Annotated in this window: 46 protein-coding genes (2 of these 46 running past the window's edge); 27 read left to right on the top strand and 19 right to left on the bottom strand. The window is 71.8% G+C overall.

Translation table 11 applies throughout. The features are described from left to right. Positions 1-124: the final stretch of an enoyl-ACP reductase FabI gene (gene fabI / locus ACSIH6_RS14075; protein WP_435108721.1), read on the top strand. 641 nt of this gene lie to the left of the window's left edge; 124 of the gene's 765 nt are visible here — the last part of the coding sequence; the start codon falls outside the window, past its left edge; it ends in the stop codon at positions 122-124. 220 nt (positions 125-344) lie between these two features. Then, the gene (locus tag ACSIH6_RS14070) at positions 345-1106 is read left to right on the top strand and encodes an SDR family NAD(P)-dependent oxidoreductase (RefSeq protein WP_435108720.1); all 762 of its coding nucleotides are present in this window, start codon (positions 345-347) and stop codon (positions 1104-1106) included. A gap of 63 nt (positions 1107-1169) precedes the next feature. Here the strand turns inward: ACSIH6_RS14070 and ACSIH6_RS14065 are convergent, their stop codons facing one another. Next, positions 1170-2486, bottom strand: coding sequence for a serine hydrolase domain-containing protein (locus ACSIH6_RS14065; RefSeq protein WP_435108719.1), 1317 nt, complete (start codon positions 2484-2486; stop codon positions 1170-1172). 261 nt (positions 2487-2747) lie between these two features. Here ACSIH6_RS14065 and ACSIH6_RS14060 point away from each other — a divergent pair, with 261 nt between their 5' ends. Beyond that, positions 2748-3374, top strand: a complete 627-nt coding sequence (locus ACSIH6_RS14060) for a TetR/AcrR family transcriptional regulator (protein ID WP_435108718.1) — start codon at positions 2748-2750, stop codon at positions 3372-3374. 148 nt (positions 3375-3522) lie between these two features. Here ACSIH6_RS14060 and ACSIH6_RS14055 read toward each other — a convergent pair whose 3' ends face one another. Both ACSIH6_RS14055 and ACSIH6_RS14050 read right to left on the bottom strand, forming a co-directional pair. Next, positions 3523-3735, bottom strand: a complete 213-nt coding sequence (locus tag ACSIH6_RS14055; RefSeq protein ID WP_435108717.1) for a hypothetical protein — start codon at positions 3733-3735, stop codon at positions 3523-3525. Between the two features lie 192 nt (positions 3736-3927). Further along, a complete protein-coding gene (locus ACSIH6_RS14050) occupies positions 3928-4380 on the bottom strand; it encodes an ATP-binding protein (protein ID WP_435108716.1) in 453 nt (150 codons plus the stop codon). A 314-nt stretch (positions 4381-4694) separates the two neighbouring features. Between ACSIH6_RS14050 and ACSIH6_RS14045 the strand changes: the two genes are divergently transcribed. The 3 genes from ACSIH6_RS14045 to ACSIH6_RS14035 all read left to right on the top strand — a co-directional run bounded on the left by ACSIH6_RS14045 (position 4695) and on the right by ACSIH6_RS14035 (position 5927). After that, on the top strand, positions 4695-5507 hold the full coding sequence (locus ACSIH6_RS14045; RefSeq protein WP_435108715.1) for a helix-turn-helix domain-containing protein: 813 nt from the start codon (positions 4695-4697) through the stop codon (positions 5505-5507). Then, positions 5507-5680 (top strand): DUF397 domain-containing protein, encoded by a 174-nt coding sequence (locus tag ACSIH6_RS14040; protein ID WP_435108714.1) that lies wholly within the window; start codon positions 5507-5509, stop codon positions 5678-5680. The genes ACSIH6_RS14045 and ACSIH6_RS14040 overlap by 1 nt, the downstream gene beginning before the upstream one ends. Positions 5681-5741: 61 nt before the next feature. Then, complete coding sequence (locus ACSIH6_RS14035; RefSeq protein WP_435108713.1) at positions 5742-5927, top strand: DUF397 domain-containing protein; 186 nt, start codon at positions 5742-5744, stop codon at positions 5925-5927. A gap of 150 nt (positions 5928-6077) precedes the next feature. Here the strand turns inward: ACSIH6_RS14035 and ACSIH6_RS14030 are convergent, their stop codons facing one another. After that, on the bottom strand, positions 6078-8045 hold the full coding sequence (locus ACSIH6_RS14030) for a helix-hairpin-helix domain-containing protein (protein ID WP_435108712.1): 1968 nt from the start codon (positions 8043-8045) through the stop codon (positions 6078-6080). Positions 8046-8198: 153 nt separating this feature from the next. Further along, positions 8199-8921 carry a MarR family winged helix-turn-helix transcriptional regulator gene (locus tag ACSIH6_RS14025; protein WP_435108711.1) on the bottom strand — a complete coding sequence of 241 codons (723 nt, stop codon included), beginning with the start codon at positions 8919-8921 and terminating at the stop codon, positions 8199-8201. Positions 8922-9020: 99 nt separating this feature from the next. Here ACSIH6_RS14025 and ACSIH6_RS14020 point away from each other — a divergent pair, with 99 nt between their 5' ends. Continuing rightward, a complete protein-coding gene (locus ACSIH6_RS14020; protein WP_435108710.1) occupies positions 9021-11297 on the top strand; it encodes an LLM class flavin-dependent oxidoreductase in 2277 nt (758 codons plus the stop codon). 263 nt (positions 11298-11560) lie between these two features. On the opposite strand, the gene ACSIH6_RS14015 is transcribed toward ACSIH6_RS14020, so the two are convergent. Beyond that, positions 11561-12514 carry an aldo/keto reductase gene (locus tag ACSIH6_RS14015; protein ID WP_435108709.1) on the bottom strand — a complete coding sequence of 318 codons (954 nt, stop codon included), beginning with the start codon at positions 12512-12514 and terminating at the stop codon, positions 11561-11563. A gap of 287 nt (positions 12515-12801) precedes the next feature. Between ACSIH6_RS14015 and ACSIH6_RS14010 the strand changes: the two genes are divergently transcribed. The 4 genes from ACSIH6_RS14010 to ACSIH6_RS13995 all read left to right on the top strand — a co-directional run bounded on the left by ACSIH6_RS14010 (position 12802) and on the right by ACSIH6_RS13995 (position 16208). Next, positions 12802-13596, top strand: a complete 795-nt coding sequence (locus ACSIH6_RS14010; RefSeq protein WP_435108708.1) for an MSMEG_4193 family putative phosphomutase — start codon at positions 12802-12804, stop codon at positions 13594-13596. A 240-nt stretch (positions 13597-13836) separates the two neighbouring features. Further along, entirely contained in the window at positions 13837-14418 is a 582-nt protein-coding gene (locus ACSIH6_RS14005) for a DUF3090 domain-containing protein (RefSeq protein ID WP_435108707.1), read from the top strand. A 57-nt stretch (positions 14419-14475) separates the two neighbouring features. Continuing rightward, positions 14476-15228 carry an SCO1664 family protein gene (locus ACSIH6_RS14000; RefSeq protein ID WP_435108706.1) on the top strand — a complete coding sequence of 251 codons (753 nt, stop codon included), beginning with the start codon at positions 14476-14478 and terminating at the stop codon, positions 15226-15228. 179 nt (positions 15229-15407) lie between these two features. Next, positions 15408-16208 carry an HAD-IIA family hydrolase gene (locus ACSIH6_RS13995; RefSeq protein WP_435108727.1) on the top strand — a complete coding sequence of 267 codons (801 nt, stop codon included), beginning with the start codon at positions 15408-15410 and terminating at the stop codon, positions 16206-16208. A gap of 61 nt (positions 16209-16269) precedes the next feature. Here ACSIH6_RS13995 and ACSIH6_RS13990 read toward each other — a convergent pair whose 3' ends face one another. Beyond that, complete coding sequence (locus ACSIH6_RS13990) at positions 16270-16653, bottom strand: RNA polymerase-binding protein RbpA (protein ID WP_097637386.1); 384 nt, start codon at positions 16651-16653, stop codon at positions 16270-16272. 748 nt (positions 16654-17401) lie between these two features. On the opposite strand from ACSIH6_RS13990, the gene ACSIH6_RS13985 reads away from it, so the two are divergent. The 7 genes from ACSIH6_RS13985 (at position 17402) to ACSIH6_RS13955 (ending at position 23808) form a co-directional block, all read left to right on the top strand. Beyond that, positions 17402-18763: an ATP-binding protein gene (locus ACSIH6_RS13985; protein WP_435108705.1), complete on the top strand. Its 1362-nt coding sequence runs from the start codon at positions 17402-17404 to the stop codon at positions 18761-18763. Beyond that, positions 18763-19167, top strand: a complete 405-nt coding sequence (locus ACSIH6_RS13980) for a roadblock/LC7 domain-containing protein (RefSeq protein ID WP_435108726.1) — start codon at positions 18763-18765, stop codon at positions 19165-19167. The genes ACSIH6_RS13985 and ACSIH6_RS13980 overlap by 1 nt, the downstream gene beginning before the upstream one ends. Next, on the top strand, positions 19164-19523 hold the full coding sequence (locus tag ACSIH6_RS13975; RefSeq protein ID WP_435108704.1) for a DUF742 domain-containing protein: 360 nt from the start codon (positions 19164-19166) through the stop codon (positions 19521-19523). Before ACSIH6_RS13980 ends, ACSIH6_RS13975 begins: the two co-directional genes overlap by 4 nt. Next, positions 19504-20151 (top strand): GTP-binding protein, encoded by a 648-nt coding sequence (locus ACSIH6_RS13970; protein ID WP_435108703.1) that lies wholly within the window; start codon positions 19504-19506, stop codon positions 20149-20151. Before ACSIH6_RS13975 ends, ACSIH6_RS13970 begins: the two co-directional genes overlap by 20 nt. Continuing rightward, a complete protein-coding gene (locus ACSIH6_RS13965; RefSeq protein ID WP_435108702.1) occupies positions 20148-21374 on the top strand; it encodes a cytochrome P450 in 1227 nt (408 codons plus the stop codon). The genes ACSIH6_RS13970 and ACSIH6_RS13965 overlap by 4 nt, the downstream gene beginning before the upstream one ends. After that, on the top strand, positions 21374-22618 hold the full coding sequence (locus ACSIH6_RS13960; RefSeq protein WP_435108701.1) for a cytochrome P450 family protein: 1245 nt from the start codon (positions 21374-21376) through the stop codon (positions 22616-22618). The genes ACSIH6_RS13965 and ACSIH6_RS13960 overlap by 1 nt, the downstream gene beginning before the upstream one ends. Positions 22619-22830: 212 nt before the next feature. Further along, positions 22831-23808 (top strand): hypothetical protein, encoded by a 978-nt coding sequence (locus tag ACSIH6_RS13955; protein ID WP_435108700.1) that lies wholly within the window; start codon positions 22831-22833, stop codon positions 23806-23808. A 137-nt stretch (positions 23809-23945) separates the two neighbouring features. Here ACSIH6_RS13955 and ACSIH6_RS13950 read toward each other — a convergent pair whose 3' ends face one another. From ACSIH6_RS13950 to rox, 6 genes are all read right to left on the bottom strand, one after another. Further along, positions 23946-25109 carry a hypothetical protein gene (locus ACSIH6_RS13950; RefSeq protein ID WP_435108699.1) on the bottom strand — a complete coding sequence of 388 codons (1164 nt, stop codon included), beginning with the start codon at positions 25107-25109 and terminating at the stop codon, positions 23946-23948. Positions 25110-25112: 3 nt separating this feature from the next. Then, positions 25113-26444, bottom strand: a complete 1332-nt coding sequence (locus ACSIH6_RS13945) for a hypothetical protein (protein WP_435108698.1) — start codon at positions 26442-26444, stop codon at positions 25113-25115. Then, positions 26441-27184, bottom strand: a complete 744-nt coding sequence (locus ACSIH6_RS13940; RefSeq protein WP_435108697.1) for a hypothetical protein — start codon at positions 27182-27184, stop codon at positions 26441-26443. Before ACSIH6_RS13940 ends, ACSIH6_RS13945 begins: the two co-directional genes overlap by 4 nt. 68 nt (positions 27185-27252) lie before the next feature. Then, a complete protein-coding gene (locus ACSIH6_RS13935) occupies positions 27253-28953 on the bottom strand; it encodes an ABC-F family ATP-binding cassette domain-containing protein (RefSeq protein ID WP_435108696.1) in 1701 nt (566 codons plus the stop codon). Positions 28954-29107: 154 nt separating this feature from the next. Beyond that, positions 29108-29911, bottom strand: a complete 804-nt coding sequence (locus ACSIH6_RS13930) for an MBL fold metallo-hydrolase (RefSeq protein ID WP_435108695.1) — start codon at positions 29909-29911, stop codon at positions 29108-29110. A gap of 74 nt (positions 29912-29985) precedes the next feature. Beyond that, positions 29986-31464 (bottom strand): rifampin monooxygenase, encoded by a 1479-nt coding sequence (rox, locus tag ACSIH6_RS13925; RefSeq protein ID WP_435108694.1) that lies wholly within the window; start codon positions 31462-31464, stop codon positions 29986-29988. Between the two features lie 597 nt (positions 31465-32061). On the opposite strand from rox, the gene ACSIH6_RS13920 reads away from it, so the two are divergent. Beyond that, positions 32062-33027: a TIGR03557 family F420-dependent LLM class oxidoreductase gene (locus tag ACSIH6_RS13920; RefSeq protein ID WP_435108693.1), complete on the top strand. Its 966-nt coding sequence runs from the start codon at positions 32062-32064 to the stop codon at positions 33025-33027. Positions 33028-33183: 156 nt separating this feature from the next. Here the strand turns inward: ACSIH6_RS13920 and ACSIH6_RS13915 are convergent, their stop codons facing one another. Then, positions 33184-33837, bottom strand: a complete 654-nt coding sequence (locus ACSIH6_RS13915) for a restriction endonuclease (protein WP_435108692.1) — start codon at positions 33835-33837, stop codon at positions 33184-33186. A gap of 226 nt (positions 33838-34063) precedes the next feature. On the opposite strand from ACSIH6_RS13915, the gene ACSIH6_RS13910 reads away from it, so the two are divergent. After that, entirely contained in the window at positions 34064-35050 is a 987-nt protein-coding gene (locus ACSIH6_RS13910) for a bile acid:sodium symporter family protein (RefSeq protein WP_435108691.1), read from the top strand. Between the two features lie 64 nt (positions 35051-35114). Here ACSIH6_RS13910 and ACSIH6_RS13905 read toward each other — a convergent pair whose 3' ends face one another. Further along, entirely contained in the window at positions 35115-35666 is a 552-nt protein-coding gene (locus tag ACSIH6_RS13905; protein ID WP_435108690.1) for a hypothetical protein, read from the bottom strand. Between the two features lie 218 nt (positions 35667-35884). Between ACSIH6_RS13905 and ACSIH6_RS13900 the strand changes: the two genes are divergently transcribed. Next, positions 35885-36139, top strand: a complete 255-nt coding sequence (locus ACSIH6_RS13900) for a hypothetical protein (protein WP_435108689.1) — start codon at positions 35885-35887, stop codon at positions 36137-36139. Between the two features lie 143 nt (positions 36140-36282). After that, positions 36283-37656, top strand: a complete 1374-nt coding sequence (locus ACSIH6_RS13895) for a DUF4241 domain-containing protein (protein WP_435108688.1) — start codon at positions 36283-36285, stop codon at positions 37654-37656. A gap of 1113 nt (positions 37657-38769) precedes the next feature. On the opposite strand, the gene ACSIH6_RS13890 is transcribed toward ACSIH6_RS13895, so the two are convergent. Further along, complete coding sequence (locus ACSIH6_RS13890; RefSeq protein ID WP_435108687.1) at positions 38770-43455, bottom strand: DEAD/DEAH box helicase; 4686 nt, start codon at positions 43453-43455, stop codon at positions 38770-38772. Between the two features lie 85 nt (positions 43456-43540). Next, entirely contained in the window at positions 43541-46981 is a 3441-nt protein-coding gene (locus tag ACSIH6_RS13885; RefSeq protein ID WP_435108686.1) for a hypothetical protein, read from the bottom strand. 134 nt (positions 46982-47115) lie between these two features. Between ACSIH6_RS13885 and ACSIH6_RS13880 the strand changes: the two genes are divergently transcribed. The 4 genes from ACSIH6_RS13880 to ACSIH6_RS13865 all read left to right on the top strand — a co-directional run bounded on the left by ACSIH6_RS13880 (position 47116) and on the right by ACSIH6_RS13865 (position 55698). Then, positions 47116-49233 carry an N-6 DNA methylase gene (locus ACSIH6_RS13880; RefSeq protein WP_435108685.1) on the top strand — a complete coding sequence of 706 codons (2118 nt, stop codon included), beginning with the start codon at positions 47116-47118 and terminating at the stop codon, positions 49231-49233. A 116-nt stretch (positions 49234-49349) separates the two neighbouring features. Further along, positions 49350-51329: a type I restriction-modification system subunit M gene (locus ACSIH6_RS13875; protein WP_435108684.1), complete on the top strand. Its 1980-nt coding sequence runs from the start codon at positions 49350-49352 to the stop codon at positions 51327-51329. Next, positions 51326-52522 (top strand): restriction endonuclease subunit S, encoded by a 1197-nt coding sequence (locus ACSIH6_RS13870; RefSeq protein ID WP_435108683.1) that lies wholly within the window; start codon positions 51326-51328, stop codon positions 52520-52522. The genes ACSIH6_RS13875 and ACSIH6_RS13870 overlap by 4 nt, the downstream gene beginning before the upstream one ends. Continuing rightward, positions 52519-55698: a type I restriction endonuclease subunit R gene (locus ACSIH6_RS13865; protein WP_435108682.1), complete on the top strand. Its 3180-nt coding sequence runs from the start codon at positions 52519-52521 to the stop codon at positions 55696-55698. The genes ACSIH6_RS13870 and ACSIH6_RS13865 overlap by 4 nt, the downstream gene beginning before the upstream one ends. Before the next feature lie 78 nt (positions 55699-55776). Here the strand turns inward: ACSIH6_RS13865 and ACSIH6_RS13860 are convergent, their stop codons facing one another. After that, the gene (locus tag ACSIH6_RS13860) at positions 55777-56208 is read right to left on the bottom strand and encodes an NUDIX hydrolase (RefSeq protein ID WP_435108681.1); all 432 of its coding nucleotides are present in this window, start codon (positions 56206-56208) and stop codon (positions 55777-55779) included. Continuing rightward, on the bottom strand, positions 56205-56969 hold the full coding sequence (locus ACSIH6_RS13855; RefSeq protein ID WP_435108680.1) for a GntR family transcriptional regulator: 765 nt from the start codon (positions 56967-56969) through the stop codon (positions 56205-56207). Before ACSIH6_RS13855 ends, ACSIH6_RS13860 begins: the two co-directional genes overlap by 4 nt. 422 nt (positions 56970-57391) lie before the next feature. On the opposite strand from ACSIH6_RS13855, the gene ACSIH6_RS13850 reads away from it, so the two are divergent. Next, on the top strand, positions 57392-57671 hold the 5' portion of the coding sequence (locus tag ACSIH6_RS13850) for an ATP-binding protein (RefSeq protein ID WP_435108679.1). Its footprint extends 266 nt past the window's final position; only the first 280 of its 546 coding nucleotides appear in the window; it begins with the start codon at positions 57392-57394; its stop codon lies off the right edge, out of view.

Raw genomic sequence — 57671 nt, 5'->3', positions numbered from 1 at the left:
CTGGGACGTCACCAACCCCGAGCCCGCGGCCAAGGCGGTCGTGGCGCTGCTGTCCGACTGGTTCCCCGCCACCACCGGCGAGATCGTCCACGTCGACGGCGGCTTCCACTCCACCGGGGCCTGACCGGCCCGACCGCCCTGACCGCGCCAGCCGCACCGACCCCGGCTCTCCGGACCGGTGCCGCGGCGCGCGTGCGGTAGGTTGACGCGGGCGGGCCACCCCTCAGGGGCGGCCCGCCCGTCTGCTGTCGTGGGGCAGGTGCGGCGTGTACACCCGTGTGCTGAAAGCGGCGCGTGTGACCCTGGCAGACGGCCGTGCGAGCCGAGATTGAAGGGGACGGGGTATGGATCTGGGACTGACGGGGGCGCGGGTCGCCGTGACCGGGGCCAGCAGGGGGATCGGCCGGGCCATCGCCCAGCTGTTCGCCGTCGAGGGCGCCGACCTCGCGATCTGCGCGCGCACCCCCGAACCGCTGTCCGAGGCGGCCCGGGAGCTGGAGGAGATCGGCGCCCGGGTGTTCTCGCGCGCCCTGGACGTCACCGACCACGACGCGCTGCCCTCCTTCGTCGACGACGCCGCGGCCGAACTCGGCGGCCTGGACGTGCTGGTGTCCAACGTCTCCGGCGGCAGCGCGCCCACCCCCGACCAGTGGGAACGCGGCTTCGCGGCCGACCTGATGCCGTTCGTGCGCCTGACCGAGGCGGCCCGGCCCCACCTGCTGGCCTCCGAGCGCGGCGGCGCGGTGGTGCTGATCTCCAGCACCTCGGCGCTGCACACCACCGTGCCCGCCGGACCGCGCTCCTACGGCGCGGTCAAGGCCGCGCTCAACCACCACGCGTCCTCGCTGGCCCGCGCCTGGGCGGGGGAGGGGGTGCGGGTCAACACCGTCTCGCCCGGACCGATCGAGTTCCGGGGCGGGGGCTGGGAGCGCCGCCGCGAAAGCGACCCGGAGTTCTACGAGTCCGTCCGCGAGCGCATCCCCTACGGCCGCCTGGGCCACCCCGACGAGGTCGCCCGCGCGGTGGCCTTCCTGGCCAGCCCGGCCGCGACCTACGTCACCGGGCAGAACCTGATGGTCGACGGCGGGTTCCTCGACCGGATCTGAGCACGCCCGCCGCGGCCGGGCCCACCGGGCAGGCTGCGGCGGAGCCGCCCCGTGCGCTGGGGGTCAGGTCCGGGATCGGGGGTCGCGCCGGTGCGCCAGCGGGCGCAGGACCACGACGGCCGCGCCGAGCACGCCCGCGGCCAGCGTCGCCGCCGTCACGTCGGGGACCCACGTCAGTGCCGGGCGCAGACCGTAGCTCGCCGTCAGCCCCACCGCCGCGACCACCGCGACCAGCCCGAGGGCCGACCACAGCCCCGTCGCCCACCGGCGGGGCCGCCGGACCCGCACGGCCGCGACGGCACCCGTCCCCAGCGCCGCCGCGGCGGCCGTGGGCGTCCACACCGACGCCAGGTACAGCGGGTCGGTGCCGGGGGAGGAGGGGGAGTCGCCGCCCGCGACCATGTGGGCCAGCCCGAAGGCGACCGCCTGGATCCCGTTGTCGCGCAGCATGTCGTAGGTGTTCTGGAGGACCACCACCGCCCTCTCGCGCTCGGGCAGCACCACCACGATCGCCACGTACCCCGGGGTCGACCCGCCGTGGAAGACGATCGGTTCACCGAGGTCGGACAGGGCGGTGTCACGCCAGCCCAGGCCGTACTCCTGCGCCGAACCGGGAACCGGGACCAGCCCCGTGCGGGCCCGCTCCAGGGCGGCGGCGTCCAGCACGGGAGGCTCCGCCTCCAGCTGCGCCCGCGCGAACGCGGCCAGGTCGGTGATGTCCCCGCCCATGTAGCCGTAGGCCGCCCCCGCGTCGTCCACGCCGTCGGCGTCGGCCACCGGCACGCCCCACAGCGTGCGGTGCCCGGCGCTCAGCCCCGCCTCCCGAGCCTGGGCCGCGCTGGTGAAGACGCCGTCCATCCCCGTCGGTTCCAGGACGCTCGCGCTCAGGTGGGCGCCGAAGTCGCCGGTCACCTCCTCCATGACGGCGCCCAGCACGAGGTAGTTCGCGCTGCTGTACTCGTGCGTGCCCGGGTCCCCCGGTTCCGAGGCGGCGATCCGGGCCACCCGGGCGTCCAGACCCGGGGCCTCCTCGCCGTAGAGGTCGCTGGTGGCGGCGGCGGTCCGCGCGGTGAGGCCCGAGGTCTGGGTGAGCAGGTCGCGCACGGTGGGGTCGGCGCCGAACTCCGCGAAGACCGGCAGGTACTCCTCGACCGGGGCGTCCAGGTCCAGGCGCCCCTCCCGGGCCAGGACCAGCGCGGCGGTGGCGGTCACGGGCTTGGCCACCGACCCCCACAGGAACGGGGTGTGCTCGTCGACCGGGGCGCCGTCGCCGTCCACGCCGAAGGCCCCCCGGTGCTCGACGCCCTCGGGGCCGACCACGGCGTAGGCCAGCCCGGGGGTGTTGGTGGCCTCCATCCGCTCCTGGACGTAGGCGTCCATCCCGGCGGGGTCGGTGGGAGCCGCGCCGTCCGGTGGGGCCGTAGGCGCTGTCGGGGTCGCGGGAGTTGCCGATGGGGCGACGAGAGCTGTCGGGGCTGCCGGGAACGCGGAGGGGGCGGGGGTTGACGGGACTGCTGCGGCCACGGGGACCAAGGCGAGCAGCAGGGCGAGGGGGACGTGCGTGAGGGGGAGGGGCATGAGAGGGCCTTTCGATAACCGTATCTCCATACGATTATGACCGTACCATGATACGGTTATCCGGTGCCAAGAACCGCAGACCACGCCCAGAGGCGCACGCAGATCACCGGCGCCGTGTGCGAACTGATCGCCGAACGGGGGCTGGACGCCGTGACCGTGGCCCGCACGGCCGCGCGCGCGGGGATCTCCGTCGGACTCGTGCAGCACTACTTCCCGTCCAAGGACGACATGCTGCTGCACGCGTTCGAGCGGGTCAGCACGGCCGTCGCCACCCGCGTCGCGGACGTCGTCGGCGAGGGGGCCCGGCACGAGAGGACCATCGCGGAGATCCTGCTGGCCGCCCTGGCCGAGCACCTGCCGCTGGACGAATCCCGCCGGGCGGAGTTCCGGGTGATCCGCGTCTTCGCCGGACGGGCCCTGGAGAACCCGGCCCTGGCCGAGGTGGACGCGCGCACCGCGGACGCGCTGCACGCCGAGATCGCCCGTGCGGTGGGCAACGGTGTGGAGTGCGGTGAGGTGGAGGCGGACGTGGACGCCGTCGCGGCCGCCGCCCGCGTGGCCGCCGTGGCCGAGGGGCTGGCCACCCAGGTCTACCGTGGTGGGCCCGGAGTCGCCGAGCGCGCCCGGGAGGCGCTGCGCGCGGAACTGGGCTCGGTGTTCACGGGCGAGTGCCGCCAGTACTTCCACTGAACCGCCGTCCCCGATCCCGGTCGCGGCTGCGGTCCGCGTGACCGGCCCCCCGTGTCGCCTTGTCGCCTCGAAAACGGGCGGACGCCTGCTGGAGGATCCGCCTGGGCTTGGCTCCGATGAGGTGTGAGAGGACGGACTTCGCGCAGGCTCACGGGGAGGTCGTGGGGTCCGGCTGGTGTAGGAGGGTGGCGATGTGTTCCTTGGGGTAGCGCCGTGCTCCGCCCGGAGTGCGGAACGGTTTGAGCACGCTGTCCCAGTCGCCTCGGTGGAGGCTGCGGGGGCGCACGTTGAACAGGGCGGCGACTTCGCCGGGGGTGAGGACGTCGGGGCGGCCGTCGAGGAGGTCGCGGTAGTCGGGCATGAGGGGCTTTCCGTGTTCGATGAGCGTGCTGGAAGGAAGCGGTGGAGCGGGTGGGGTGGCTGGTGGCCCCGCCTCCCCGGGGAAGGAAGAGGCGGGGCCCAGGGCCGGTACGGAGGTCACCGGCCCTTTGTCCGCGCCGCCACGGGGGGACGGCACGGAGCCTGGAGCGACTGGGTTACCAGGGGAAATGGGTCACCAGGGGAAGACCGCGCGGACGGTGATCGCGCCGCAGGAGTGCTGCTTCCAGTCCCAGTAGGAGCACAGGGCCTCGACCAGGCGCAGCCCGTTGCCGCCGGGGCGCAGGGGTTGGGGGGCGGGCACGCGCGGGAACGTGGCGGCCATCCCTTGCTTCGGCCCGTTGTCGGTCACCCGTAGCTCCAGGTGGCGCGGAGTGCGTTCGATCTCCACACGGATGGTGCCTCCGGGGAGGCCGGAGGCCGAGTGACGCAGTGCGTTCGTGGTCATCTCGCTTACGGCGACGCTGACCGGTTCGGCCAGGCTCGGCCGGGAACGGGTGGCCTGCGCGGCCCAGCGACGTGCGATCTTGACGTGACCGAGGTCGGGGCCGAGCAGGATGCCTGATTTGGTGACGGTTCCGCACAGTCGGCGTGGAAGTGCCGGGGCCTGGACGATAGGCTTGTTCATGTCTCACCTCGGGTGTCTCGGGGTGGAGCACCTTGCCTCGGAGACCGCTTCCAACTTCGGTCTCCGGGGCTTCTTTTCGGCCGGTGTGTCATATTTCAAGGCTTTCGTCACACCACAAGGCTTCCGCGGTGCAGTGTGAAGAATTCTCCGAATTCCACAGCCGGTCCTCCGTGATCACACGATCTCTCAGTGAAGTGACCAGTTCAAGAGACTTCACGCAACCGTCGTGCGATTGGAGATTCCACAGAAGACTCCTCCCATGGGGAGAAAGTCCTGTGTAATATGTTCCTCTCAGTGAAGTCCTGGAGGAACTCGTGACGAAGCGACCCACTGACCCCGCGTGGAAGTACTTCGGGAAGCAGATGCGGAAACACCGCGATGCCCTTGGCCTGCTGCAAGTCGACATCGCCAAGGTGCTCGGCGTCGTCGGAAGCTGTTACTCCTCGTGGGAGACCGGCGCACGGAAGGTCGATGAGAAGTACGTCAACAAGCTGGACGAAGCTCTCAAAGCCGGAGGGCGCATCGCTGAGGAGTGGGAGAAAGCCAGCCGTCAGGTGAAAACGCCGTTCCGGTTTGCGGAGTTGCCTGAGTTGGAGGGGGCGGCCACCCAGATTCGAGAGTTCCAACCGCTGGTGTTTCCCGGCTTACTCCAGACTGAGGAGTACGCTCGCGCGGTCTTCGAAGACATCTTCCCCGGGATGGCTTCGACTTCGATCGACCAACTTGTGCAGGGGCGTATGGCCCGGCAGCGCCTCCTAGGGGAGGAGCCCCGGCCGCTGATGCTCTTCCTCATCACTGAGGCGGTGTTCCATCAGCAAGTCGGGAACCGTGGTCCTGAGTTGCTGCATGAGCAGGTGCAGCGTGTTCTCCGCGAGATGGGGAGCGGTAGGGTACGTGTGCAGATCATCCCCCGGGGCACTAAGAGGCACTACGGAAGCGGGGGTCCCTTCCGGTTGTACACCTTTGCAGATGAACCTTCTGTGGCTTCTGCGGAGTACATGACTGGGGAGACAGTGGTCAGCGACAAGGACCGGTATCAGGAGTGCGTGACCACCTTCGGGCTTCTCCAAGGAGAAGCACATTCGGAGTCGGCGTCACTCCAGATGGTGCGAGAGATGGTTGAGTGATGACGGAACGTGTGTGGCATAAGGCCAGCTACAGCAGCGGTAGCGGAAGTTGTGTCGAGGTTAGCGAGGGCTCTGAGACGCTGGTTCGTGACACCCAGAATCGGGAGTTGGGTTACCTCACGGTGCCCGCATCGGAGTGGAACGCGCTGATGAACGCTGTGCGCGGCCAGTAGCCGAAGCGCTGTCTCCACGACGGTCCCTCGAAATCCTCCATGCGAGAATGAAAGGTCTGTGATGAGCACCGCCGAGAACGGTTCCTGGCACAAGTCCAGCTACAGCGACGGCCGGGGTGGGGACTGTGTGGAGGTCGCGGAAGGGCCTGCCACCCACGTTCGGGACACTCAGCACCGGGAGTTGGGTCACCTGTCGGCCGAGGCTTCTGAGTGGACGGCGCTACTGGCTGCGGTGCGCGGCCAGTAGCGAAGTAGTGCAAACCGGCCCCGCCCGCCCCTGGGCGGAGCCGGTTCCTGTCGCACGCCTGAGGCCACCCTGCGGCGTTCATCCAGTACGGGGAACGAAGGGACCGCACGGTAGCCGGCGAGGGACCGTCCCCGTGTGCGCGGCGAACCCCTACCCCTCGCGCAGGATCCTCATCAGGCGGGTCGTCCGCTCCTTCGCCGCGTTCTCCCGCACCCCGGTCTCCAACCCGCCGCCGGTCGCGTCCACCAACGACACGTGCCGCGTCGCGCGGGTCAGCGTCGTGTACACCTGCGGCCGCGACACCGGCACCTCCGGCGGGAACACCGCCACCACGGCGGGCCAGCGGCCCCCGTGCGCGGCGGCCACCGTCACCGCCCAGCCCGGGCGCAGCGCCGCCGGGTCGGTGACCTTCACCCGGCCGCCGCCGACCAGCTCCACCACGGCGCCGCCGTCCACCTCGCGCAGATGACCCGTGTCACCGGGCCCGTAGCCGGGGCCCTCCGCCGTGAACAGCACCCGGTCGCCCACGTCGAACCCGCCGTGCGCACCCGGGCCCGGGTTCAGCCTCTCCTTGCACGCGGCGTTGACCGCCCGCGCACCGGCCGGGCCGTCCTCCCGCGCGGTCACCACCTGCACGTGCTCGGCCCCGATCCCCAACGCGCGCGGAATCGAGTCCGTCACCAGCTGCACCACCCGGTGCACCGCCTCCTCGGCCGACGCCGCCAGAACCCGCACGACCTCGCGTCCGGGCGCCTCCACCTCGGGAACCCCGCCCTCGGCCACGGCCGCCGCAAGCTCCGCGATCGGCCCCGGCGCGCTGTCGTCGGCCACCTCGGCCACGTGCGCGGTCCGCGACGCGGCCACGTCCAGCACCACTTGGCCCGGCGTCGCCGACGGCGCCTGGCTCGGGTCGGCCAGCAGCACCAGGTGGGCCTCGTCCGCGCACACCGATGCCAGTTCGGCGGCACGGGCCGCGCCCACCGACATCGCCTCGCACAGCACCACCAGCCCGGCACTCACCGGCGCCTGCGCCAGCAGTTCGGACAGCGACACCGCCCGTACGGGGGGCTTCGGGGCCTCTTCGGGTTCCTGCCCCCCTTGTGTTTCCTGTGCCTCCTGGGCTTCCTCGGCCTCTTCGGACCCCTGCGTGTCAGGGTCCTCAGCCTCCTCAGCGCCCTCGGACTCCGGTGTCTCTTCGGTGTCCCCGGTCTCCGGCTTCCCTCCGGTCTCCGGCTTCCCTCCGGTCTCCGGCTTCCCTCCGGTCTCCACGGGAGCCCGCGCCCCCTCGGAACCCCCGGCCGCGGCCCGCTCCCCGCGGACCCGCGCCAGTTCGGCGTTGACCGCCGCCGCGGCCTGCGCGGTCGGCGCCGCCACCGCGATCCCCACCTGGCTGTCGGTGGCGATCGCGTCCATGCACACCAGCGCCCGCGCGACCTCCGCGGCGTCGCCGGGGCCGTGCCGCAGCACCGTCACCGGACGCAGGGCCACCGTCACCAGGGCCTCGCGCGTACGGTCCGAGACCGCGAAACCGCCCTGCTCCACGGCCGCGTCCACCGTCTCGCCCGCGGTCGCCGAGTCCATGATCGGCTCGTTGCCGCCGATCAGCCGCAGCAGCTGGTCGCCCAACCGCTGCTCGGCGTGCCCCACGTCGGGCAGGGCGTAGAACAGCTCGGGGTCGGGCAGGTCCGGCACCCCGCCCTCGCTGAAGTCGAAGTCGTCGTCGTCCTCGTCGGTGCTCTCCAGCACCACCGCGCTTCCGTCGGCCACGGCCGCCTCCAGCGCGGCGGCCGGATCGGCCACTCCGAGCTTGCCGACCACCGAGGCCAGCTTCTTCTCCTCCACCACGGTGTGCCCGCGCGCGGCGGACATCCGCAGCACGTGCTCGGTGAACGCCGCCAGCCTTCGGGGGTCGTCGGGCCGCGCCCCCTCGCCCAGGTGCCTGCGGGCGCAGAAGTCGGCCTGCTCCGCGCTCACCTGCGGCAGGCGCAGCAGCAGCCACGGGTTCGCGTCCAGCGCGGCGGCGGCTCCCGGCCCCAGCACGCCCAGCAGCCGGGGCGCCAGGGCGCCCGGCGCGCCCATCCGGTCAAGGACAGCACTGACCTGTTCTGCCTCGGACACCTCGGGCGGTTCCCCTCGTCATACGGTTCACGGACTCTGGGGGAGCCTATCGACTGGCGACGACGCTCAGTTCCCGCTCCCGGGGTCCGCCCGCCGACGCCTGCCCCGGTTCCCCGGACTCCCCGGGCCTCCCGGGCGCGCTTCGGAGCTTCCCTAACCCCGCGAACGCCCCTGGTTCTCCCGCTTCCCCCGCCTTTCCCGCTTGCCCTGCCCCTCCCGTTTTCCGGGCTCCCCGGCCGGGTCCCCCTCGCCGACGACCTGCCGCACGGCCGCGCACGGGTCGGTCGTGGGGGAGGACTCCTGGATGGCGACGGCCGCGCGCTGGGCGATTCCGCGGAACAGCTCGCGCGCGGGCGCGTCCAGACCCGCCAGGACCTGTTCCTCCACCTCCCGCACCCGTTCGCTGACCGAGGCCAGGACCTCGTGGCCGTGCGCGGTGGCGCACACCCGCCGTACCCGCCGGTCGCCGGGGTCGACCCGGCGCCGCACGAGGTCGGCCTCCTCCAGGTCGTCGAGGAGGTAGGTCATCACGCTGCGGTCGATCAGCAGCCGCTCGGCCAGGGCCGCCTGCGTGGGGGGCTCGTCGAGCGAGACCGCGGTGAGCACGTGGTAGCCGCGGCTGCCGTGCGGGACGCCGTCCAGGACCGCCTCCACCCGCTCGTGCCACCGGCGCAGGACCACGGCCAACGACCACCCCAGGTTCGTGTCCTGCTCCGGATCCGGGTCCGGGACCGAGTCCGCGCCTGCGACCGGGACCGAGTTCGCGCCCGCGTCTGGGTCCGCGGACGCGTCCGCGGCCGTGCCGGTGACCGAGGCCGGAACCGGGTCCGCGGCCTCTGCCGGGGGCCGGCCGGGCTTCGGAGTGGGGAGTGCCATGCCCCGAGGTTACCAGGAATAGGTGGAACACAAGATAAGTTGTTGCCAACATCGTTGGTTCAGCAAACTAGTTTCGGCTTCCCCCCGAGGAGAGAACCCATGCCCGACTACGGACACCCCCTGAGGTTCGGCACCTTCGTCACACCCGCGGCGCAGGACCCGGACCGCACGGTCGCGCTCGCCGAACTCACCGAGGCGGCCGGACTGGACCTGGCCACCTTCCAGGACCACCCCTACAACCCCGGCTTCCTCGACACCTGGACCCTGCTCAGCTGGGTCGCCGCGCGCACCACGCGCCTGCGGGTGTCGGCCAACGTCCTCAACCTGCCCCTGCGCCCGCCCGGGGTGCTCGCCCGCGCCGCCGCCAGCCTCGACCTGCTCTCCCACGGCCGTCTCGAACTCGCCCTGGGCGCCGGGGCCTTCTGGGACGGCATCGAGGCCATGGGAGGCAGGCGCCTCACCCCGCGCCAGGCCGTCGACGCGCTCAGCGAGGGCATCGACGTCATCCGCGCCGTCTGGGACACCGACGCCCGCGGCGGCGTCCGCGTGGACGGGGAGCACCACCGCGTGCGCGGCATGAAGCGCGGCCCCGCGCCCGCCCACGAGATCGGCATCAGCCTGGGCGCCTACAAGCCCCGCATGCTGCGCCTGGTCGGCGCCAAGGCGGACGGCTGGCTGCCCAGCCTCGGCTACCTCAAGCTGGAGGACATGGCCGACTCCCACCGGACCATCGACGAGGCCGCGCTCGCCGCCGGGCGCGACCCCCGCCAGGTCCGCCGCATGCTCAACCTCGGCCAGAGCGCCTTCCTGCCCACCGGCAAGGACTTCCTCCAGGGCCCGCCCGAGCAGTGGGTCGACGACCTGCTGCCCCTGGTCCTCGAACACGGCTACTCCACGTTCATCGTGGGCACCGACGACCCGCGCGCCATCCAGACCTTCGGCGCCGAGGTCGCCCCCGCCCTGCGCGAGGCCGTCGACCGGGAGCGCGCCGACGCGGGCACCGCCACCGGACCGGCCCGCGCCGCCGCCTCCCTGGCCGCGCGCCGTTCCGGCATCGACTACGACGCCGTCCCCGAGAGCCTGCGCGAGCACGCCGTCGAACCCGGCGACCGCGCCTACGCCCGCGTCCGCCACGGCTACATGCAGCACGGCTCACCGGGCCTGGTCCTGCGCCCCGGGAGCGCCGAAGAGGTCGCCGAGGCCCTCGCCCACGCCCGCGCCCAGGACGCCGAACTGCACGTGCGCAGCGGCGGCCACGGCATCAGCGGGCGCTCCACCGGCGACGGCGGCGTCGTCGTGGACCTCTCGCGGATGAACGGCGTCGAGGTCCTGGACGCCGACTCCGGCCTGGTCCGGCTCGGCGCCGGGGCCCGCTGGGGCGAGGTCGCCGACACCCTCGCCGCCCACGGCCTGGCCCTCAGCTCGGGCGACCACGGGGGAGTGGGCGTCGGGGGCCTGGCCACCACCGGCGGCCTGGGCTACATGGCCCGCGCCCACGGCCTGACCATCGACAACGTCACCGCCGTCGAGGTCGTCACCGCGGACGGAACGCCCGTGCGCGCCGACGCCCGGCACCACCCCGACCTGTTCTGGGCCATGCGCGGCGCGGGCGCCAACTTCGGCGTGCTCACCGCCGTCGAGGCCACGGCCGCCCCCGTGCGCGACGTGGTCCTCGGCCAGTTCGTCTACGACGCGACCGACACCGCCGCCTTCCTCCGGGCCTGGGGAGAGGTCGCCGAGGCCGCGCCGCGCGAGGTCACCGCCTTCCTCACCACGGGCCCCGCGCGCGGCGGACGCGGTCCCGCGGCCCAGGCCATGGTGGTCCACGCCGGGGACGACACCGACCTGGCCGTGCAGGCGCTGGAGCCCTTCCTGTCCGTGGGCCCCGTCCTGGACCAGCGCGCCCAGCTCGCGCCCTACTCCGCCCTCCTCGTCCGCGCCGACGGGCCGCACCAGGGCCACGGGCTGCCCGAGTCGCGTTCGGGCCTGCTGCGCCACATCACCCCGGACGCGGCCGAGGGGCTGGCCGGGCTACTCGCCTCGGGCGACGTCATGTTCATGCAGCTCAGACAGGTCGGCGGTGCGGTCAACGACGTCGCGGCCGACGCCACCGCCTACGCCCACCGGTCGCAGAACTTCTCGTTGGCGGCCATGACGGCGACCCGCAGCGCCGCGCGCATGGACGAACGGTGGGCGGACCTGGACAAGCACCTGGAGGGCATGTACCTGAGCTTCGACACCCGCACCGGCCCCGAGGCGCTGGCGCGGGCCTTCCCCGAACCCACCCTGGACAGGCTGCGGGCCCTCAAGGCCGTGTACGACCCGCACAACGTGTTCGACAAGAACTTCGCGATCCCGCCCGCGGCCCGGGTCTGACCGGTCCGGCCGCACCAGGAACCAACGGGGGTCCGCCGTGCGGTGAGGGCGGGCCCGTCGGAGGGCTCGCTCACCGTGGGGCCGGCGGTGGGCGCACCGCGCGGGTGGGGCGGGCGCGGTCACCGGAGGGGCGTCCGCTGGTTCGCGCGGCCCGGGGACCGGGGATCGGGGGAGAGGGCGACCCGAGGCCGTCGTGGTCGTTCGCGTCCCCGCGTCCGGGGCCCGGAGGCGGGGATCGGGGAGCACCGACCGGAGGAGGGGCGTCAGCGCTCGGGGCGCGCCGTGGCGTCGTCGAGCGCGTCGCGGATCTTGGGCGGCAGCTCCACGCCCTCCACACCCAGGATCTCCTCCAGCTGCGCGAGGGTGCGCGGTCCGACCACCGCCGCGGCCACGCCCTCCTGGTCGCGCGCCCAGCTCAGCGCCACCGCGAGCGGCGACACGCCCAGCCCCTCGGCCGCCGTGCACACCGACTCCACCACCCGGCGGCTGCGCTCGTCCAGGTAGGGCTCCACGTACGGCGCCATGTGGGGGAACGCCGCCCGCGAGTCCGGCGGCGTCCCGTTGCGGTACTTGGCGGTGAGCACACCGCGGCCCAGCGGCGACCACGCGATGAGGTGGGCCCCGGCCACCGCCGCGGCGGGCCGCAGACCGTGGTCGGCGCTCCGGTTGAGCAGCGAGTACTCGGTCCCCACGCTCACCAGGGGCACCCGTCCGGGCCGCGCGCGCTGCCAGGTGGCCAGGGTCGCGAACTGCCACGACTCCAGGTTCCCCGTGCCCACGTAGCGGGCCTTGCCCGCCGCCACGGCAGTCTCCATCGCGGCCAGCGACTCCTCGGGCGGGGTGGCGGGATCGAACACGTGCAGCTGCCACAGGTCCACGTAGTCGGTCTGTAGGCGCCGCAGCGAGGCGTCCAGGGAGGCCAGCAGGTGCCGCCGGGAGGCGTCCACCGGCCGGTAGCCGTCGGGAGTGTGGCCGGTCTTGGTGGCCACCACCACGTCCTCGCGGCGCACCGAGGCGCGCAGCAGGCGTCCCAGGACCCGCTCGCTCTGGCCGCCGGTGTAGATGTCCGCGGTGTCCACGAGCGTGCCGCCCGCGTCGACGAACGCGGTGAGCTGCTGCCCGGCCTCCTCCTCGGAGGTGTCCTTGCCCCAGGTCATCGTGCCGAGAGCGGTACGTGAGACCCAGAGCCCTGATCTGCCCACCTGTCGCTGTTCCATGCGGCGGAGAGTACCGCGTCCGTCCGACGTCGTCCCCGGACACACCCTCGCCACATCCCTCCGGGGCGGCCGCCACCGGGGCGTTCGCCGCGCTCACGGCCGTGTCCCGGGGCCGGGAGCGGGGGGCCCGAACCTGGTGGCCCGGATCCGCCGTCTCCGTGCGGGCCGGGGCGCTGGCGCCCTCGGGCGACGCGGCGGCGCCGACACCGCGCCCGCCCCGGCACACCGTTCCCGCGACCCCGGCCGGGGTCCCGCGCTCCCGTCCGTTCCGGGCCTACCCTGTGACCATGGCGACACCCGCAGCACCCCAGGACACCCCGACCCCGCCGCCCCCGCCCGAGGCGGTCACCCTCCTCCTCATCCGGCACGGGATGACCGACGCCACCGGCCCCCGCCTCGCGGGGCGCGCCGCGGGCGTCCACCTCAACGACACCGGCCGCGTCCAGGCCGCGCACCTGGCCGGTCGGCTCACCGGGCTCCGCCCGGCGGTCCTCGTCTCCAGCCCGCTCGAACGCTGCCAGGAGACCGCCGAGGCCGTCGCCGCGCAGCTCGGCGTCCCCGTCACCACCGACGAGCGCTTCGTCGAGTGCGACTACGGCTCCTGGACCGGCCGCGGTCTCGGTGAGCTGTCCGACGAGCCCCTCTGGCGCGTGGTGCAGGACCACCCCAGCGCCGCGCGCTTCCCCGGCGGGGAGGCCCTCGCCGCGTCCTCGGCCCGCGCCGTCGCGGCCGTCCGCGACTGGAACAGCCGCCTGCTCTCAGCGCCGCACGCGGCCTCCGCCGCCGACGCCCCGTCCGCGCCCGAGGACCCGCCCGTGTACGTGGTGTGCAGCCACGGCGACATCATCAAGTCCATCGTCGCCGACGCCCTCGGCATGCACCTGGACCTCTTCCAGCGCCTGCGGGTGGACCCCTGTTCGGTCACCTCCATCACCTACACACGCACCCGTCCCTTCCTCAACAAGCTCAACGACACCGGGGAGAGCCTGCCCGCCAGTCTGCCGACCCCCGCCGAGGCCAGCGGGGACGCGGCCGTGGGCGGCGGCGCCGGTTCCCAGGAGACCGCCGCCGACGCACCCTGACGGGCCCGCTCCCGCCCCGGCGGATCGTCAGGGGACTTCCGGGTACCGAACCCCTGGACGGCCCCGGCACCGGTGGGCCGTCCCGCTGGGACGAACCAACAACCTCAACATTTGTTGAAGGCAAGGCGCCGTGGCGCGGCGCACGCCCGTCCGACGCCCGGCTCCCCGCCTCCAGCACGGCTCACCAGCGCGTCCGACGGGTTTGGCACCGGGACGCCCGCATCCCGTAAGGTTCTTGCCATGCCCGTCTTTCAGTTCAATCCGCCGGAGCGGTTCGTCGCGGGGACCGTGGGCCAGCCGGGAGACCGCACCTTCTTCCTCCAAGCCGTGGGCGAGGGGCGCATCACCAGCGTGGTTCTGGAGAAGGCGCAGGTCGAGGCGCTCGCCACCCGCATCGAGGAACTACTGGAAGAGGTGCACCGGCGCTTCGGCTCCCCGCCGGAGGACACCGCCCCGCCCGAGGACGACGCTCCCCTGGAGCAGCCCATCGAGCAGGACTTCCGGGTCGGCACCCTGGCCCTGGCCTGGGACGCCGAGGCCGCCCGCGTCATCATCGAGGCCCAGGAGATCGACGAGACCGCGGGCGAGGACCTGGTCGAGGACGACGAGGAGGAGCTGGAGGTCTTCGCCGAGGAGGCCCCCGCCCACCGCGACGTCCTGCGCGTCTACCTCACCCCCGGCGCCGCCCGCTCCTTCGCCGGACGCGCGCTGAAGGTGGTCGCCGCCGGACGCCCGGACTGCCCGCTGTGCGGACGCCCGCTCGACCCCAACGGCCACATCTGCGTACGCCAGAACGGCTACCGGCCGGACAGCCTCGTCTGAGGCGCGGATGAGCACACCAGCGGCGGGCCACCGGGCGCGCAGACCCGGGGGCCCGCGATGAGGGACACCGCCGACGCCTTCGACGGCCTCAGCCCGGCCGTCGGGCTCGACCTGCTCCGCACCGGCGAGATCACCGTGGAGGGGCGGCTGACCGCCGCCTCCAACGCCACCCTGTACTGCACCGTCTCCGACGGTGTGCGCTCCGCCGCCTGCGTGTACAAGCCGGTGGCGGGGGAGCGGCCGCTGTGGGACTTCCCCGACGGCACCCTGGCCGGGCGCGAGGTCAGCGCCCACGCCGTCTCCGAGGCGCTGGGCTGGGCGGTCGTCCCGCCCACGGTGCACCGCGACGGTCCGTTCGGCGAGGGCATGGTGCAGCTGTGGGTGCACGGCGACACCACCGTGGACCTGGTCGCCCTGGCGCGGGAGACCGACAACGCCGACCTGCGCCGCATGGCGGTGTTCGACGCGGTCATCAACAACTCCGACCGCAAGATCGGCCACCTGCTGCCCACCCCCGGCGGACACCTGTACGGCTGCGACCACGGGGTCTCCCTCGCCGAGGACTACAAGCTGCGCACCGTGCTGTGGCAGTGGCAGGGCCAGCCGCTGCTCCCGGACGCCCTGGAGGCCCTGGGGTCGGTGCGCGACCAGCTCGCCGACGCGGACAGCGCCCTGTCCCGGGAGCTGGCGCTGCACCTGACCGGCCCGGAGGCCTACGCGGTGCGCAGCCGGGTGGACCTGCTCATCCGGCACGGCATCCACCCCTACCCGGCGCCGGACTGGCCCGCGGTGCCGTGGCCGCCGATCTGAGACCGGGCCCGGCTTCCGGCCGCCCGGCGCGACGCGCACGGGACGGGCATCCCCGGCCGCCCGCGAACACCTGGACGGGCGCTTCCCCGAGGAGGAGCCCGCGACCGGGGCCGGACCGGTGTGAGGGTGCCCGGCTACCGGGGGGTGGGAATGGCGTGCTCCTTGCCCCTGACGGCACAATGGGGCACGTGAGCAACGAGTGGAACTACCTATTCGACATGGACGGCGTGCTCGTACGCGAGCAGCACCCCATCCCGGGCGCGGACGAACTCATCGCGGAGCTGCGCGAGAACGGGATCCCGTTCATGGTGTTGACCAACAACTCCATGTACACCCCCCGCGATCTGCGAGCACGTCTGCTCGGCTCGGGCCTGGACATCCCCGAGGAGTCGATCTGGACGTCGGCCCTGGCCACCGCCCAGTTCCTCCAGACCCAGCGCCCCAACGGGTCGGCCTACGTCGTCGGCGAGTCCGGCCTGACCACCGCCCTGCACAACGTCGGCTACGTGATGACCGAGCACGACCCCGACTACGTGGTGCTCGGTGAGACCCGCACCTACAGCTTCGAGGCCATAACCCGCGCGATCCGGCTGGTCCGCGGCGGCGCCCGGTTCATCGCCACCAACCCCGACGAAACCGGTCCCAGCGCCGAGGGTCCGCTGCCCGCCACGGGCGCGGTCGCCGCGCTGATCGAGAAGGCCACCGGCCGACGCCCCTACTTCGTGGGCAAGCCCAACCCGCTGATGATGCGGTCGGCGCTGCGCCGGATCGGCGCGCACTCGGAGAACACCCTGATGGTGGGCGACCGGATGGACACCGACGTGCTCAGCGGGTTGGAGGCGGGCCTCCAAACCGTGCTGGTGCTCTCGGGCATCTCCGGGCGCGAGACCGCCGAGCAGTTCCCCTACCGCCCGACCCGTGTGATCGGGTCGGTGAAGGAACTGGTGGGCATCACCCGCGATCCCTTCCAGCGGGACTAAACACCCAGACACGACGAAGGGGCGGCGGACCGTGTCCGCCGCCCCCGGGTGTCGCGGGGCGTCAGGCGCTCTGCCGCTGCCTGGCGAGCTCCTCCACCTTGGCCGCCTCCTCGCGGCGGCGGGCGCGGAGCAGGGCCAGGCGCTCGGCGAGGACCTCCTCCAGGTCCTCCATGCTCCGGCGCTCCAGCAGCATGTCCCAGTGGGTGCGCGTGGGCTTGGCGTTCTTGGGCTCCTCGCCGGAGCCGTCCCTCCGCAGGGCGCGGTCGCCGCAGAAACGGCACTCCCACTCGGCGGGAATCTCTGCCTCGGTCGCGAAGGTGACCGAGAAGCGGTGGCCCCGGGTGCAGTCGTAGGTGACTTCCTGCCGCGGAGCCAGGTCGGTGTTGCGGTCGTTCTCGTAGCTCGTCGCCCCGAGCCGGGTGCCGCGAAGTGCTCGCTCGGCCATCGTGTGGGTGCCTCCAGGCGCTTGTGCGGTCTCGCGGGGTGTAACGCGTCGGTCCACGTCAAGATTCCCCGCTGACCTGAGGTCGAACCACCTCCGGCGCCCGGGGGCCACCCCGATCCCAAAACATCGTCCGGTGCGCCGAGTGTGGCACATGTGACCTGGGACACTCCAGGCTGGCTGTTTCGGGTGTGTCTCTATATACGCCCGCCAGAGGCGAAAAACGTCCGCTAAGTGCTGCTTTCGCCTTCCCGGCACACCCTCCTCCCTGGTGGGGGAGGGCGCCTCGCCTCCGCGACCGAATCAACGGCCGCGCGGTCCGCCAGCCGCCACCCACGACCGCGGGCGTCTCGCCTGAACCCCACCCGTCACACTGTGTCCACCCTTACCGCGCTTCCCTCCGGACCCGTCACCGCACGGTTCCCGCAGTTCACGACTGGAAAAGGCGCGCGCCCGACAATGGCTTCCGGAAAGGGTCGGGCCTTCTCGCCCTGTGGATTATCACTCTCCGGAACGCACGCTGTGGTAGGGAATCCCGCTCTCCGTCCCCCCATGTGCGATAAGGATTCATTATGCCGACATGGCCGCCCGAGGTATCTGGTGGTATGTTGACTCGCCGTACACCGAAAAGCTGAGGTTGGGGAAATTCGTCCCCTTCCTTTGGGTGTGCCCAGTGTGCCGGAAATGTCCCCTTCGGTGCGTCCGCCCGTGCCGGAACCAGGAGCGACGGCGCGGCTGGACGTGGAGCCCCATGACTGCTGAGACCCCCCTTCCTCGAGGAGCCCTGCCCGCGTGGCTGTCCGCGCCGCGCTGGCTCCTCCTCCCGCTCGCGGCGCTGCCCTTCTGGGCCGTGCTCCTGTGGGCCGTGCCCGAGGCCCGGACCCTGCCCGTCCTGGCCGCCTTCGCGGTCCTCCTCCTGCTCCTGCTGGTCCTCGCGGTGCTGCTCAACCAGCGCGACCGGCGGATCCGCGACCTGGGCGCCCGGCTCGACGCGCTGCGCGCCGACAGCGCCTCCCTGGCCGACGAGCACCTGCCCCTCCTGGCCCGGCGCCTGCGCGCGGGTGACTCCGCCGACACCGTCCTGCGCGCCCTGCCCCTTCCCGCCGACCACGGGGGCCGCGCCGTCCTGCGGGCCGTCGCCACCGAGATCGCCGCGGCCGAACGCCGGCGCTCGGCCGCGATGGCCGCCTGCGCCACCGCCGCCGGGCGCGTCCAGGCTCTGAGCACCACCATGCTCGCCGACCTGCGCCGGATGCAGGAGCGCCACGGCGACGGCGACGCGAACGCCGACATCCTCGGTGACCTCATGCACCTGGACCACAGCACCGCCCAGACCGGACGCATCGCCGACAGCATCGCCGTCCTCACCGGGGCCCGCTCCGGCCGCCGCTGGGGCCGGGCCATCGGCATGGAGAGCGTCGTCCGCGGCGCCATGGCCCGCATCGGCGCCTACCAGCGCGTACGCGTGCACAACGCCTCCACACAGGCGGTCGCCGGGTTCGCCGCCGAGGGCGTCATCCACGCCCTGGCCGAGATCCTGGACAACGCCACCAGGTTCTCCCCGCCCACTGCCGAGGTCCACGTCCACGTGGAGGAGGTCCAGGCCGGGATCGCGGTCATGGTCGAGGACGGCGGCCTGGTCATGGGGGAGGAGGCCCTGCGCCGCGCCCGCCGCACCGTCGAGAACGGCCTGGACCTGGCCGCCATCTCCGGAACCCGCCTGGGCCTCTCGGTCGTCGGCCAGATCGCCCACCGCTACGGCCTGTCGGTGTCCTTCCGCTCCTCCTCCCGGGGCGGCACCGCGGTCGTCCTCCTGCTGCCCCGCAAGCTCGTCAAACCCCTCCCCGCGCCCGCGGTCCCCGACCCCCCGGCGTCCCCGCCCGAGACCGCACGGGAACCCCGGACCACCCCCACGCCCGTCCCGGCCGCTCCGGCCGAGGCGGAGACCACCGCCGAGGACGTCGGCGGACTGCCCCGGCGCCGCCGCGGCCGGACCCTCGCGGCGGCCGAGAACACCAGGCCCGCACCGCGCACGAGCAACCCCGCCGCCGTGGCGAGGGGCTTCGGCGAGTTCCGCTCCGCGGTGCGCGGCCCGACCGACAAGGACGCATGATGGACCTCGACAAGCTGACCTGGCTCCTCGAAGGCCTCCTGGAACGCACGCCCGGCACCCGCCACGCCCTCGTGCTCTCCCGCGACGGGCTCAAGCTGTGCCACAGCTCCGGCCTGCGCGCCGACAGCGCCGACCACCTCGCCGCGATCGCCGCCGGGGTGCAGAGCCTGGCGCACAGCGCCTCGGTGGAGTTCGGGGACGGGGCGGGCGGCGTCCGCCAGGCCATGGCCGAGTTCTACGGCGGCCTGCTCTTCATCGTCGAGGCCGGACACGGTGCCCACCTGGCCGTCATCACCTCCGAGGAGGCCGAACCCGGCCTGGTCGGCCACAACATGAACGAGCTGGTCGAGCAGATGGGCGAGCACCTGACCACCCCGCCCCGCGCCGTCACGGGACCGGTATGACCCGCCCGCACCACCAGGAGGGGCCCGACCGCCTCTACGTCATCACCTCGGGCCGCAGCGGCGGGGCCGACGAGTCCCTGGACGCGGTGACCCTCATCGTGGCCGAGAGCGGGCCCGCCCCCGGCATGCAGTCCGAGCACGCCCGGATCCTGCGGCTGTGCCGCGGCCCGACGGCGGTGGTGGAGATCTCCGCCCACCTGCGCCTGCCCGTGGCGATCGTGCGCATCCTGGTCACCGACCTCCTCGACACCGGCCTGGTCACCGCGCGCCACCCCCGGCCCGCGCCCTCGCCGGCCCAACCCCTCGCCTCCCCGGACGTGTTGGAGAAGGTGCTCGTTGCACTCCACAACCTCTGATCCCCCCGCGGCCCCGCCCCCGGCCGCCTCCGCGGACCCCGCCCGCGACGCCGCCCGCGTCCCGCTGCCCGACACCGCCGAGTACGCCCTCAAGATCGCGGTCGTGGGCGGCTTCGGGGTCGGCAAGACCACCCTGGTCCGCTCGGTCAGCGAGATCCGCCCGCTCAGCACCGAGGAGACCATGACCCGGGCGGGGCACGGGGTCGACGACGTGGACGGGGTGGAGGCCAAACGCGCCACCACCGTCGCCTTCGACTTCGGCCGCATCACCCTGGACGCCACCTCGGTGCTCTACGTCTTCGGCGCCCCGGGCCAGGAGCGCTTCTGGTTCCTGTGGGACCGCCTGTTCTCCGGAGCCCTGGGCGCGGTCGTCCTGGTCGACACCCGCCGCCTGGAGGACTCCTTCTACGCCATCGACCGCCTGGAGGCTCAGGGCACCCCCTTCGTCGTGGCCCACAACGACTTCGGCGGTGCCGGTCACAGCCTGGAGAAGGTGCGCGCCGCCTTGGACCTGGACGCCTCCGTCCCCCTGCTGCGCTGCGACGCGCGCTCGCGCGACTCGGCCAAACAGGTCCTCATCGCGTTGGTCGGCCACGTCCGCGCCCTGGTCACGGGAGGCGCCCGGTGAACGGCCCCCACGCCTGTCCGGTCCACCTCCACGGCCCCGGCTTCCGGGACGATCCCGGCGGCCTCTACCGGGCCATGCGCGCCGAGCACGGTTCGGTGGTGCCCGTGTTCCTGGAGGGCGACGTGCCCGCGTGGCTGGTCATCGGCTACCGCGAGCTGCACCACGTGCTCAGCACCCCCGAGGTGTTCGCGCGCGCCTCGCACCGGTGGAACGCCTGGGACCGGGTGCCGCAGGACTGGCCGCTGCTGCCGCTGGTGATGCAACTGCCCACGGTCCTGTACTCGGAAGGGGACGAGCACCGCAGGCGCGCCGGCGCGGTCGGTGACGCCCTCGCCGGGACCGACCCGCACGAGCTGCGCGCGGTCACCGCACGCCTGGCCGACCGCCTCGTCGACGGGTTCTGCGCCTCGACCGGGACGGACCTGCGCCCCTCCTACACGGCGCGCCTGCCAGCCCTGGTGCTGAGCTGGCTTTACGGGCTGGACGACGAGCGGGGCGACCACGTCGCCTCCCTCATGACCACCATGATCGACGGCGGGTCCCAGGCGTTGGAGGCCCAGCGCGCCCTCCTGGCCGCCATGGCCGAACTCGTCGCCCGACGGCGCGCCGAACCCGGGTCCGACGTGGTCTCGCGCCTGCTCGCCCACCCCGCGGGCTACACCGACGAGGAGGCGGTCCCCGAGCTGGTCGTCCTGCTCGGGGGCGGCAACCAGCCCACCGGCGAGTGGCTGGGCAACGCGCTGCGCCTGATGCTCACCGACGACCACTTCGCCTCCTCCCTCGCGGGCGCCCGCCACAGCGCCCGGGAGGCCCTCAACGAGGTCCTGTGGGAGGACACCCCCACGCAGGTCCACGCGGGCCGCTTCGCCGCCCACGACGTGGAGCTGGACGGACAGCTCATCCGCCGGGGGGACCTGGTGCTGCTCGGGCTGGCGGGGGCCAACACCGACCCGCGCGTGCGTTCCGCGGTCCCCACCTCCGGTGACCGGGGCAACCACGCCCACCTGTCCTTCTCCCATGGCGAGCACTCCTGTCCCTACCCGGCCCAGGAGATCGCCGAGATCATCGCGGTGACCGGCATCGAGGTCCTCATGGACCGGCTGCCCGACCTCGAACTGGCCGTCGACCCCTCCGAACTGCGATGGCGCCCCTCGCCCTGGGTGCGGGGCGTCGCCTCACTGCCCGTGGCCTTCACCCCCGTACCGCCCCTGGGAGCGATCTGATGCCCTGCCCCGTTCAGCACGACCCCCACGGCACCGTGGTCCTGGACCCCCACGTCACCGACCTGCGCGCCGAGCGCGAGGCCCTGTACGCCGCCGGGCCCCTCACCCGGGTCGAGCTGCCGGGCGGCGTGACCGCCTGGGCCGTCACCCACCACGAGGCCGCCCGCGCGCTGCTCACCGACCCCCGCCTGGTCAAGGACGTCGCCCACTGGGACGACTACCAGAGCGGCCGTATCCCCGAGGCCTGGCCGCTGCTCAGTACCATCCCGCCGACCCCCACCAACCTCCTGGGCACCGACGGGGCCGAGCACCGCAGGCTGCGCCTGCTCACCGCCCGGGCCTTCTCCGCGCGCAGCGTCGAGCGCCTGCGCCCGCGCATCCGTGAGCTCACCGCCGAACTGCTCGACGCCATGGAGCCCCGCGCGCACGAACCCCTGGACCTGAAGTCGGAGTTCGCCTTCCAGTTGCCGATGAACGTCATCGGCGAGCTGTACGGGGTGGACCGGAGCGAGTTCGACCGCCTGCGTGAGCTGTACGTGAAGTTCTTCTCCTCGGTCACCGGACCCGAGGAGTTCGTGGAGGTCTACGCCACCCTGGAGAAGTACTACGACGACATGGTCGCCGACAGGCGCGCCCGGCCCGGGCACGACCTGACCAGCGAACTCCTCCGGGCGGACGAGAACGGCGACGCCCTCACCGACCTGGAGGTGCGCGGCACCCTCCAGGTCACCGTGGCCGCGGGGCACGAGACCACCGTCAACCTGCTGTCCAACGCCGTGCGCGCCCTGCTCGCCCACCCCGACCAGTTCGCCCTGGTCAAGGAGGGCAAGGTCGGCTGGGACGCGGTCGTGGAGGAGACGCTGCGCTACGACCCGCCCACCTCCAACATGATCTTCCGGTTCGCCACAGAGGACGTCGAGGCCGCCGGGAGCACGATCCGCAAGGGGGAGGCGCTCATGGTCTCCTACGGGGCGGTCAGCCGCGACCGGGCCGAGCACGGTGACGACCCCCACCCCGACGCCTTCGACCTCACCCGCTCCGGGGGCCGCCACATCTCCTTCGGGTACGGGCCGCACGTGTGCCCCGGCGCGACCCTGGCCCGCATGGAGGGGCGGATCGCCCTGCCGATGCTCTTCGAGCGCTACCCCGACCTGGAGCTGGCGGTCCCCGACGGGGAGCTGCGCAACCACCCCTCGATCATCGTCAACAGCCTCCAGGAACTGCCCGTGCTGCTGCGTCCCTGACCGCCGGGCCGCACGGCGCGCGGCCCGCGTCGTGCGGCCCGCGTCGCGTGCCGTGCGGCCCCGGGAGCGGCCTCCCCACCGTGTCCCGGGGCCCGCCGGGGTCCCGGGACGGCCCCCGCGCCAAGAAGTCCTTACGTTGTGCGACCCCCGTGTTGACGCCTCCCGGCCGTAGGCTCGGCTGGCCGCCGGTCCTCACGGGGGGAGATACGGACATGACGCCGACCAGGCTGGCCGCCGCCGCGGCCCTGGCCCTGATCGTCACCTCCGGCTGCGGGGCGCCGCGGGACGCGGCCCCGGCCGGGGAGGGAGCGGGGGAGGGGCGGACGGTCCAGCCCACCGACCTGCCCGGGCCCCGGCCCGGACAGCCGGACGCCGACGGCGCGACGCGCGGGCCCGAGCGGTCCGCGGCCCCGAGCGCCGAGCCCCGGGGCAGGCCCTCCCCGCACGCCCCCCTCGCCGGAACCGGTGGGGAGGACGCGCGCGCGGTGGCGGCGGCGGGAAGGACCGTGGCGGAGTACGTGGACGCCCTGGCCCGGGCCGGGAACCCCGAACGGATGCGCGAGGGGCTGCCCCGCACCGCCGAGGACTCCGCCGCCCGCGCCTACCTCCTCCACCAGGCGGCGGTCGCCCAGGCCTGGGCCGACGAGGGCCGCCCCGCCTGGAACGCCGAGGTCGGGCACACCCCGGACGGCTACGAACTGTGCCCCGGCGGTGATCCGGACGCCGAACCGGACGCCGCACCGGCCTGCGTCGTCTACGGCGGCTTCACCGCCGAGGACGGCCTGCTCACCGACCTTCGCGTGGACGGCCGCGATCCGGGCCCCGGCCTGCTGGTCGCCGAGGACGTGACGGACGAGTCCGAGGGGGTGCGCGCCCGGCTGCTGACCGCCTACCGCGCCGCACCCGACGAGCCCCTGGCGGTGACGGTGGAGTTCACCACCGACGACGACGTCAGCCTCGACCTGCTCCAGGCCTCCTACGCGGGAGGCGGGAGCGGCGGCGGTGACGGTCGGGGCGACGGCGGCGAGCGCCGGGCGAGCGAGGCGGTGGGGCGCTACGCGCTCGACGGCGGGGAGGGCACCCACGCCGCGTTCCTCTTCCCCGAGGCGGAACCCGGCGGCACACTCACGGTGGGCGGCTGCCTGGAGGAGTGCTCGGCCATGGTCGACATCGAACTGCCCGTCGGGTAGCGGGCCGACCGAAAGTGTTCCCGGTGTGACGGGAGGTCCCTAAACTGCGTCTCAGCGAGGTTGGAGCGCCGAGCCTCGCCACAGGTACGAGATCACGGCGCGAGGGGGTGGGCCGGTGAACCTTCGCGGCCACCGCCCTATCCGCGGTGCTCACCGCGCATGATCCGCGCGGGCAGGTCCGAGACCAGGGTTCCGTACCCGGTCGCCGCCCACACGCTGCGCTCCGGCGGCACGGAGTAGTAGGGCAGCGGGCGTCCGCCGGTGGAGTCCAGGACCGACGGCGGAGTGCGGTGCCCCCTGACGGCCTTGCGGCACTCGCGGCACGCCAGGACCCTCACCGAGTCGAACGAGGCCGGTGCCCGCCACCGGACCATGGCCTTGCCGCTGGTGTGGCGCGGGTCGAAGAAGCAGTGCGACGGTCGGATCTCGCCGTCCAGCGCCGCGTCGCACATGTCCAGCAGGACCTGCACGCCCACCAGGTCGGACTTGTCGTCGGCGGAGTCGAACACCTTGGCCGCGGCGGTGTAGGCCTCCAGCGCCCGCCGGACCTCCTCCGAGGAGTCCCCGCGCGCGGACACCCGCTGCCCGCAGCCGGTGAGGCGTTCGGCGATCCGGGCACGGTACTCGTCCTGCTGCGCCTGGCCGACGGTGGCGGTGACCACCTCGGTCAGCGGCACCACGCGGACCGGGCGGCGCGACCATCGGCGGATCCCGGTCCAGAGGGCCGCCGCGGCCCCCGCCGCACCGGCGCCGCCCAGGGCCAGCGTCCACCCGGAGGGGCCGGGGCCGTTCCGGAGGTCCCGGTAGGCCGCGGGGGCCTCGCCGCTCTCGACCAGCTCCACGAGCCGGTGCAGCCGCTCGGCGGCGGGAGCCTCCGCCCACTCGGGATCGTCGTTGACCACCGCCGCGGCCATCTGTGCCGTGTCCAGCCCGTCGACGAGGGTGTCGTCCATGCCGTACTGGCCTCCGTGCACCTCCTGCCCGTCCCAGCCGATGACGAAGAAGTACCCGGGGGAACCGGCGGCCCTCGCCATCGCGGCCGGGTACTCCTCCAGGTTGCTCCGCTGGGTGACCATCACGATGTGGACCGGTACCTCCGCCTCCTCCAGGCGCTCCCGCAGCGCCTCCTCGGCCAGCGCGTCCATGGCGAACCGGTGCCTGGGGCCGACGTGGAGGGGATCGTCCGACGAGACGGTGGCCTCGGCGTAGCGCCAGGTGTCGTCGGCGTGCGCGGGGGCCGCCGGGGCGGGGACGGACAGCGCGGCGATGACGGCCAGCAGGGACAGGGCGAGCGCTCGCATCGCTCACACCTCCAGTTCTGTGCGGATACGCGCGAAGGCGTAATCGGGAGCGGTGACGGCCTTGGCCCAGACGTCCTCTGCATGGCGGTAGTGCGTGGGCTTTCCGTTCACCAGCAGGGGCAGGGAGGGGGTGAGGGGGCCGAAACGCGGATCACGCCGTCGCCTGGCACAGCGCGAACAGAGCTGCCACCACGTCAGGCGCCTCCGGTAGGCGTACTCGCGGAGGCGGAAGTTCCCCGCACCGTGCAGCGGGTTGAACTGGCAGGGCTCCCGCAGCGGCAGGTGGGGGTGGCGCACCAACTGGACGCCGTTGCGGGCCACGACCACCGCGCAGACCGTGGCCTGCGGCGGCAGGTCCGGGGACTGGACGATGAGCCCGGCGGCGTCGTAGGCCTGTACGGCCCGGGCGCGTTCGGGGTGGTCGGCGGGGGCCGCCTCGATGAGCAGGCGCAGGCGGCGCAGATCGCGTCCCAGGACCAGGCGCAGCCACCAGCGCCACGGCCGGTTGGGCGCCCACCTCGCCCTGTACGGGGCCTCGGCGGCGGCCCGCAGCCGCGCGATCCGCGACCGGAGCCGTGCCATCCGAGCACGGAGCAGCCGTAGCGGCCGCAGCGGTTGGGGCGGCCAGCGCAGGGGCTGCCAGGTCGAGGGCCTGCTGAAGAGGACGCGCACGCCCACGAGCGCCAGTCCGAGGAGGACGCCTGGGAACAGCGCCGCCAGCCAGAACCGTTCGGCGTCGCCGCGCGGGCGCCGGATCGCCTCGTCCGCGTCGGCCGGGGCGTCCTGGGTGAGCTCGCTGGAGGCGGAGGGCCCGCGCGGAGCTTCCTCCAGCAGGTCCAGGACCTGGCGGGTGCGGTCACCGTAGCCGAGTCCGAGGTCATCGGTGTCGGCGTCGGGAACCCGCAGGGGGCTGTCGAAGGTCGCGAACGCCACCCGGTGGTCCCTGGTGATCGCCACGTACACCCCGTCCCGCCCCGACACCTCGTGCAGGGCGTGCAGGAACAACGTGGGCTGGCCCCCGCTCTCGTCCCCGGGGACCGACGGGTAGACCACGACGCGCACCGACAGGTCCGCCAGCGGTCCGGAGGCCAGGCGCTCCTCAGCTTTCTCCAGGGAGCGCTCCGACCACTGGTCCCGAAGGTCGTGGTGGACGTACAGGGGGTTGTCCTCCAGCTCCCCGGCGATCCGTTCCACCCGGGAGAGGTCGGTGACGTCCGCGACGGACCCGACGGACGCGTCGGGTTCCGTCGCGAGCGCGGGGGAGGGGAGCGCGCACAGGAGCAGGGCGGCCAGTACCCAGGTCAGGAGGGCGTACCGCGAACGTGTGCGGCTCATGTGAGCCCTTCCCTTCGCGATGAACGCGCGTGCCGGTACCAGCGCAGGGCCGCGACGACCGCCGTGTAGGTCAAGGCGGTGCCCAGGGCGCCCCCGGCCCACGGCACCCACCGGTACTCGCGCCAGAACAGTGTGGCCCTGGCTTCGGGGTCCCGCTCCTCACCCTCGTCGAGCGCGACGTCGGAGCGGGCGAGGAACTCCTCATCGGCCTGTTCCGCGAGCGCGTCCATGTCGGGGTGCTCGGACACGCGCAGCACGCGTTCGAGCCTGTCGGCGGGGCGCTCGGACCAGGCACCGGTGGTGATGGCGTACTCCACGGCGCTCAGGTGGAGACCCGCTTTCCCCAGGTTGGCGTAGCCGATGTGGAGGCTGTCCACGGAAAGGACGAGGAGGGGACGGCCGCTGTGCACGCTGATGGCGAAGGCCAGGTCGTACGCGGCGAGGTACTCGCCCCGGCCCGCCATGACCAGCACGTCGACGGTGACGCCGTACTCCTCCAGCAGGGCGCGCAGCTCCTCGGCGGTCTCGCGGCGGTCGAGCACACCGGCGAGTTCCTCCTCCACGAACACGCCGCCGTGTTCCTCCAGCATGCGGGCGTGGAACGCCCCGGCCTCGGCGGAGGAGGTGCCGTAGTCGGGGGAGGCGTGGGCCGGGGCGGGTGCCCACGGCAGCGCGGCCAGGAACGCGGAGAGCAACCCGGCCAAGAGCAGGAGACGGGCGAGCGGCGGGGGATGTCGCATCAATGACCTTCTGGGGGCTTATGCAGTTTTTATCAGCCTATCGTCCCCCCTTCCGCGCCGAGGAACCCCTACCGTTCGCGGCGTACCCGCCCCTCGTCCCACACCGGCTCCGGCGCCTCGTACACGCCCCCGTCCGCGCCGAACACCACGAACCGGTCGAACCCGCGCGCGAACCAGCGGTCGTGCGTCACCGCCAGGATCGTGCCGTCGTAGGCCTCCAGCGCCGACTCCAGCGCCTCAGCCGAGACCACGTCCAGGTTGTCCGTGGGCTCGTCCAGCAGCAGCATCGTCGACCCCGACAGCTCCAGCAGCAGGATCTGAAACCGTGCCTGCTGCCCGCCCGAGAGCGTGTCGAAGGTCTGCTCCGCGGCCGGTGCCAGCTCGTAGCGGTCCAGCGCCCGCCCTGCCTCGTCGCGGGGCATGCCCCGGCGGGTGCCCTGCCCCCGGTGCAGGATGTCCAGCAGCGTGCGGCACGCGAACTCGGGGTGCTCGTGGGTCTGCGCGAACCAGCCCGGCAGCACGCGCGCGCCCAGCCGCGCCGTGCCGCTGTGCTCCACCGGCGGTACCTTCGTCCGGCCCTCCTCCGACAGCACTGACTCCGACAGCACCGACGACTCCGGATCGCTGCCGCCCCCGGCCGCCAGCCGCAGGAAGTGCGACTTGCCCGACCCGTTGGAGCCCAGCACCGCCACCCGCTCGCCGTACCAGACCTCCAGGTCGAACGGGCGCATCAGCCCGGTCAGCTCCAGCCCCTCGCACACCAGGGCCCGCTTGCCCGTCCGGCCCCCGCGCAGCCGCATCCGCAGGTTCTGCTCGCGGGGCAGCTTCTGCGGCGGACCCGCCTCCTCGAACCTGCGCAGCCGGGTCCGGGCCGACTGGTAGCGCGAGGCCATGTCGGAGTTGTAGGCGGCCTTCTGCTTGTAGGTGACCACCAGCGCCCTGAGCTTGGCGTGCTCCTCGTCCCAGCGCCGCCGCAGCTCGTCCAGCCGCGCGAACCGCTCCCGGCGGGCGTCGTGGTAGGTGTCGAACGCGCCCCCGTGCACCCACGCCGTGTTGCCCGCGGCGCCCAGCTCGACCGTGACGATCCGGTCCGGGACCCGGCTCAGCAGCTCCCGGTCGTGCGAGACGAACAGGACCGTCTTGGGGGTGGCCAGCAGCGCCTCCTCCAGCCAGCGCTTGCCCGGCACGTCCAGGTAGTTGTCCGGCTCGTCCAGCAGCAGCACCGGCGCCGGGCCCCGCAGCAGGGCCTCGATGACCAGCCGTTTCTGCTCCCCGCCCGACAGCGTGCGCACCTCGCGCCACCGGCAGCGCTCGTAGGGGGCGCCCAGCGCCGCCGTGCAGCACTGGTCCCACACGACCTCGGCGTCGTAGCCCCCGGCGTCGCCGTAGCGGGCGATGGCCCCGGCGTAGCGCATCTGCGTCCTCTCGCCGTCGTCGACCATCATGGCCGCCTCGGCCGCCTCCAGGTCCGCGTGCGCCTCGCGCACCGGCGCGGGGGAGACCGACACCAGCAGTTCGTGGACGGTGGTCTCGTCGCGCACGTGCCCGATGAACTGCGGCATCACGCCGAGCTCGCCGTCCAGGGTGACCGCGCCGCCCTGGGGGCGCTGCTCGCCGCGCACGATCCGCAGCAGGGTGCTCTTGCCCGCGCCGTTGGCCCCCACCAGCGCCGCCTTGGACCCCTCGCCGACGCGGAAGGACACCGAGTCCAGCAGGACCCGACCGTCGGGAAGGGTGTGGCTGACCTGGTTGACGTCGATGTAGCCCAAGACCGCTCTCCACAGGGGTTTCGCCGTACGCGCCCCGTCACCGCCGCGAGCGCCCCGGCAGGTTTCCACGGCGTGACGCGCGCCCGCAACCGGTTTTCCCAGGTGCGGGCATCGGCGCGCGGCCGCGGACGGCCCCGGTCAGCGGACGGCCCGGTCAGAGGGGCACGCGCCGCCCTCGGGGGAGCAGCCGGACGCGCTCGCCCCAGCCGAGGCCCTCCATGCGGTCGAGGAAGCGGCTGAGCGGGGACTTGAAGCGCCGGTAGTCGTCGTAGTGGATGGGCGCGGCGACCGCCGGGTCCACCAGACGGGCCATCTCGGCCCCCTGCCTGTCGTCCATGGTCACCAGGATCCCGCCGGGCAGCGTCGTGCCGCCGAGGTGGAGCAGCGCCATGTCGATGTGCGGGTACTGCTGGGGTATCCGCGCGATGTCCTCGTGGACCAGGGTGTCGCCGGTGATGTAGACGCGGAACGCGTCCTGTTCCCCGACCGCGCCGAACTCCAGGATGCTGCCCATGACCGGCGGCAGCAGCCGGTGCGCGAGCCGGGGCCCGTGGCGTCCGGGGACCGAGGTGACGCGGACCCGGGTGCGGCCGCGCGTGATGGTCTCCTCGTCCCAGGTCCGCAGCCCCACCGCGGCGCCGAACCCCCACCGGTCCAGGCGGCGGGCGGCCTGGCCGGTGGTCAGGATCGGCGTCTCCCGGTCCAGGCCGCGCCGCGCGACGCGGTCGAAGTGGTCGCCGTGCATGTGCGAGAGCACGATCCCGTCGACCCGTCCGACGTCGGAGACGTCCAGGGCGGGGCCGATCCGGCGGCGGGTGGCCAGGCCGTACCCCAGGTAGGCCCACTGCCCCTCGTGCAGGAAGTTGGGGTCGGTCATCACCACGAGGCCGTCCCAGCCGATGAGCACCGTGGCGTTTCCGACGAACTGGATCCAGCGGTCGTGCTCGGTACCGTCCATGTCCCCGCACTACCCGGTCCGGCGCTGGGCTACCAGCCGTACCGGAGCTCCTTCGCCGCACGTCACCGGCGCGCTCAGCCCGCGGCGGCCCCGAACCACCTCGGCATCCGGTCGAGCAGGTCCCGCTGGTCCGCACCGGCCCACGCCACGTGGCCGTCCGGCCGCAGCAGCACGGCGGGCGCGCCCAGCTCCCCGCTGGCGTCGCCGACATCGAGGACGTGGTCGACCCGGTCCGCCCAGCCCGCCGCCGAGAGCCGGCCGGTCCGGTCGAGCAGCAGCCCGCGGCCGCCGTGCGTCAGCTCGTAGAGGCGTCCCCGCGTCAGACCGATGTCGCGCATCCGCCTGCCGAGCAGCGCGTGCCCCTCGCCGAAGTCGTAGCGAACGTCCGTCGCGGTGACGAGCCCGGTCACGTACCGGTTCACCTCCTCGAAGTCCATCAGCTTCGAGAGCAGTTCCCGCAGCGCGACCGCACCCGGCTCGGTGCCCAGCAGTGTGATCTGCGCGCGGGTGTTGTCCAGCACGTCGGCGGCCACCGGGTGCCGTTCGGCGTGGTAGCTGTCCAGCAGCCCCTCCGGCGCCCAGCCGTTGACCTCGGCGGCCAGCTTCCAGCCGAGGTTGAACGCGTCCTGGACACCGAGGTTGAGCCCCTGCCCGCCGGTGGGCGGGTGGACGTGCGCCGCGTCCCCGGCCAGCAGCACCCGGCCGACCCGGTAGCGTTCGGCCAGCCGGGTGGCGTCGCCGAACCGGGACAGCCAGCGCGGCGAGTGCACACCGAAGTCGGTACCCGCGTGGGCCCGCAGCTGCCGCCTGAACTCTTCGAGGGCCGGCGCGCTCGTGCGGTCCTCGGCGACCCCGTCGGCGGGCACGACGACGCGGTACACCCCGCCCCCGCCCTCGTCACCGTTCCCACCAGCGTCCCCGCCTCCGCCCGTGAGGGGAGCGAGGCCGAACCGCAGCTGGGTCCTGCGGACCTTCTCGACGACGGCGGCGATCGTCGCCGGGTCCTCGGTCGCCTCCATCTCGCCCAGCAGCGTCTCGACCCTGGCGGGCTCACCGGGGAAGCCGACGCCGAGCAGCCTGCGCACCGTGCTGCGGGCGCCGTCGCAGCCGACGAGGTAGCGCGAGCGCAGCCGGTCACCGTCCGCCAGCTCGACGGTCACCCCGTCCCCGTCCTGGCTCAGTCCGACCAGTTCGCGGCCGCGCCGGACGTCGGCGCCGAGTTCGAGGGCGCGCTCGTCGAGCAGCCGCTCGGTGACCGGCTGCTCGATGGCCAGGCCGTACGGGTGGGCCGTGTCCAACCGGTCGGGCCACGGCTTGGTGATGCCGCCGAAAACGCCGCCGACCCGGAACTTCTCACCGACCGCGAGGAACCGCTCCAGCAGGCCGCGCTGGTCCATCACCTCGACGCTGCGCGTGTGCAGGCCGAGGGCGCGGGCCTGCCGGGTCGGCTCGGTCAGCCTCTCCAGCACGACCACGCGCACGCCGTGCAGCCGCAACTCGCTGGCCAGCATCAGGCCGGTCGGTCCGCCGCCGACCACGATCACGTCAATCATGAATTCCCCGTTCAACAGACTGCTTCTCCATCAGCCGTTCCGCGTGTTCCGGCGGCGCGCATCCGCGTCTCCGCGTCGGGTACTCGTGAGCGCACCCCACATCCCACCAGCGGTCCGACGTCGGTGCGCGTCCCGTGCGCCGACAACGGCACACGCTTTTCGCGCATCCCGGATTTCTGCGGATTCCGGCTTCGAGGGGAAATTGTGCGGCACGACCCGGGTCTTGCCGCAAGCCCCGGGGTGCGCTATAGATTGAGAATGGCGGGAAGTATTCTTCCTCCCTCCGTCACTTTTGGTAAGTGGCTGGTGACTCCCTTTGAACGGCGCCGCGCCGTGCCATGTGCGGGCGTCGTGGAACCCCGCGGCCGCGCCGTGACCGGACGCGTGACCGCACGGCCCCGGTGTCCCGCCCGGATCCGGCTGCGGGCGTGTGTCGCAACCCCTTCGTCGCCCCGGACGGTAGTTGTATGGGTGCCCTGGGTGAGTAATGCGTGGTGAGGGGTGTCAGAGGTCCCGCGTTGTTCCACCGGTCCGACCGAGGGCGGGCCCGCCGGTGCGCGCGGACCGGCGCCCGACGCCACCGGACGGGGGAGACGCATGCAGATCGGGTACAAGCTGGCGGCCGAGGCCTTCGGGCCGGAGGAGCTCGTCCGGCAGGCGGAGCTGGCCGAGCGCGCCGGGTTCGACTTCGTGGAGATCAGCGACCACTACCACCCCTGGCTGGACAACCAGGGCCACTCGCCCTTCGCCTGGACGGTGCTCGGCGCCATCGCGACCAGGACCGAGCGGATCGGCCTGGCCACCGGGGTGACCTGCCCGACCGTGCGCTACCACCCGGCGATCATCGCCCAGGCCGCCGCGACCCTGTCCCTGCTCTCGAAGGGCCGCTTCGTCCTCGGCGTCGGCTCCGGTGAGCGGCTCAACGAACACGTCGTCGGCCAGGAGTTCCCCGACGCGGTCCAGGTGCGCCACCACATGCTGCGCGAGGCCCTGGAGATCATCCGCCTGCTGTGGAACGGCGGCTACCAGTCCTACGAGGGCGAGTACCTGCGGTTGGAGGACGCCCGGGTGTTCGACCTGCCTGAGGAGGCGCCGCTGATCGCCGTCGCCGCCAGCGGCGGGGAGTCGGCCAAGCTCGCCGCCGAACTCGGCGACGGGCTGTTCGCCACCGAACCCAAGTCCGCGATCGTGCGGGCCTACCGCGACGCCGGGGGAGACGGCCCCCGCTACGCCGAGGTGCCCATGGCCTGGGCCGAGGACGAGCACACCGCCGCGCGGGCGGCCCTGGAGACCTCCCGCTGGGCCCTGACCGGCTGGAAGGTCATGAGCGAGCTGCCCAACCCGGTCAACTTCGCGGCCGCCACCACCACGGTCCGGGAGGAGGACGTGCTGGGGCACTTCGCCTGCGGGCCCGACCCCGAACGCTACGTCGAGGCCGTCCGCGCGTACGTCGACGCGGGCTTCGACCGCCTGGTCATGCAGAACGCCGGGCCCGACCCCGACGGGTTCGTCGACTTCTACCGGCGCGAGCTGGACGGACCCCTGCGCGCGCTCGCCACCTGACCGGCCCGCCCGTGCCGTCTGACCAGCCGGAACGAGCCGGGGCGGTCCGGCCCGACACCGGCCCGCACGCCACCGCCGCGTTCAGAACCGGAGCGTCGCGCCCCGGGCGGTCGGGATGCGGAGCGGTCATGCCCGAATCGGTCGGGTTCGGAGCGGTCACGACCGGGGCGGCTCGGGCGCGCCCGAGCCGCCCATCCACCGCGCCAGCTGCTCCCGGTCCACCAGCACCATGTGGCCCTCGCCCTCGCGGGCCGCGGCCTCGGTGAAGCCTTTCGAGGCCACGAACACCCCCCGGTACCCCTCGTAACCGGTGGCGAGGACGCCGAGGAAGGCGCGGACCTCGTTCGGGGGCACCGGGCTGTTCCACCGCTTGCACTGCACCACCACGGCCTGCCCGTCCGGCGCCCGGCCCAGCACGTCCACCCCTCCGTCGTCGGCTCCGCCGACCACCGTCACGGCGGTGTAGCCGTGCGTGCGCATCAGCCCCGCGACGTGCTCCTCGAACTCCACACCGCTCATCCGGTCGACCTCCGACAGGTCGACCCGCGCCACCCGCCACCTCTCCCGGGCCAGGCGCAGCCGCATGCGGCACCACCACACCAGGGCCGCCACCCCCAGCGCCGCCACGGCCCACAACAGCGGACGCGCCGAACTCTGGGCCACCCACGCGCCGACCATCAACGCCACGACCAGGGCCAGCACGAGGGCGTACCGGTGGCGCCACACGAACCGCCACTCCCGGGGGCCGGTCCTGCCCTCGCCGGGGTACGTCCTGCCTTCAGCCGCGTCGTCCGGGGAGATGTCGGTCATGGACTGCCTCTTCCCCGTCCGGGCGGATCGTCACCCTTTCCGGCACCGGGGCCCTGTGGGGAACCCCACGGCGCGGAGCCGTTTCCGGTCCGGGACCCGCCCTGACCACCGCTCACCCGGAACACGGGGACTACCATGGCCGCGCGGCGACCGACCCCTCGCGGCGGCGACCGCCCGGGGAGCGGTGTCCCGCCGCCCCGGGGCACCCACGGGAAGTAGTCCTTCGATGTCAGTTCTCACGCGCGTCGCCGACTTCGTCGGCAGGTGGTTCGCCCTGCTGGTCCTCGCCGGAGGGATCGTGGGCCTGGCCGCCCCCGGGCAGGCCGCCCTCCTCGCCCCCTACATCTCCCTGCTGCTCGGGGTCATCATGTTCGGCATGGGGCTCACCATGCGCCCCGTGGACTTCGCGATCGTCGCCAGGCACCCCAAGGCCGTCATCCTCGGCGTCCTGGTCCAGTACACGGTCATGCCACTCCTGGGCTGGGGGATCGCCCAGGCCCTCGGCCTGCCGCCGCTGCTGGTGGTGGGCATGGTCCTGGTCGGCTCCGCCCCCGGCGGCACCGCCTCCAACGTCATCGTCTACCTCGCCCGAGGCGATGTGGCCCTCTCGGTGGCGATGACCTCGATCTCCACGCTGCTCGCCCCCGTGCTGACCCCGCTCCTGGTCCTGGGTCTCGCCGGTTCCACCCTGCCCGTCGCCGCCGGTGACCTGTTCGTCTCCATCCTCCAGGTCGTCCTGGTCCCGGTCCTGGCGGGACTGCTGCTGCGCATGGTCGCTGGCCGGTTCGTGGAGAGGGTCCTGCCCGTCCTGCCGCTGGTGTCCGTCATCGGCATCGTCGTCGTGGTCGCCGCGGTGGTGGGCGCCAACGCCGACGCCGTGCTCTCCACCGGCCTCCTGGTCGCCCTGGCCGTGGTGCTGCACAACTCCCTGGGGCTGGGGCTCGGCTACCTGGTCGGTGTGGTCACCAAGCTGCCCGAGGCCGCCCGCCGCGCGGTCAGCGTCGAGGTGGGGATGCAGAACTCCGGGCTCGCCGCGGCCCTGGCGACGGCCCACTTCGCGCCGCTCGCCGCCCTGCCCGGCGCCCTGTTCTCGGTCTGGCACAACATCTCCGGCGCGCTCGTGGCCACCTACTGGGCCCGCCGCCCGCCCGAGGACGCTCCGGCTGAGCCCGTGCCGACCGGGAGTGGCCCGGAGGACTCGCCCCGGACCTGAACCCGCACCCCGCCCGCTCCCGCCCCGGCCGAGGACGACGCCTCGCGCCGGGGCGGTGTGGGACTCAGGGACCCGATGACGCGCGCCGTCGGCACCACCGCCGAAGGAGCACGGAACCGGAGCTCAGGAAGTACAGGGCGGACAGCAGACCGAACCCGAGGCAGAAGGCGTTGACGAGGACGAGCGCCATGATCGACGCGCCGACCCCGCTGCCCGGCCCCGCGTCCGCGTAGGCCCGGTCGTAGGCCGTGGTCGTCAGCCAGGTGTCCTCGCCCGCGACGAAGCGGGCCTCCTCGGTGCGCCCCTCCTCGCAGGCCCCGGACAGGTACAGACTGACGTCGGTCCGCGCGGGGCCGTCCCCCGCGGGCCGGAAGACGCCCACGCATTGCCGCTCGTCGCTCCCGAAGCCCGTGCTCACCGAGCCGGTGACCTCCAGGGTGCCCTCCTGCCCGGCCCAGCCGTAGGCGGCCCCCACGGACCGCAGTTCGTGGCCGGAGAACTGCACCGCCACCTGGAGGAGGAAGTACGCCGCGAGCGCGCCGCCCAGGAGCACACCGAGCGCCATCCCGGTGGACGGGTTCGCGCCGGCCCCCGGCCAAGACCTCTTCCCACCCATGCCGTCCCCCTCGCCGCCCGCGCCCGCTCCGGGCGCGGCCACGCTGTGGGACGCGGCTGGCGCCGTCCCGGTTCGTTCCGGGACCGTGTCTGCCCCACCGACCGAACCGGTTACCCGGGTACAACACGGTTCACACGCGCAGTCCCTGGCCTGAACCGGACACCTCTCCTTGCGTGATCGAAACACCACACAAGGCAACGACTGTCAGGCTGGTGCCCATGCCCGAGCGACACCGTCGGTTCCTGCTCCCCTGCTCCGGACTCCTCGCACTCGCCTTCAGCGTCGCGCTGGGAGACCTCCACGTCCTCCTCGCACCCTGCGCCCCTCCCGCGCACACCGCGCCCGTCACCGCCCCCGCCGTAGAGAGCGACCCGCGCCGCAAGACCCTCCGCGACCGCGTGCGCGGCCGCTGCCCGCGCCCCCGCAGGCCCGAACGCGGGATCATCCCGCACCCCCGCTGCCACTACGACTGACCGGGCCGGGCGTCCGGGCGTGTCACCGCTGGAAGAGGCCCTGACCGACCGGCCGCGTCCACGGCCGCTGCTGTGCGGTGTCAGAAAAGTCATCCGTGTTCGCTATGTTCTTCGCACATCCCCCGACCACGAGGAACACCCCTATGCCCACCGTCCCCCTCCCGCTCGAAGCCGTCTACTGCGAGGGCTGGGACCCCGCCTCTGCCGCACCGGTCGGTCCCCTGGAAGCGGTGACGGCACGCGCCCGGAACGAGGCCGGTGAACAGTACGCCGTTCTGGTCCGCACCCCCGACGCGGTACCGCTCGTCCTCCTGGAGATCTCCTGGGCCGACCACCACTGCGGGATCTGGCTGTTCGACGCCGAGGGTCGCTGTCACACCCACCACAGCTACGCCCGCGCGGACGGGGACGGCGGGCTCCTCCTGTCACGCGGCTTCCAGTGGAGCCAACCCCCGCTGGGAGCGATGCCCGACCGGCTCCACGACTGGACTCTCCGTGTCGAGGCGCTCGACCGCGGACGCGGCCTCTACCGGTACGAGACACAGCGCGACGGCGGCCTGTTCTCGGTCAACCGCACCCTGGACCCGGAGTTGGCCCGTGTGGCCGCGCTGCCCGTTCCGCCGTTCGGCGACTGGGCCGCTCTCCTGAGGGCGCATCCCGACCTCGCCGACGGAGAGCTCCAGATCAGTGAGGCCGCAGTGGAAGCGGGCGGCGTCCCCGTGGAAGCTCCCTGGACGCCGCCGCGTCCACACGCGCCCCGGCGCGTCAACGACCTCTTCCGCCCAGGGGGTCGGTTCACGACCTCCTGGCACCCTGAGGTGGGAACGGTGCTGGTCCGCGACATCGGCACCGTGAACCTGCCCACCGGACGGGTCCTGGTCTACGGCTCCGGTTCGCTGTGCTTCGCCAAGGACACCGAGGCCTTCACTGTTTCCCTCCCGGCCGGGGAGCACCCGGTGCGCCTGTCCCTGCTCCGCTTCGGACAGGACGACGAGGAGGCCGCGTGCGTGACGGCCCTGCGCGTGGACGTCCAGGATCCCGAACAGGTCCCGGTCGCCTCCTGGGAGATGGCCCTGCGTCCGGGACAGGACCCTCGCGACCTGCCCGAGGACCACTTCTACGGTGTAGGCGTGGACGGCGGGCAGGTCGGCATCACCGACGCGGCCTGCCTGCCCCGCTTCGCTGAGCTCTTCGACGACTTCCGTGCCTACGAGCGCGCCTTCTTCGGGCTGCCCGAGCGCGAACTCCGGGACATCAGGGACAGGGAAAGGCGGTGGCAGGACACCGCCCGGGAGCTGATCGACAGGCCCGAGGGCCGCCCCGCCGTGCGCCGGGCCTTCATGGAGGCGATCGGCCTGTCCCCGGACGACGAGCGTTACGAAAAGTACAACAACAACCACAATCTGCTCCGGCTGGCCCACGCTGTGGCCGGGACCACCGACCCCGACCTCTCAGCGCTCGACGACCCTGCCCAGCGCGCGGAGCGCACTAGCTGTACTGACCTGACAGGTTGGTGACGCGGGAGGCGGGAGGGCCGCGTCTGCGCCCTGGTGGTAGACATGCTCGTCCTGGACAACGCCGAACCGGTCGTGGACGGGGCCGGCGACGCGGTGAGCCCGGCTGACGCCGCTCTTTGACGGCCGCGTTCGGGGCCGGGTGATGAGCGCGGAAGTCCGCCGCGCCGCCCGGCCCTGCCTGCAACGCTCTGGACGACGAAGGGGTACCGCCTCCAGGCCGCCTAGTTCTGTTTCCTCCGTCCACGTGGTGGTGGAACTGAGGGGTGGGAACGGCTTCTCCGTTCCAGTGACCTCTCAGCATCTGCCAGGAGATCACGGAAAACCTGGCGGTAGGTCCTGCCTGACCTGTGTTTAGCGTTCAGGGGAGCGCTGGGAAGACCCAGAGCGTTCAGGCAGGCTTCCCTCGTTTTTTCGGGGGCTCCGATGGCGGAGGCCCTTGCCGCCACGAGAAGACGACCAAGATGGGCTTTCTGTGCAGGGAGATCCTGCGCATCGCCGAGCTCGCGCCACCGTCGTTTCGCTCTCGCCTCGCTCTTGCGGCCCCTCTTCTTGCCTGTCTTGCCTGCTGAGGAGGGGCTGCCCGTGGTTTTCGAGGAGACTGTGGACTTCCCCTTCCTGGGATCGGAAGTTGGCTGTGCTCGGGAGTCCTCGACCTCGGAGAATATCTCGGAGCCCAGATCTCCGTGCAGACTGGTCGTCGGATCGTTCCACCAACCACTGCCGCTGCGCCATGTGGTCCTGCGACTCCTGGGCATGAAGTCCTCCCGGTGCGATCATCCAGAGGAAAGGAATCCCGAGTCGAGGTCAGTCAGGGTCCGTATGTCTGGAGATTACGCCCGGGCATGAAAGAAATCCATACCCCAGGGAGAGGAAAGGCCTCGCCCTTTCGGAGACCTCAGCCGGATCACTCTCTGCTTTCTGGTGGTGTCATCCAGTCGACAATGCTTGGTCGCCCTCGCATATTTCGGCCGGTACGGACTGGACCCTGGAGAGACTTTTCGCGAGGGACAACATCGGACACGGTGGAAGCGTGTTCGGCACGAAACGGTGCTTCCGGGTGTCTGGCGGCGGGGTGCTCCGGGACTGCCGGGCCCTGGAGCACCCCACCACCGGCTACATCAGCGAGTCCAACGCCGCCAGGGCGTCGCGGCGGCGCAGCAGGTCGTGGAAGGGCTGGTTGCGGTAGTTGCGCAGGCACCCGTAGCAGGAGGTCTCCACACCGCAGTCGCACTCGCCCACACGTTCACGCGCGGCGGCCAGTACCTCGGAAAAGCGTGAGGCGATCCGTTCCGCGCCGCCCGCGCCGCCGGGCACCGTGTCGAACAGCACGAGTGCCATGGTCCCCGCCGCACGCCGGAACATCGCCCCGTCGATGTCTTCGCGGCTGATGTCCAGCGCCGAGGAAGCGCCCTCCAGAAGCGCGTACAGCAGTGAGTGGCGCGTCTCGGACGAGACCCGTCCCATGTCGAGCTGGCCGCCGAAGGAGATCTCCACGATGTCGGTCTCGTAGCGGTGGGCCAGCGACAGGTGTCGGGTCGGACCCGTGCACGTGGTGCCCTTGAGCGGATTGGTGTGCTCGGTCGGCGCCTTCTTGCCGGCGCTCACGCGTGCCGTGCCCCAGCCGCACCAGTCGCAGATCAGGTAGCCCGTCCCCGCCGGGCCGTCGGAGACGGCCACCAGCTCGCCGCGGCTCCCCGCCCGGCAGTGCACCTGGCCGCCGCCGGGCAACGGCCAGGAACGGGTGACCGGATCGGCTGCCAGCCGCAGCACGTGGGTGGACCCGTGCCAGGTCTGCTCGGGCGGCTTGGTCCCGGCCGGCTGCACCCGTGCGTCGGCCACGAAGCCGAACTCGGGGACGATGTACCTGGTCGGCACACCCCGGGCCGCGCTGCCGCACGACTGGCACGACGGTCCCAGCGCGTCCTTGGACTGGTCGTAGAACCCGCACGCCTCGCACACCCGGTAGTGGAAGGGGTGCAGCGCCCGCCCGGGCAGCCGGTACACGCCGGCCGAGGTCCACCGCTTGCCGCCAGCGACGATGGAGCTGCCCGGCGCGTACTCGTAGATGGCCGAGCGCCGGTCGCGCGCCAGTTCCAGCTGGCGCCCCACGGCCTCCCCCGAGTGGTGGGTGCGCAACTCCACGGTGTCCACCGGGAACCCGTACTTGGGCAGCACGTTGCGCGTGGCCAGGAAACCCAGCAGGGAACGCCGTACGACCGTGTTGATGGTCTTGAGGAAGCGCTCGGCCAGTCCGTCCCTGCGCGCCTGGAACGCCTCCAAGCGCCGCTGTTCGAAGTCGGCCACGTCCTGCTCGACCTCCAGACGCAGGTCCTCCAGGAGGCCGCACAGTTCCTCGACCCAGCCGCCGCCGTCCACGTCGATCTCCCGCGCGACGTCCTCGGGCAGGACGCGCCGCAGCGACGTGTCCACCTGCTCCGGGACGGGGGACAGGAAGTCGAGCACCCGCGTCACCGGGGCGGGTCGGTCCCCACCGGCCAGGAAGAAGTCGCCCACCCGGTTCCAGGTCTCACCGGTCTCCCGCGCCCAGTGGCGGAAGAACGCCGCCAGCGCCACCGAGTGCGCGTGGCGCCGGTCGATGCGCACGTTGCCCAGCGGCACGAAGGGCGCACGTACCTTTCCGGCGATCATCTTCTCCGGTTCCTGGTAGCGGAACAGGTCGTGGGAGCGCCGCTGGGCGTAGGTGACCACCAGCGCCGACGAGTCGCTGCGCCGTCCCGCGCGCCCGGCCCGCTGCACGTAGTTGGCCGTGGTCGGGGGCATGTTGCGCATGAACACCGACTGCAACTCGCCCACGTCCACCCCCAGTTCGAAGGTGGTCGAGCAGGACAGGGCGTTGACCCTGCCATCGATGAAGTCCTGCTGGATGCCCGCGGCGACCTTGCTCCGCCACTGCGCGGTGTGCTCGCGGGCCGCCAGCGCCACCGGGTTGAGGTTGCGGTACAGGTACCGGTAGTGGTCGGTGTCCTTGCCGGGGTCGGGGATCTCGTAGGGCAGCAGGGCGCCCGAGCAGTTCATGGTCGGGCACACCCCGCGCACCGACACCGGGTGCAGCCGCCGACAGCTGTCGCACTGGTACGGGGCCGCCTCGGGAACCACCAGGGACACCTCCAGCGCGCGGTGGTCGACCTGGTGGACCGTGCCGGCCCCCAGGACCTCGGACGGCGCGAGCCATCCCTCGCGGGCCGTGCGCAGCAGCTCCCACACCTTTCCCAGCACCATCGCGGGGGGAGCCGAGGAACCCAGCCTCTCCAGGACCCTCCTGAGGTAGTTCAGCCGCCGGTTCTGCCCTGCGGTGGGCAGCCAGCTGATCACCTTGCGCCTTCGGTCGGCGCCCTCCAGACGTACGTACACCGGGCCGAGCCGGGGCGCGAACACCTCGTCGTCGGGCGCCACGTCCTCGGGCATGGTCAGCGCGCCCTGCTGTCGCAGCGTGCGCACCAGCTCCCCGAACAGGTCCCACACCTCGTCCTCGGTCAGGCCCAGGTCCCGGGTGAAGGCCGGGGGGAGGCGGACCCCCTCGGGGCGGGTCAGGTCGACCCGCAACAGGCCGCGCCCCTCCAGGGACTGGCGGTCGTCGGTGCTGACCAGCTCGCTCGTGACCCAGGGCGCGACGATGGCCGTCCGCTGCCGCTTGGAGACCCAGCGGTCGAACTGGCCGGCGCGCTTGGCGGTGCGCACGGTGGCGTCCACCAGGTCGTCGACGCGCAGTTCGTCGTCGGGATCGTGGATGGCGGCCATGCCGTCGAGGATGAGGCGTCGGCGCTGGTAGAGCTGGTAGGTGCCCTCCAGGTAGGGAGCGAAGAAGGCGGCCGACTGGCGGCTGTCGCTGAACATCAGCAGTTTGCGGCCTCCGCCCGGCCGGTCGGCGGTCTGCGCGTCGGGTGCTTCGGGCAGGGCCTGGTACAGGGCCGTGGCCACCACGGCGGGGGAGGCGTCGTGTCCGCTCTCGAACCTGCGCAGCGTGCTCTCTCCGAGCGCCCCGCAGTTGAGGCAGCGCCCGGCCCGGTCGCCGCGTGTGCGGATGAGCCGCACCTGGCGCAGGGAGCGCTGCCGACAGGTCACCGCGCACGGCGCGGCGGGCGAGGGTGCCAGTGTTCCGCACCCGGTGCACAGGTAGCGCTCCTGCGGGTTGACCTTGGTGCCCTCCTCAAGGGTGTCGTCGTCATCGTCCAGGGCGATGGGCGTCGTGCCCAGGTGCAGCCACTCGGGGCTCTTCTGTCGGGCGGCGGGCGGCACCAGGCGCTCGCCCGTCCCCTCGGCCGTGACGGCGCCCAGCAGGTACAGGTCTCCGCAGCGCTTGCACGCACCGAACTCGAAGGCGGGCGCCTGGCAGTCCGCGCAGGTCTCGTGCCGGGCCAGCGACACGTGCGGCCCGCTCTCCGACAAACACGTGAAGGCGCCGTCGGTGGCCCGGGTGAACAGGTGGTAGCGGGTGGACAGCAGCGGGCTGCCGCCGGAGTCGCGGACCGCGCTGGCCAGCGCCACCAGGTCGGCCAGCGCCCGCACCCGGTCGTCCTCGGACAGGTCGGGACCGGCGGTGTCGGGCACGGCCTCGAACAGCTCCCGGGCCAGGTCCTCCAAGGCCTGGGGGCCGCCCCGGGCCAGCAGGACCCGCAGGTGGTTGAGTCGTTTCTCCCCGGCCAGCAGGGTGAACGCGTCGGGCGCGTGTCCGCCGTGGCGGGCCGCGGCCCGCCGCAGCGCTTCCTCGGTGTCCTCGGCCCCGGCCAGGGCGTGGTACTCCACCGCGGGCAGCGGTCCCCACGTGGTGTCGGGCATGGTGTCGCGCGGGGTGGAACGGATCAGGTCCTGGCGGTCGGGGTCGCCGTCGTCCCACTCGAAGGGGGCGTGGAAGAGCCGACGGGCGAACTCGGTGACGGCTCCCGGGTCGTCGCCGACCGTCGCGCTGGTCGCGATGCACTGGAGGTCCTGGTCGGGGGCCACGCGGTCGCGCAGCCGCCGCAGCAGCATCGCCAGTTCGGCGGCCTTGGCGCCGTCGTAGACATGCGCCTCGTCCACCGCGATGAACTTCCAGTGCCCGGCGTGCTCGCCCTCGAACAGGTCCAGGTCGGCCGGACGCAGGAGCAGGTACTCCAGCATCGCGTAGTTGGTCAGCAACAGGTGCGGCGGGCTCTGGCGCATCCGCTCGCGGCTGAGCAGTTCGTTGGGCAGCGGGTCCTGGCCCGGGTACAGCTCCTGGAAGACCTCCAGCGCCTCGCGCTCGCTGGGCTTGGTCTCGCCGGTGTAGCGCCCGAAGGTGATGTGGGGGCTGTGCGCCAGCAGCTCCTCGCGCAGCCGCTTGAGCTGGTCGTTGGCCAGCGCGTTCATGGGGTAGAGCAGGATCGCCCGCACGCCGGGGCCCAGTTCGCCGCGCTCGTGCTGGCGCTGGAGCTCGTTCAGGACCGGCAGCAGGAAGCTCTCGGTCTTGCCCGAGCCGGTGCCGGTGGCCACCACCAGGTTGCGTCCGGCCCCCGCCTTGCGGACCGCCTCCTCCTGGTGGCTGTACAGCGGTCGGTCCAGACGTACGGAGGGGCCCGAGGGGGAGGCGAACCCTGGTGACAGGACCCCCTCGGCGATGAGCTCGCGCGGGGTGCGCCCCGTCTCGTAGGCGGGGGTGGCCTCCAGCAGCGGACCCTTGCTCACCTGGTGGCTGCGGTCGATCTGCTCGTGCAGCGCCCCGGCCAGCGCCGGATCGCGGATGGGCAGCAGGGAGCGCAGGTAGCGGCGGTAGGCGCCGCTGACCGTCGCGCTGACGTCGATCGGATCGATCTGGGCGGTCATCGGAGGGTCCTCACGGGTGGAAGTGGTTGACGGGGGTTGAGAGGGGAGGGGAGCGACCGTCCCGGGACGGTCGCTGCGGTCACGGTCAGGCGGTGCGGAAGAGCCCTTCGCCGGGACGGGGGCCGCGGGCTCTCCGCTGGGCGAGGTGGGCGCGTTCGGCTCCGGCGAGGGCCAGTTCGGCCAGGACGATGTCGATGCGCACGAGGTCGGGGGCGCTTCGGGCCAGGTCGCTCCACAGGGGACGCTGCGCCCGGGCGAGCGGGACGAAGACGGGCACGGACCGGGCGGCCAGCCGCGCGGTCAGGGCCATGGCCAGGGACACGGTGGGCAGGTTGCGCCAGCGCGAGGCGCCGACGGTGTACCGGGGCTCCAGCAGTTCGGTGACCGGGCGCCGGTAGACCGGCGAGAGCCTTCCCGCCGCGGACAGCACGCTCCGGGAGAGGTCGGCGGCTTCGCGCCGCACCCGGTGCAGCTCCGCCTGGTTGCGGGCGCGGAACAGCCCCAGCGCCGCCTGGGTGCGCGAGTCCTCGTCGAGCAGGGCCCGCGGTACGACCCTGGCCTCCCGCCAGATCGCGGTGATCTGCTCCTCGGGCATCAGTGCCAGCTGCTCGGTGGCGGCGTCGAACCGTCCGGCGTGGCGCGCCGGGTCGGTCTCCCCGCGCAGCAGCGCGGTGGCGACCGGTCCGCACCTCTGTTCCAGCTGTTCCAGGAGGTCGACGTGCTCGGGGGAGGGGGAGTCGGGGTCGATGAGCGGCAGCAGGTCACTGGTGGCCAGGGCCGCGGCGGAGGGCAGCCGGTGCCACAGCTCCGCGGCCTGGTCGGCGGGGACGCGGCCGCCCGCCGCCACCGTGACGATCCCGCCGCTGACCAGCGAGTGCACGCTCTCGTCGGGGGCGGGTTCGGCTGCCCCGTGCGCCAGCAGCGCCGCCACGGGGGAGCGGCCGAGCGCGGCGGCGCAGGCCTCGACGCGGTCGACGGGCACGCCTGAGCGCGACAGGACGCGGTGACCGCCCAGGACCCGCCACAGGCGTACGGCGTTGTCGTGCGTCAGGGGCAGTTCGGCGAGTCCGGACCCTTCACCGAAGGCCGCGCACAGCAGCTCCTCCTCGGCGTCGGCGCCCTCGGGGCGGCCCGGCAGGTCGCAGCCGACCGTGTTGGGGTCGTCCGGCTCGGGCCAGCGGGGCCAGTCGCCGACCGACCACGGGTCGTCCACCGCGAGCAGGATCCGCACCGGTCCGGCGATCCGTTCCGGGAGGGGGACCCGGCCGTCGGCGGAGACGGGCACGACCGTGGGTGGGCGCCACGGAGCCCCGCACTCGTACACCGCCGCGCTGACGTCGTCGATGCCCGGGAAACCGTCGAGGTGGACGACGCGGTCGTGCACCGAGGCCCCGACGGCGAGGCGTCGCGGTCGGATGACGGCGACGGGCACCAGGGTCTGGCCCTGGGCCAGGACCAGACGCAGGTGGCGCCGCGCGGCCGCGGTGTCCACCACCTGCCCGAGGGGGTAGCGGTGGGTGTGGGATCCCAGGGAGGCGCCGGCCTCGACCTGCTGGACGGCGTCGTCGCCGTGCAGGACGTGCAGCGGACCAGGACGGCTCTGCCCGACCTCGGGCAGGCGGACCACCAGGTCGCCGTAGTCCGCGATCGCCTCGCAGTCCAGCCGGAGCGGCCTGGTGCGCCTGCGCGGTGCGTGTTCACGGGTCAGCAGCAGGCTCATGTGCGGCGGGCTGACGGTCACCGGCAGCACGGAGGTCCCCGAACGCAGCGTGGCGGGCAGGGCCGGGGTGTCGGCGGGAAAGGACAGCAGGGCCGGTTCGGCCTCGGCGCCCTCGGGAGGGGACAGCCGGGACCGCGCGGGGGTGAGCCCCGCGGCCTCCAGGAGGCGGGTGGCGGGCTCGTGGTGTGCCCCGAAGCCCTCGGCGACCGTGATCTGGCGGCTGATGCCGCGGCCCAGGGGGCCGCGCACGCTCACCGTGAAGGAACCGACCACCGTTTCCTCACCCTGGAAGAGGGGGACGTGCTTCCCGGAGTCGGCCCGGGTACGCCAGAGCAACCGCCCCTCCTCGGCGGAGCGGACCTCCACCTGCCACGGCACCGGGGCGCCCTCCGGATCGGGAAGCACGACGGTGGGCCGCTCGGAGTGGACCGGCGCGCCGTGCTGGGTGGTCACCCCCGGAATCGGGTCCGACGCCTCCAGGCGCGGCCGCTCCCTGCCGCGCACCCGGTGCTCGGGGTGCCCGGCCAGGCCGACGCGCGCGTCGCGAGCCAGACGCAGCCGCAGCAGTGCCCACCCCTCCCAGCCGTAGGGCACGTCGTAGCGGCCCAGTTCCTCGGCCTCCTCCGACACCTCCAGGGCTGCGGTGGATGGGTGCAGCACCCACACCGGGCCCGGGGGCAGCGCGGTGTCGGAGCCCACCAGGGAGCCGGAGTCGTCGAAGATCAGTAGGGGATCGTCCGGGTCGACGAGGGTGAGCTGTTCCCGGATGCCCAGCCCCCTGGGGGTCACGCTCACGGTGCGGGCGGGCCGGGGCACGGCGAACACCGTCTGTTCGGCCGTCCCGCTGCCCCACCGGTGCCCTCCCGGGACCGTGTGGGTGTCGTCGTCGGTGGTGATCTCCCAGAACACGTCGAGGTTGGCGCTGTCGTCGAGCACCGGCAGGACGACGTGGACTCCGTGCACGAAGGGGTCCAGGCGCAGCCGGGGTCGGGCCGAACGGGGCCGGGAGGAGTGGGAGAGCGGGTGCCGGGGGAGTGCGCCCCGGTCGGCGGCGCGCTCCAGGGCGGCGACCGCGGGCGCGCGGAACCGGCGGGGCAGTCCCGCCTCGCGCGGCGCGGCGTCGGGGTCCTCGCGCAGCAGCTCCAGCAGGTGCATGCACCGCTCGATGGTCTCCAGCGCGTAGTCGCCACCCGAGGAGATGAACCTGCTGGCGGGCATGTCCAGGTCCTTGAGACGGTGGCGGCCGGAGACAGCCCACAGGTGGAATCCGTGCGCGTCCAGGCCGGGCTCCACCGCGCTGCGGTGCAGCAGCAGGTCGAAGACGTCGCCCAGGCAGTAGGTGGGGATCCCCGAGTGCATGAGGATCGGGTCCACGTAGGGGTAGGTCATGCCGGGGAAGGCGTCCACGCCCAGGATCTCCAGGGACCGCAGGAAGCGGGTGCCCCAGGCGTCCGCCTTCTGGCGCGGGGCGGGCACCCCGGTGGTCTCCCACAGAGCGGGCCAGAAGGTGCCGCTGGCGTAGCGGCTGGTGGCCACGCCCACGGTGACCGCCGCCGTGCAGGCGGGCCAGCGGTGCAGGTCGGAGCGCCCGTACACGCCGATCTCCTCGGTGAAGACCGCTCCCAGCGCCCGTGCGGCCTGGTCGAGCTGCTTCTGGTTGAAGGGCGCCTCGGAGACGAGGGAGATCGACTCCAGGTGCGGGCGCCACTCGGCCTCGCGGACGCCGAGCAGCTGGCGCGGGGTGACCTTCTGAGGGCTGGCCTGGGGTTCCTCCTGCTCGAAGGGCAGGGGAAGGGGCATGGACATGGCCGACTCCAGGGATGCGTCGTTGGGACGGAGCGGTAACGCCGACACCATCAACATAGGGACTAGGTGAAAACATTGTCAACCAGAGATGTGCTGTGGTGTACTGTTCTCGACCGAGGAAAGGGAGGGCTTCGATGGCGGAGAACACGAGCGTCACCGCGGCCGACATCGCGCGCATCGCGCAGGTGAGCCGCACCACGGTCAGCAACTGGCGCCGACGCCACGGGGACTTCCCGCCCCCCGTCGGAGGCAGCGGAAACCGGGCGCTGTTCGACCTGGCCCAGATCGAACAGTGGCTGGCCCGTAGCGACCGCATGCCCGAGCGCGAACCCCACGAGCGCGTCTGGGAGCGGATCCGGACAGCCGCCGCCGAGGGCGGCGACCTGGGAGAGGTCGTCGCCGACGTCCAGGAACTCCTGCTCCACCTGTCCCGGGACGACGCCCCGGCCGTGGACACGGTGACGGGCCGGGTGACGGACCGGGTGACCGCCCACCCCGGCGGAGCCGACCTGGTCGGCGCCCTGCGCGAGGCGGCCGAAACCCCGGGCCTGGCCCGTGAACTCTCCGACCGCGTCCACGACGCCTACCTCGCCGCCCTGGGCGGCAAGGCGCACATCACCCCCGGCCTGCTGGCCCGCCTGATGGCCGACCTGGCCGACGTCCGGGGCGCCGAGGTGCTCGACCCCGCCTGCGGCACGGGCACCCTGCTGCGGACCGCCTCGGAGGACGGCGCGGTGGGCCTGTACGGGCAGGAGGTCGAGGAGGCCACGGCACGCCTGGCCCAGGCACGGGTGGGCCTGGTGCCCAGCGGCGCCCCCGGCCGGGTCGCCGGGGGCGACTCCCTCACCGCTGACGCCTTCTCCGGCCGTTTCTTCGACGCGGTGCTGTGCAACCCGCCCTTCAACCAGCGCGACTGGGGGGCCGACGAACTCGCCTACGACGAGCGCTGGGCCTACGGGGTGCCGCCCCGATCCGAGTCCGAACTGGCCTGGATCCAGCACTGCCTGGCCCACACCCGCCCCGGCGGCCGGGTCGTCGTGCTCATGCCTCCGGCCGCCGCTTCCCGCCCCTCGGGCCGCCGCATCCGCAGGGAACTGCTGCGCCGGGGTGCGCTGTCGGCCGTCATCGGCCTGCCAGCAGGCGCGGCCGCCCCCCTGCACGTGGGACTGCACCTGTGGGTGCTGTGCCAGCCCGAGACAGCTGCCGTGTCGCAGCCGCGCGTGCTCTTCGTCGACGCCGGAAGTGATCAGGAGAGCGAGGAGCAGCGTCGCCCGATCGACTGGGAGGAGCTGCGCGGCGGCGTGGGCGACTCCTGGAGCGCGTTCCTCGACGCGTCGGAGAAGACGGCGGACGTGCCCGGGTTCTGCCGGACCGTGTCCGTGGTCGAGCTGCTGGACGACACCGTCGACCTGACCCCGCAGCGCCACCTGCCCGTGGCCGCGCCCGAGGCCAGCGCGGAGGAGACGCGCAGGTGGGCGGGGAAGACCCGCCGAAGACTCCTGCGCACGCTGGAGCGCACCCGCGCCAGCGTGCCGGGGGAGAGGTGGACCTCCCGGGAAGCGGAGGAGTGGCGAATGGCGGCCGTCGCCGACCTCGCCCGCTCCGGAGCCCTGGTTCTGCACCGCGCGCCCTCCACGGCCTCGGGCCTGTCACCGGCGGCGGAGGAGGGCGCGGGGCGCGGCCCCCGGGTGCTCACCCTGGCCGACGTCCTCGGCGGCCGGGAACCGGGCGGGCGCCTGACCGCGCCCGCCGACTCCGAGGAGGCGCGGGGCCGGGTGGAGGTGTGCGCCGGTGACGTCATCGTCCCCTCCGCGCTCGGCAGGAGGGAGTCCTCCCGGGCACGGGTCGCGGCGGAGACCGACGCCGGAGCCCTGCTGGGTCTGAACCTGCACCTGCTCAGGCCCGACCCCGCGCACATCGACCCGTGGTTCCTGGCCGGTTTCCTGGAGGACGAGGACAACCTGCGCCAGGCCGGTCAGGGCTCGACCGTCATCCGGGTGGACCTGCGGCGGCTGCGCGTTCCGTTGCTGCCGTTGGCGGAGCAGCGGCGGTATGGGGCGGCGTTCCGCGAGCTCCACGAGTTCCGCACCGAACTCGACCGCGCCCGAACGGCCGCTGACGACCTGGGCCAGCGCCTGTCCAGCGGACTGCGCTCCGGGCTGTTGGCACCGCCGTCCGTGCCCGTGTCCGGGTCCGAGGAGTCCGGAGGACCGAAAATCCCGGAAGCTCCGAACACGGACGCGAACGTCTGACGGATCAGCCAGACTTGACGTACACCCCGCTCAGAACCTTCAGCAGTACCCCTCAGCACCCCTCAGCGGCACACCCCTTCGGAAGGACCCCGGTGAATTCGAGTACCCACCAGGAGATGGTGAGTTTCATCTGGTCGGTCGCGGACCTGCTCCGCGGCGACTACAAGCAGTCCGAGTACGGCAAGGCCATCCTGCCGTTCGTCGTGCTGCGGCGGCTGGACTGCGTCCTGGAGCCGACCAAGCAGAAGGTTCTGGACGCGCACGACAAGTTCAGGGACAAGCCCGTCCACAACGAGTTCGTGCTGCGGGCCTCGGGGCACAGCTTCTACAACACCAGCCCGCTGACCTTCGAGCGCATCGCCGCAGACCCCTCCCAGGCGGCCAACAACCTCACCCACTTCATCAACGGGTTCTCCGAGAACGCCCGTGAGGTGCTGGAGAAGTACGAGTTCCCCCGTCAGATCCAGCGGCTGGACAACGCCGGGCTGCTTTACCGGGTGGTGGGCAGGTTCGCCGACCTGAAGCTGTATCCGGAGCGCGTCTCCAACGTCCAGATGGGCTATATCTTCGAGGAGCTCATCCGCCGCTTCTCCGAGATCTCCAACGAGACGGCCGGTGAGCACTTCACCCCCAGGGAGGTCATCAAGCTGATGGCCAACCTGCTGCTGGCGCCGGACGAGGACTCCCTGCGCGGTCCCGGCGTCATCAAGGAGATCCTGGACCCGGCCTGCGGTACCGGCGGCATGCTCACCGAGATGCACGACCACATCACCGCCCTGAACCCCGACGCCACGGCGGTCGTGTTCGGCCAGGAACTCAACCCAGAGTCGTGGGCGATCTGCCGGTCCGACCTGATGATCAAGGGCCAGGACCCCAAGAACATTCGGTTCGGCAACTCCTTCAGCGACGACCGGCACCGGTACGCCAAGTTCGACTACATGCTGGCCAACCCGCCGTTCGGCGTGGAGTGGAAGAAGGTTCAGCAGGAAGTCCAAGACGAACACGACCTGGGCTCTTCGGGCCGGTTCGAGGCGGGTCTGCCGCGCATCAACGACGGGTCGCTGCTGTTCCTCCAGCACATGATCTCCAAGATGAAGCCGTATGAGCCGGATGACGTGGAGAAGCCGGGCAGCCGGATCGCCATCGTCTTCAACGGCTCCCCGTTGTTCACCGGGGCGGCTGGGTCCGGTGAGTCCGAGATTCGCCGTTGGATCCTGGAGAACGACTGGTTGGAGGCGATCGTCGCTCTTCCGGACCAGTTGTTCTACAACACCGGTATCTCCACGTACTTCTGGGTGCTGAGCAACCGCAAGCACCGTGCCCACGAGGGTCGCGTGAAGCTCATCGACGCCCGCGAGCACTGGACCAAGATGCGCAAGTCCCTGGGGGAGAAGCGCAAGGAGATCAGCGCCGAGCAGATCACCGAGCTGACGCGGCTGTACGCAGATGCCTTGGGGGTGGCCGAGGACCCTGAGCACCCGCTGCACGGCAAGGTGAAGGTGTTCCGCAACGAGGACTTCGGTTACCAGCGCATCACCGTGGAACGCCCGCTGAAACTGCGCTTCGAGGTCACCAAGGAGACGTTGGTTGAGCTGACTGATGCCCTGGACAAGGGCAAGACCACCGCCAAGTACGAGCAGAAGGCGGAGTTGGTCGAGGCTCTGCGGCCGTTGGCGGATGGTGAGCCGTGTTTTAAGAAGCCCGAGTTCGCTGACCGGATGCAGCAGGCGTTCGCCGAGGGCGGGGTGTCCAAGCCGCCGACGGCCGTGATGAAGGCCGTGTGGAACGCGGTGTCGGTGCGTGATCCCGAGGGCGAGGTGCAGAAGAAGAAGGGTGAGCCGGAGCCGGACGCGGATCTGCGCGACTTCGAGAACATCCCGCTGGGTGAGGACATCGACGCCTACATGGAGCGGGAGGTGCTGCCGCATGTTCCCGATGCCTGGGTGGATTACTCGAAGACGAAGATCGGCTACGAGATTCCCTTCACCCGTCACTTTTACGTGTACACGCCGCCACGGCCGCTTGAGGAGATCGACGTAGAGTTGAAGGAGCTTGAGGGCGAGATCCAGCGACTTCTGGGAGAGGTGACGAAGTGATTGAGTGGGTTCCGCTAAAGCGGATTGCTCGACTTTCATACGGGAGTGCTCTTCCTGCTGAGGAACGAGTCGAAGGTAAGGTTCCCGTCGTTGGCTCTGGTGGGATAGGTGATTATCACAACAAGGCGAATGTACTCTCCCCAGGGATTATCGTAGGGCGCAAGGGGAGCTACGGGTCAGTCAAGTGGTTGCCAGTGGAGTCGTTTGCGATTGATACCGCATATTTCTTGGATCGTCGCTCTGTTCGTGTAGATATGCGGTGGCTGTATTATGCACTGCAATCGGTCGATCTCAAAGGGTCTTCTCAGGATGTAGGTGTTCCTGGACTATCTCGCGAAAATGCCCATGAGGTCCGTGTGCCTTGGGTTCAAGATATCCACGAGCAGAGGCGCATCGCTGACTTTCTCGATGTTGAGGTGGCTCGTATTGAAGCTCTTGTTGAGCTTCGGGGTAGGCAGAGTGAGGTGTTTGCTGAACGATCTCGGCAGCAAATCCGGGCACTGGTTTCAGGAACTGAGGAAAATAATGGCGATGCTCGCCTTGTTCCGTGGCTGGGAAAAGTAGCAGATGGTTGGCCTTTGGTAAGGCTAAATCGACTCGGTAGGTTCTATATGGGGACAACCTTTCCGCATCAATACCAAGGCGTTGGGGAGGGTGAATTCCCCTTTGTTAAGGTGGCAGATTTCTCCTGCGGTGATGCTTATGGTTGGGTGCTTTCTGCGGAGAACTGGATCGATCGAACGGCGGCTCGTGAGTTGCGGGCCAGGATTGTTCCTGCTGGTTCGGTTGTATATGCGCGAGTAGGTGCCGCCCTGCTTCTCAATCAGCGGCGAATATTGGGTCGCAACTCAGTGGTTGATGACAATGTTCGTGCAATCAAATTTCACGGTGGCGACTCTCGGTACTGGATGCATCTACTTTCCTTTGTTGACCTTGCACAGATTGCTAATCCTGGGCCTGTTCCTTCGGTTAGTGAGTCGCAAATGGCATCCCTTGCTTTTCCAAGTCCCAGTCATGAAGAGCAGGTTCGTATCTCCAACGAGATAGACTATGAAATTGCTGAATCAAGGAAAATTGGCGGACTGCTAGCTCGGCAAATTTCACTGCTGGAAGAACGCAAGCGCGCCCTGATCACTGCCGCTGTTACCGGTCAGATCGACGTCACCACCGCGCGAGGAGCCGACCTGTCATGAGCCCGGTCTACGACGAGAGAACCTTCGAGGACCACATCGTCGCCTCCATGCTGGAGCGCGGCTGGTCCCAGGGCGCCAACCACCACTACGCCCCCGAACTCGCCCTGGACACGGCGGAGCTCACCGCCTTCCTCGGCGCCACCCAGGCCGATGCCTTCGAGGAGCTCGTCACCCGCTGCGGCGGCTCCCGGGACCAGGCCCAGGCCACCTTCGCCAAGACCCTCGCCAAGCGCATCGACACCGAGGGCACCCTCCATGTCCTCCGCCAAGGTGTCACCGTCGAGGGCCTGAAGTTCCGGCTCGCCTACTTCAAGCCCTCGCACACCATCGCTGAGAACGCCCTCGCCGATTACGAGGCCAACCACCTCACCGTCACCCGGCAGCTCCGCTACGCGGCCAAGGACGGTGACCAGGGCCGCGCCCTGGACCTCACACTCTTCGTCAACGGCCTGCCCGTGGCCACCGCCGAGCTCAAGAATCCCCTCACCGGGCAGAACGTCAACCACGCCAAGCACCAGTACGCCCACGACCGCGACCCCCGCGAGCTCCTCTTCGCCAAGCGCGCCCTCGTTCACTTCGCCGTCGACCCCGACCTGGTGTTCATCACCACCAGGCTCGCCGGGAAGGACACCCGCTTCCTGCCCTTCAACACCGGCTCCGAGGGGCCGGGGAATACCGGCGGCGCGGGCAACCCGCTCCCGGCCGCCGACGCCTCCGGCTACCGCACCGCCTACCTGTGGGAGACGGTCTGGGCCGTCGACAACTGGCTGGACCTGCTGGAGCGGTTCATCCACGTCAAGCGCGACAAGGACGACAAGGGGCGCAGGCGCGAGAACGTCATCTTCCCCCGCTTCCACCAGTGGCACGCCGTGCGCAGCCTGGTCGACCACGCCGCCCGGCACGGAGCCGGAAACAACTACCTGATCCAGCACTCGGCCGGGTCGGGCAAGTCCAACACCATCGCCTGGCTCGCGCACCGGCTCTCCTCGTTGCACACCCCCGCAGACCCCGCCCTGATGGACCCGGCCGCCGTCGCCAAGGGTCTGGAGCCCAACACCCCCGTCTTCGACAAGACCATCATCATCACCGACCGCTCCGTCCTGGACAAGCAGCTCCAGGACACCGTCGGCGACTTCTCCCAGGTGGAGGGCCTGGTCGGGCGGATCGGCGGCAAGGGCGGCTCCAAGTCCGCCCAGCTCGCCGAGGCGCTGTCCACCTCCTCCAAGCGCATCATTGTCGTCACCCTCCAGACCTTCCCCGCTCTGCTGGACTACCTCAAGCGCGAGCCCACCGAGATCCGCGGCAGCCGGTTCGCCATCGTCGTCGACGAGGCGCACTCCTCCCAAAGCGGCGAGGCCGCCAAGGACGTCAAGAAGGCCCTGCGGGACCTGGGCCTGGACACCGACGACGACACCGAGGACGATGGCGCCGAGGCCAAGGGCACCCCCAAGTCGACGGAGGGCGCCCTGCTGGAGTCGGCCTCCTACCGGGGCCGCAGCGCCAACCTGTCCTACTTCGCCTTCACCGCCACCCCCAAGCACAAGACCCTCAACCTGTTCGGTGTGCGCAGCGAGGCCACCGGCCTCTACGAGCCCTTCCACACCTACTCGATGCGCCAGGCCATCGAGGAGGGGTTCATCCTCGACCCCCTGCGCAGCTACATCACCTACGCCACCCAGTACCGGCTGCTCAACGGCAACACCGACGACCCCGAGGTCGACGCCACCAAGGCCAAGTCCCAGCTGGCCCGGTTCGCGCTGCTGCACGACTCCACGCTCGCCCAGCACGCCGAGACCATCATCGAGAACTTCAACACCGTCACCCGTCAGCAGATGGGCGGCCGGGCCAAGGGCATGGTGGTCACCCGCTCGCGGGATGCGGCTCTGCGGATGTACCGGGCGATCGAGAGCTACCTGAAGGACAGCGGAGTTCCCGACCCGGGTGTCCTGGTCGCCTTCTCCGGAACGCTCAAGGACCCCAGGAGCGGGAAGGAGGTCTCCGAGCCCTCCATCAACGGGTTCTCCGAGACCGAGTTGCCCAAGCGCTTCGCCGCCACCCGAGCCGACGATCCCGCAGCCGTCGCACGCAACGGCAAGGAGTACCGCCTGCTCATCGTCGCTGACAAGTACCAGACCGGCTTCGACCAGCCGCTGCTGACCACGATGTTCGTGGAGAAGTCGCTCAAGGGCGTGGCGGCCGTGCAGACCCTGTCCCGGCTCAACCGCACGCATCCGCTCAAGTCCCAGAGCGACCTGCGGGTGCTGGACTTCGCCAACGATGCCCAGGAGATCAGGGAGGCGTTCCGGCCCTACTACGAGCAGGCCGTCACTGCTGAGGCCGAACCCGACATCCTGCACACCATCGCCCACCGGGTTATGAGCGAGGCCGACGTGCTGGTCAGGGACGAACTCCAGGGGTTCGCCGACGCCTTCCACAAGCTGGAGGTCCAGCCCGGCACCGACAATCTCAAGAACCACCCCGAACTCAACCGGTTCACGGCCCCGGCCGTCGAGCGCTTCGCCGCGCTGATGGAGAGCGAGGAGGAGGACGAGCGCACCGACGCCGACCGCTTCCGCGCCGACCTGAACGACTACGTCACCAAGTACGCGTTCCTGTCCCAGATCATGCGTTACCCCGATGCTGAGCTGGAACGCCTGTACCTCTACGGTCGCTTCCTGCTGCGGGTGTTGCCCGCCCGCAAGGACGGTGGGGTCGATGTCGGCGAGGTCGACCTCAGCCACCTGAAGCTGTTCCGCAAGGCCGAGGACGATCTGCGGCTCAGCCCCGAGGGCGACCAGGAGCTCCCCGGGTTCTCGGACGGGACCGGCAGTGCCTACGACCCCAAGAAGGAGCTTCTGTCGGAGATCATCGAGATCTTCAACGAGCACTTCGGCCATGACCTCAGCGAAGCCGACCGGCTGATGATGGAGGAGCGCCTCCAGACGGTCATGGACAACCCCGAGGTCGAGATGGCCGCCGTCAACAACGACGAGGGCGCCTTCCGGCACAAGTTCGACCCGGCGATGAAGGACGCCGTGATGGACCGCTACGAGAGCGGGGTGGAGTTCACCGAGCGCTACATCGGTGAGCAGGACTTCCAGGACTCCATCAACCGGGCGATGAGCCGGGCCGCCTACCGTCTCCTGCGCCAGCGCAACGGCCTCAGCGGCACCTGAGCCGCACTTGCCTGGAAGCCTTCGGCCCCGCCCGCTGACTCATAGCAGGCGGGGCCGAACGTGTATGTATTTCATCCCTCAGAGGAGTAGGTGTGTGCCGTCGTGGGTTCGCACGAACGGACCATTCTGGGCCAAGGCATCGGTGATGCGTACGCCCCGAGCCTCGGGAGCGGTGGCCAGGGCCTCTTCTGGGGCCAGCCACACAACTGCGGGTGCTTCGGCGCTGGTGCGTAGCCGTCCGCCGACCGGTTCGCAGAGGAAGGCCAACGAGACCACGCCGAGCTTCATGTTCTTGTACACCCCGGTCAGGCGCAGCGGCTTGACACGGATCCCGGTCTCCTCGAACACTTCCCGAACCGCGCACTGCTCGGGGGTTTCAGCGAGTTCGAGCACACCGCCCGGTGGTACCCAGCGGCCGTCGTCGGCGCGCTTGATGACCAGGACACGACCATCATCGGGACGGACGACTATGCCGGTGACGCTGACGCTGTGCAGTGGACTCGCGTTCACGACTGCTGTCCCCAAGAGTAGGTGAGCCGCCAGCGCAGGGCGGCCAGGGTGTTCGCACACACTTCGACGGGGCGGTCGGTGTTGTCGAAGGCAGTGCGCAGAATACGGAACACCGGCTGGCTGGGAGCGATGTTGAGGAAGGCGGCCTCGTCCGGCAAGGCGCTGCGGACCTCGATGTCCTCGGTGAAGCGCACCGGGCCGAAGCCGCGTTCGGCGAGGCGCTCGTACATGCCACTGGGACCGGTGTCGGGCATCGCGATATCCACACTCCCGGCAACGTCCATGGGGATGTAGGAGACGGCGAGCTGGATGGGCTTGTCGTCGGCGAACATGTGCCGTCTGCGTGTCAGGACCTGGGTGGCGGTGTCCAGGTTGAGTGCTTCAGCGATGTCCTCGGGAGCGTCTTGGGCGTCCCAGCGCACGAGCTCTGTCCGAGGTGTGAGCCCGGCTTCCGAGAGTCCTTCGGCGTATGCACTGGTCCCCTCAGAGGCGCGGTAATCACGGTCGATGCGGCGAATGCGCTTGACGGTGGGCATCTCCAGGACCATCGAGCCGCGCCCGTGCTCGGTGCGAATCCATCCTTCGGCCTGGAGCATGGCCATGGCCCGGCTGATGGAGCTCTGGTTCAGTCCGTACTCGCGGGCCAGGTCCGGCTGGCTGGGCAGCGTCGCTCCCGGCGCGTAGTCGCCCCTCTTGATGGCGTCACGCAGGAGCGCAGCCACCTGTTTGTACCGCGCCCTGGGCGGTTCGAGGGTGCTCATCCAGCCTGCCCCTTCCGGCATGTGTGTACTCGGGTCTCACCGTAGCGCGGGCTGTAAGGCTGGCCGCACTCCAGCTTCGGCTTCTATCTTATGTCATATGTCTTGACGCTTATGCAATAAGCTTCTAACGTGGGCGTCAACGATTGATGCAGGTGCTGCTCTGGCAGAGGAATGGCCATGACTGGTGAACGGCGGGCGCGCATGGGCGTGATCGGAGACCGGGGAGGGGCGTCCAGGCGACTGAGTCCCTGACAGCGAACCGGCACCCATGCGCGGATCACACGGACGCCGTCTCTCACTGTGCCGTGAACACCGCCTGCTGAGTGGCAGCCACATGAGAACGGGCTCTGGGGGCGATTGCCCCGCCCCCAGAGCCCAAGCCGACAACCACACCTGTTTGCACACAGAAGGAGCATGCCGACATGTCCATTGTGCCGCGTCCCCGCGCGTCGTTCCACACACCCACCCCAGGCTTCGCCGGGCGCCGCTGGGCCTCCCGCGTCTACCCCGGCGACCTCTCCCAGGCCTCCTGGGTTCGTGAGGACCTGCGCGCCGACCTGTTCCGCCTGGAGGGTCTGTGCCCCGACCTGGCTGACACGGTGGTGCTGTGCGCGAGCGAGATGTTCGCGAACGGGGTCGACCACTCCCGTTCCGGCGAGTCGGACGGCCGGGTGATCCGGATCCTGTCCATGCCCACCGCCA

Origin of the sequence: Nocardiopsis synnemataformans, from assembly GCF_965343085.1 — a bacterium.
Classification (GTDB): Bacteria; Actinomycetota; Actinomycetes; order Streptosporangiales; family Streptosporangiaceae; genus Nocardiopsis; species Nocardiopsis alborubida.
This window is presented reverse-complemented; position numbering and strand designations above follow the sequence as displayed.

Bases quoted from the DNA above. Each gene is read 5' to 3' on its own strand.
- ACSIH6_RS14070 (WP_435108720.1), top strand. From the start codon at position 345: ATGGATCTGGGACTGACGGGGGCGCGGGTCGCCGTGACCGGGGCCAGC.
- ACSIH6_RS14065 (WP_435108719.1), bottom strand. From the start codon at position 2,486: ATGGACGCCTACGTCCAGGAGCGGATGGAGGCCACCAACACCCCCGGG.
- ACSIH6_RS14055 (WP_435108717.1), bottom strand. From the start codon at position 3,735: ATGCCCGACTACCGCGACCTCCTCGACGGCCGCCCCGACGTCCTCACC.
- ACSIH6_RS14050 (WP_435108716.1), bottom strand. From the start codon at position 4,380: ATGAACAAGCCTATCGTCCAGGCCCCGGCACTTCCACGCCGACTGTGC.
- ACSIH6_RS14040 (WP_435108714.1), top strand. From the start codon at position 5,507: ATGACGGAACGTGTGTGGCATAAGGCCAGCTACAGCAGCGGTAGCGGA.
- ACSIH6_RS14035 (WP_435108713.1), top strand. From the start codon at position 5,742: ATGAGCACCGCCGAGAACGGTTCCTGGCACAAGTCCAGCTACAGCGAC.
- ACSIH6_RS14025 (WP_435108711.1), bottom strand. From the start codon at position 8,921: ATGGCACTCCCCACTCCGAAGCCCGGCCGGCCCCCGGCAGAGGCCGCG.
- ACSIH6_RS14020 (WP_435108710.1), top strand. From the start codon at position 9,021: ATGCCCGACTACGGACACCCCCTGAGGTTCGGCACCTTCGTCACACCC.
- ACSIH6_RS14015 (WP_435108709.1), bottom strand. From the start codon at position 12,514: ATGGAACAGCGACAGGTGGGCAGATCAGGGCTCTGGGTCTCACGTACC.
- ACSIH6_RS14010 (WP_435108708.1), top strand. From the start codon at position 12,802: ATGGCGACACCCGCAGCACCCCAGGACACCCCGACCCCGCCGCCCCCG.
- ACSIH6_RS14005 (WP_435108707.1), top strand. From the start codon at position 13,837: ATGCCCGTCTTTCAGTTCAATCCGCCGGAGCGGTTCGTCGCGGGGACC.
- ACSIH6_RS14000 (WP_435108706.1), top strand. From the start codon at position 14,476: ATGAGGGACACCGCCGACGCCTTCGACGGCCTCAGCCCGGCCGTCGGG.
- ACSIH6_RS13995 (WP_435108727.1), top strand. From the start codon at position 15,408: ATGGGGCACGTGAGCAACGAGTGGAACTACCTATTCGACATGGACGGC.
- ACSIH6_RS13990 (WP_097637386.1), bottom strand. From the start codon at position 16,653: ATGGCCGAGCGAGCACTTCGCGGCACCCGGCTCGGGGCGACGAGCTAC.
- ACSIH6_RS13985 (WP_435108705.1), top strand. From the start codon at position 17,402: ATGACTGCTGAGACCCCCCTTCCTCGAGGAGCCCTGCCCGCGTGGCTG.
- ACSIH6_RS13980 (WP_435108726.1), top strand. From the start codon at position 18,763: ATGGACCTCGACAAGCTGACCTGGCTCCTCGAAGGCCTCCTGGAACGC.
- ACSIH6_RS13975 (WP_435108704.1), top strand. From the start codon at position 19,164: ATGACCCGCCCGCACCACCAGGAGGGGCCCGACCGCCTCTACGTCATC.
- ACSIH6_RS13960 (WP_435108701.1), top strand. From the start codon at position 21,374: ATGCCCTGCCCCGTTCAGCACGACCCCCACGGCACCGTGGTCCTGGAC.
- ACSIH6_RS13955 (WP_435108700.1), top strand. From the start codon at position 22,831: ATGACGCCGACCAGGCTGGCCGCCGCCGCGGCCCTGGCCCTGATCGTC.
- ACSIH6_RS13950 (WP_435108699.1), bottom strand. From the start codon at position 25,109: ATGCGAGCGCTCGCCCTGTCCCTGCTGGCCGTCATCGCCGCGCTGTCC.
- ACSIH6_RS13945 (WP_435108698.1), bottom strand. From the start codon at position 26,444: ATGAGCCGCACACGTTCGCGGTACGCCCTCCTGACCTGGGTACTGGCC.
- ACSIH6_RS13940 (WP_435108697.1), bottom strand. From the start codon at position 27,184: ATGCGACATCCCCCGCCGCTCGCCCGTCTCCTGCTCTTGGCCGGGTTG.
- ACSIH6_RS13930 (WP_435108695.1), bottom strand. From the start codon at position 29,911: ATGGACGGTACCGAGCACGACCGCTGGATCCAGTTCGTCGGAAACGCC.
- rox (WP_435108694.1), bottom strand. From the start codon at position 31,464: ATGATTGACGTGATCGTGGTCGGCGGCGGACCGACCGGCCTGATGCTG.
- ACSIH6_RS13920 (WP_435108693.1), top strand. From the start codon at position 32,062: ATGCAGATCGGGTACAAGCTGGCGGCCGAGGCCTTCGGGCCGGAGGAG.
- ACSIH6_RS13915 (WP_435108692.1), bottom strand. From the start codon at position 33,837: ATGACCGACATCTCCCCGGACGACGCGGCTGAAGGCAGGACGTACCCC.
- ACSIH6_RS13910 (WP_435108691.1), top strand. From the start codon at position 34,064: ATGTCAGTTCTCACGCGCGTCGCCGACTTCGTCGGCAGGTGGTTCGCC.
- ACSIH6_RS13905 (WP_435108690.1), bottom strand. From the start codon at position 35,666: ATGGGTGGGAAGAGGTCTTGGCCGGGGGCCGGCGCGAACCCGTCCACC.
- ACSIH6_RS13900 (WP_435108689.1), top strand. From the start codon at position 35,885: ATGCCCGAGCGACACCGTCGGTTCCTGCTCCCCTGCTCCGGACTCCTC.
- ACSIH6_RS13895 (WP_435108688.1), top strand. From the start codon at position 36,283: ATGCCCACCGTCCCCCTCCCGCTCGAAGCCGTCTACTGCGAGGGCTGG.
- ACSIH6_RS13890 (WP_435108687.1), bottom strand. From the start codon at position 43,455: ATGACCGCCCAGATCGATCCGATCGACGTCAGCGCGACGGTCAGCGGC.
- ACSIH6_RS13885 (WP_435108686.1), bottom strand. From the start codon at position 46,981: ATGTCCATGCCCCTTCCCCTGCCCTTCGAGCAGGAGGAACCCCAGGCC.
- ACSIH6_RS13880 (WP_435108685.1), top strand. From the start codon at position 47,116: ATGGCGGAGAACACGAGCGTCACCGCGGCCGACATCGCGCGCATCGCG.
- ACSIH6_RS13875 (WP_435108684.1), top strand. From the start codon at position 49,350: ATGGTGAGTTTCATCTGGTCGGTCGCGGACCTGCTCCGCGGCGACTAC.
- ACSIH6_RS13865 (WP_435108682.1), top strand. From the start codon at position 52,519: ATGAGCCCGGTCTACGACGAGAGAACCTTCGAGGACCACATCGTCGCC.
- ACSIH6_RS13855 (WP_435108680.1), bottom strand. From the start codon at position 56,969: ATGAGCACCCTCGAACCGCCCAGGGCGCGGTACAAACAGGTGGCTGCG.